Source organism: Litoribacillus peritrichatus (assembly GCF_039537985.1).
GTDB classification, from domain to species: Bacteria; Pseudomonadota; Gammaproteobacteria; order Pseudomonadales; family Litoribrevibacteraceae; genus Litoribacillus; species Litoribacillus peritrichatus.
In genome coordinates this window covers 1-57,671 of sequence record NZ_BAABBN010000007.1, presented here as the reverse complement: position 1 = coordinate 57,671, position 57,671 = coordinate 1, and the positions used below count along the sequence as shown (strand labels likewise).

Sequence of the window (57,671 nt, the reverse complement as noted above, 5' to 3'; positions counted from 1 at the left end):
CGCTGCGCCAACATCACCGAGCCCATGCTGGACTCGACACACAGAATAAATCGGCTGTTGGTGAGCACGGCGACGTCCTGCACGGCCACTCTCAACAGACGTCGCTTCTGGAATAAAGTCGTATCCCACTTAAACTCCATCACACTGTCGTTTTGAGTCAGTGAGAGCTGCTCCCGCAACCGCGAAAAAACCTGGTTAAACGCCGGGTGCATATTCGAAATCTGGAAGGTTTCCATGTCATCTGCCACCGACGGTTGATAACTGCATAACTCAGCCGACAGCGTTGATAACTGTTGATAAACCTCTTCAGTGGCCACTGAGGTGTTTTCCAACGTTAACTTAAACCAGGGGATATAACGGTTTAAGGTTTGCAGCAGCAGGTAATCCCGCAACAGGCTGTGTTCGCTCTGGTGTTTCTGACCGGCCTTGATTCGTTTCACCACCATGTTTGCCCGACTCAACAACAGCACCTGCATTTCTTTAAGGCGTTCCGTAATGAAAATCGAAGCGCCGTAATGGCGACACGCCGGAATGAACCTTTGATCCAGAATGACACTGCCGTCTTCACGGCACTCCAACACACGGGCGATCGGCAGCACCGTCATGCCGGTCATGTCATCGCCTTCGATCAGAAGCTCGATGTTGATTTTAGAAACATTGGCATCAATCGCCCGGCTGGTTGCATCACACGCGTCATACAGACTGACTGAATCCAGGGTATAACGATGGCGCTCCCCTTTATCCCCGTACTCAGGCTCCCCCTGCACAGAAATAGGTAACGCCAGATAAATTCGTTTATCTACCGTAGTTGCAGGGACATCCAGCAACACTTCTCGCGAACACTGAAAATAACCACCGTCGGGAAACAAGCCGCTGCAATTCTTAACCGCGATTTTTCCTATTTTTAACCGTTCCCGGTCGATTTGAAGCTCGGTCAATCCTACGCTTCGGCCCGCGCCGGCGGCAGACGTATACTTACTGATGTAATCGTGAAAATAGCGATCTTGTTGCTGGAAATGTTGAGGGGCGATGAACATCCCCTCACTCCAAACGATTTTATGCTCAAGTTCCAAAGGCTTCCTCTCTTGTCTCTATCGACGTTATCCTGGTCAATCGTCCGTCGCTTCGGTGATCGACACCGATAAGCCACTTACCCGAATAACCAATTGCGCCTCATTGTCTTGAGGTAACTTAATGACATCTTTTGATTTGGCATTGTCGTAATTTGCAAACTCGGCAAACACCGCCAGATATTGCGACTGTCTGTGAATGTCTAACGACAGTTTATGCTGCTCCCCCGGCACCAGCGGCGGCACGTTGTGAACATCCACCAACGAACCACCCAGCACTTCGATGTCGTTACGGTACAAATCTATAAACTCGGACTTCTGAAACGTTCCCGATTCCGACAACTGATACACCCGCAATACCACCGGATGCGATTTATTCCCGCCGTAAGGATTTACTTCGTCCCCCACCGAGATAATCACCTGATGAGCAACAATCAACGGCACCGGTTCATTTGAAGAACAACCCGAGAGCGCCACCCATACAGCAACGGCCGCCAACCGGAATACCCATCGAAGGCCACCTTTTATTGCAAGTAAGTTCACGGAGTTATTCACGGCTGTTGATCCTTTTCTCGTAATTCTTCAACGAACATGGCACTGAATTGTCGGCGAAAATCCCCTTGTTTCAGCTTGCGATTGAATTGTTTACGGTACAGATCCCAGTACTTTTTATCTTTGGAACCCCAGCCGGACAGATAATCGTCAAACTCTTCTTCCAACGTCTGAGGCGCCAGCGTTTCCAGAAAACGGTCCAGTGTGGTTTGCAGGCACGCCATCAGCTTTTCACGCCCAAGGTGCTCTCGTCTGGCAGGTTTTTGTTGCTCCACCAGCTTAGTCAGCAGTTTGAGGTTCTCCTGAAACATTTGATGTTCACTGGCTCGAACGGCCGGAGCGGTTTCACGCGCCAATGACTCCGCTTCCAATACCGGAATATCCAAATGGTCATCCAGAGCCTCAGAAGGAGCAGCAACCGGTTCCTTCAATGTCATTTCATCGTCAGAGAAAGGGTCCGTTCCAAACGGGTCATCAGCCTGAACGTTGTCAACCGAGAACTCGCTGATCGGTTGAGCTTTTGCTGTTTCAGGCTGTCGGGCTATTGATTCTTCCTGGCCGAACGGCGACATAAAATCATCCTGATCTACTAGGTTGTGTTTAAAAGGCGACTCCGATGGTAAGTCACGACTCGGCTCAACCGGCATTTTCGGTGGCACTGGTTTCACTAACGCCGAGTTCAGGTCACTCACCAATAACACATAGCCACCCAGCTTGATCACATCACCATCGAAGAGCGCGACCCGCTTTCCTTTGGTCAATGGCTGGCCATTGATGGTTAAGCCATTGGCACTTCGGTTTACCAGCTCATAACCACCGGAACCATCGACGCACGGTACGATTTCAGCGTGAACCCGTGACAGAAAACGGTTAAAGTCTGGCAATACCAGAGTGCAGTCAAATGCGCGCCCGATGGTCCCGCCCGCACTGGGAAAAGCCACCTGACGCGTATGTACTTGTTCGTTTTCTGGCACTTCAACAAGTTGAATGCTTATTGTCATAATGAACTCTTTTTACAGCGTTCCATTGCACTGTTAAACGTATTAAGAAACGCCGGATTCTGTTTTAAAAACTGTCTCGAAAAATGAACACCCAAGTCTTTTTTACTGCGATGCGCACGTCGAAAATAATCCATTGGAATGCCAAGTTTTTTAATGGAATGTTCAAATACACCACTGTATTCCAGCACCACATCCAACTCGCCTTGCCATAACATCTGCAACAATACATCGGCGTCGCGCGGTTTTTTCACCACGTTATAGCCGTTTTTCTTGAGGTACAGCCATTTACTGCTGTTGAATTTTGCCCCATAGCGCGCCTGATATTTGGCCGACTCGTCTTCCGGATCAATACTCACGTCCGGCGCCATGAACCAGGTTAAATCTTCGTTAATGACCGGCGTCGAAAATACTGCGTACTTGTTACGGGAAGCGTTATTCGATCCGGTAAAAAAGCCGTCCATGCGGTTGCTTTCCACCAGCAGCTGGGCCTTATCCCAGCGAGTCATCGTGAACCGGTAAGGCTGCTGCATCCGTTGCAAAGCACATTGCACTCGCTCCACCGCTATACCGCCCATTTTCCCTTGATCGTAGGTTTGATAAGGGGGCCAAAGTTGTGTCGCCAACAATAAGCGATCGGCACCTAATGCCGTCCCACTGACGACCAGCAGTAAGCCGGTCAGAACGGCAGTCGCCAGGCTCTTTTCACTTTTTCTGGTCATTGATGTGCTGTTCCCGGAATCCAAGATCACTCAATCTCCAATTCACACGCGCCGTTTTTAATGGACACCGTCACCTTGGTGATCGGCAGGCTTTCACTCAATCGCACGATGCACTGTTCGGCCAGCTTCGGCATGAGTGTCCGATTGATGATTTGCTCAATGGCCCGTCCTCCCGTCGTCGGGTCAGTATTGCAAGCCACCACGTAATCGATCAGCGCCTGATCGTAAACAAACTCCGCCTGATACTGCTCTTCCAGTTTTTTGCGAATCCGGTTCAACGATATTTCAGATATTTTCGCCAACTCGTCGTCGTTCAACGGGTAATAAGGCACTATGGTCGCGCGGCCTAAAAAGGCCGGTTTAAAAAACGTCTGAAGATCCGGACGAATGTGTTCCACCAACTCACTGTGCACTGGTCGGCTTTCGTGTTGATCACAGTAATCACAAATCGCCTGATCGGCGGCGTTCGACGTCATGATAATGATGGTGTTTCTGAAGTCGACAGAGCGCCCTTCACTGTCTTTGATGCTGCCCTTATCAAAAATCTGGTAAAAGAGATCGTGCACCCCAGGATGGGCTTTTTCCATTTCATCCAACAACAACACAGAGTACGGATTGCGGCGTATGGCTTCGGTTAAAACACCACCTTCGCCAAACCCAACGTAACCGGCAGGCGAACCGAGCAGCATGGAAATTTTGTGCTCTTCTTTGAATTCGGTCATATTGATCACCGTCAGGTTATCGCCACCGCCATACACCTGATCAGCCAACGCCATCGCCGTTTCAGTTTTACCAACACCACTGGGGCCACACATCAGGAACACCCCCACCGGCTTGCGGTTGTCAGTCAAACCCGCACGGGAAATCCGTATGCTTTTGGCCAGCTCGGAAATCGCCACCTTCTGACCAATGACCCGATCCTGAAGTTTTTCTTCAAGGCTCAACAATTTCGAAACTTCGTCACTGACCATATTGCCAGCCGGAATCCCGGTCCAACTTGCAATGATCGTAGCAATCGCCTGTTTATCCACCATGGCTTGCACCAATGGCGTATCGCCTTGTGTTTCCTCCAGCTGTTTTAGCAGATTCTGAAGGGCTTGCTGATCTTCGGCTTTCACATTGCCCGCCCCGTAATCCGCCGAAATCTTGCTCTGTGTTTCTTTGATTTGATCCACCAGTTTGATTTCTTCTTCCCAACGCTCGTCCAGTGCCGCTTTTCGTTCCGTCTCCTGCTCAAGCAACTCTTTCAACTCAGCAATGTCCGGGTCGGCATGGCTGAACTGGGCATTTTCTTGTTCCAGAGTGGCCAGCTCATTTTCCAGATAGCGAATTTTCTGGCCCAGCGCCTCGATGACTTCCGGTTTGGCCCCCTGAGTCAAAGCGATACGCGCACAGGCGGTGTCCAACAGGCTGATGGCTTTATCCGGTAACTGGCGGCTCGGAAGATAACGAATGGATAACTGAATCGCAGCATCAATGGCATCGTCACGAATGTACACGCCATGATGCTCCCGCAAAGAGGCGGCGATGCCTCGCAACATTTGAGTTGCGTCTTCCGGTGTCGGTTCTTCCACTTTGATGACCTGAAAACGGCGGGTCATGGCCGGATCTTTTTCAAAGTACTTTTTATATTCGGCCCAGGTGGTCGCCGCGATGGAGCGAAATTCACCACGCGCCAATGCCGGCTTAAGTAAGTTGGCCGCATCATTCTGACCGGCGGTGCCACCGGCACCAATTAAGGTATGCGCTTCATCAATGAACACTATGATCGGCGTGGTGGAGTTTTTTACTTCATTAATGACATCTTTTAAGCGATTCTCAAATTCACCTTTAATGCTGGCACCCGCTTGCAGTAAACCTAAATCCAGCGAATGAATTTCAACGCCCTGCAACACAGCTGGCACTTCATTAGCCACAACCCGTAACGCCAACCCCTCAACCACAGCGGTTTTACCGACACCAGGCTCACCCACCAGAATCGGGTTGTTTTGACGCTTACGACAAAGAATATCAATGGCTTTGCGAATTTCACCGTTACGCCCAGATATAGGATCAACCTCCCCATTGCGCGCTTGTTCAGTAAGATTCACCGTAAATTTGGCCAACGCCTGACCGGTCGCAGGGCCACCGGCGCTTGCGGTCATGGCGGGTGAAGAGGCCGACGGGCCGCCTTCCACTGCACCCAACTGTTCGATTTGCGCTTTCAGCGACTCCAATGAGACTTCATTCAACGAAGCCAGGTTCAACCCCCGCACGCCAAAGGCATCCGGCTGTAATAAAGACAACATCAAATGCAAGCTGAACACCTGGCCATGGCCGAAGTCCACCGACGCCAATAACCAGCTGCCTTTCATTGCTTCCGCTAAAGGGCCACTTAGCGTGGGCTGACCACTGGCGCCTTTCGGCAATTTATCCAAAACGGCCGTGAGTTCTGCCAACAGACGTTCTGAGTCAATGTGTTGTTGCTCCATGAACCGACTCAAATGCTTGTCTTGTGAAGCTAATATCTGAACCAACCAATGTTCGACCTCAATGGCAGCCACTTTCTGGTTCATCGCAGCGGCAGCAGCTTGTTCCAAAGCCTCTTTCAAGCCGGTTTCCAACTTACCAACCAAGTTTCCTAACTTCACATTCGACATGACAGCCCTATCCTATTTCAAAAGAATTTTCTGGTACTCTTCCGGCTTTGCCTTGGGGTCCAAGCAATTGCTTTCGCCCAAATGAACCGCTGTCGCGGCGTTGGCAGATAAAACCGGTAACGAAAGAAATGCCCGCTTTACATACAAATAAAACAAAACATCCGCTGACTCGCGTAAATACGCGCGTACCAATGTGTATATTGTCTGAGAGAAATTCTGATCATTTTTCAGTTGAACAAACTCTTGGCGAGAGGCCGGTTCTATCAAAATTTGCAGTTGCTGAAAGTTCAAACTGCAGTGTTTGCCCAACAAAAAGCCCAAACCTAACCGATTATTTTGTGCCTGAGACGCACCTATACGGGTAAACGATGACGCCGTTAGCCGTTGTTTGCGCTCTGGGGTAACTTTGATATGAACTTTGTATGGGAAGTACTCGCTCAACAACTGTCGTAAACTGCTGATGCTCCTAACCTTCAACCCCATCAGAACACTGAAGCGCAGTAAGCCGGAACGATCATCGCCTGCCATTCCCGGCAACGCTGACAATTGCGTTAAGCAGTGGTTCCCGCTGACGCTTTCCTGAGGTCGGCTGGTCTCCCGTGCTTGTTGTTCTTCCCGAATCAACAGGGATTCGTTCACCCGAGAGCGGTGTAAAATCTGGTAATAGCGATGATTAAAAATGTCCAAAAAATCATTCAGGCTTTCTTCTTCATCGTGCAGGCTGACCAATAATTCTTCGTATAAATAATCCGGCAATACGCCTCGGGCGCCAGAAAGCGCTTCCATACAGAGCGTGATCTTATTCACCGAACCCATGGCTTCAAAAGCCATCACCTGGTCATCTCCACCATGAGGCATGGCATCGGCCGCCCATTGAATTTCACCGGTGCGGCCCATCGCTTGCAGCAATCTAACGACCTGCTGAAACTCAAACCGCTCGGGTTGCTGAATCAGTTGCTTGGCAATGGTTGGCTTTCTTTGTGAGAGCTTCTGAGAGTGCTTTTGAGAATGCTCTTGAGAGTTCTGCGCTAAGGACATAATTGACTCCCGTGCACTCTGGGAAACTCAGTTTTTGAATCATCACTGCCAAAACACTGAATATTGACCTGAATAAAACGGTCAAAGCTGCAAAACTGCTGATAAAGCGCATTCAGAACCTGAGCGAATAATGCAATCTGGCCATTCAGTAAATTCGCTTCCAGGGTAATGGTCACTTCGGTGCCGGAGGCAAAAATATTGTGGCCGCAGACTTGCATCGCCGCGACCTGAGGCAGGTAAACCACACTGCGAACGGCGTCAGCTTGTCGGCAGGTTTCAGTCGGGCAACACAAGGTCAACACGTCCTTTAAGGCCTGAGTCGGATTATCTGTGTGCAACAACGAATTGAAATTGGTGTTTAACAATGAAATAAAGCGCCAGCCCAAGGTCTCATCCAACACCGGATACACAGGCGCGGAAGGCGTGGTTAATAACGTGACCGAGCCAGGCAGATCCACCCTCGCCTGACATTCTGCTTCCGTACCTGCCACCAGCAAACAAGGGGCTGTGCCATTGCAGCAAAGCAGGTCCAACGCCAGGACTAACGCTTCTTCGGTTAAATTACTGGCTTGAATACCACCGATGGATAAGTCCATACACAGCTTACCCAGCTCATTCCAGTGCTGACTGGCTTGCCAGTGCAAAGAACCTGAAGATTGTCCGGCCGTTAGGTATCGCTCACCATAAAGCGGTTGGATAAGTCGACTGCCGTCCGAACGAACTTCTTGTACTTTTTTTACCGCCACCACCTCAATGTTATTGCCGTTAAACGAATCCGCCACCACAGGCACCGACAATTTAGTGAAGTCATAGCTCATAGGCTCCCCCACCTGCTCAAACACATTCACTGCGGGGACGGTATACAAACGGAATACCTGAGTATCAAACAACCGCAAAAACTCTATCGGCAGCTGTTTAACAAATAAACTGATGACCACGCTGTTACTGTGATATTCACCAATCTCGCGACCAAGGTCTTTAATTCGGAAATACGCGCCTTTACCGGAGTAAGTGAAATAATCACGGAGCGAATCGAACCCTTCAAACTGGTTGCCGTAACGAGGTAGCCATTGAAACTCCGGATCACTGACCCGCGACTGCAATCGGTCGGTATCAATCACTTTGAAATCGGTAAAATCACTGTTGGAAACCGTAATCGACGCCGTATCCTGCAATAACAGCTCAATGAGCGTTGACGCATTTTGTTCAAAGCCATTCACAAAAAAATCAAAATCGTTAAATTGAAGTTGATCAAACCGGGCATCCGGGTCACAACAACTCAGCGTCAAATGAATCACCGCATCGGTAATTTCAACGCCTTCAGGTAAAATAAAGGTGAACGGTGCTACATCACAGTCAACCTCAGATAACACAAAAGGGTGTATTTCCAAGTCTGCAACGGTCGTAAAAACACATTCGTGTTGATCATCCGAGGCCACCACAAATTGATTGCCCTTCGGCAGGGTTAAGCTCTTTTGCAGCTGCTCCGGGTCGGGGGCTAACGTTAAATTGGTGCAGCTCGGCAGAATCTGTGTGTAACCCGGATACAAAATGGTCAGCAGGCTTTCGACAATTTCAGGAAATTGTTCATCCAACCGAAGCTCGGTTTTGGCCGTGAGTAACGCCATGCCATCAATCAAACGAGTGATGTTCGGATCTTCTGCGTTATTTTGCTTGCCCTGAAGTTTCGCCGCCTGCTCCGGGTGTCGCTGGGAAAACCCGACAAGCGCCTTTCTTATGTACGCCAGTTCACGCTCGTAGTAGCGCATTAATGTTTCAGCCAAAGTCTTGCTCCTCCATACTGATTTGCTGGTGAGCAAGACTCAATCGTGACTCAAAAGACAGCTCCCTTTCTTTCTCGTTTTCTATTCGCTCGTCGTTCAGACGCACCGACAATGAAAAATCGATGGCGTTGGTGTCGTCGTCACGCTCAAACACCTCGGTGATCACTTCCGATAACCGAGGTTCAAACGCCTTAATCCAGTTCTCCACTTGATTGGCAAACTGATCTTTATCCATTTGGCTGCTGATGGTTTGTATGTTTTCAATACCAAACCGAAAACTTGATGTTTCACACTCCACTAATTTTGGTGACAGCGCCACCAACGGCGCTTCGGATTCCAATAAGCGGGTTAAGTGATAACGAACCGACTCGATCAGCTCTTGCCGGGGGTCGTCGTAATTCTTTTTTGCCAGAAAGGCGCGCCAGAAAATCATTTCAACTCGCCTTCCCTAAGTCGGTGCTCAAAACAATTTCTCCCGCAAAGTGATCAAACTGATACTGGGGCTGCAAAACCACTTCACTGGTATAAACACCCAATTCACCCGCCACTTCTTTCACTTCGACGGACGCTTTACGTAATGGAAATTTAGACAAAATCTGATCATCGTCTCCCACCACATTGCCGGCGTAATTATCAAGCCACTGGTTTAAAAACAGTTCACATTCACTGGCCGTACTGAAATTACCGATCATGCTGCGAATTTGTACTTTCAAATAGTGCGCAATACGGCAAGCCAATAAAGTGGTCTGCAATTGGGCGATGACTTTGTCATCGTCACTGTGGCTGGAACGCCATATCGAATTATTATTTGCGAAGTAATATTTGTCCGTCAGCGCACTTTTCGCCAAGGGAATGAACCCCTGCTTTGCATAAAACGTGGATAAATTACCGAATAAGCGAACTTCCGGGTCCGGTGATACTAAGTGAAGATGACCGGACGTGGCGCGCGCCAGGCTACTTGGCGGCAAATTAATCACGGCACCTTGATACAGGTTCTGCCAACGGGATTTTAAAAAGCCGAACCAGCAAAGGCGGTTAAATTCACGGATCACGATGGAAGCAAAAGCAAACGCCGCGCTGCCCCATAAACCTGTTAACGCTTTTGATTTGGCATCCGCCACTTCGTTAAATAAGAAGCCGATTCTGCAATCCTGGTAGCTGTCTCTTAATTTCACTCTTGGCATGGCCAAACCAATGTAACGCGCCTCAGGATGGGCCCTTAAACGTTGCCAGCCTTGATAATCCGGCCCGTCCAAAATCTTTTCCACGCGCTTGATATCCGATAACCAATCGGCACCGGTTTCACCAAAAAACTCGGTGGCCGGTGCCATCACAAACGGACAAAGACACAACTTGCCGAGACTGCCCACCAGTTCCAGAGTAAACAAATCATCGAATTCATCGTCATACCCCATATCCACAGAAACGTAGTGGTCGATCACCATTAACCCAAACGGTAAGCCCCCTTGGGTGTTCAGTTCTTTATTACCAATGAAGTTGTAGAGAGTACTGCGATTGATGGTATTGGCGTTGTTTAAGTCTCTGGAAATTTCAACCCAGGACACATCCAGTAACTTCACCAGAATTCGTCGGTAATTCACCGGTAAACTGACCAACGAATGCAGATTTCGCCAACGGGCTTCAAGGCCACTGAATTCGTCGTTCTGAATAATAACGGACACCTGTTTGGACAACTGTTTGTCCAGCAGAGCGATGCTTCGAATCACGAAACTTCGGAAGGCATCCACACTTTGCAATGCGGTCGGGTCCAACTGACGCAATAATTCAAGCGCTTGCAACAAGGTGGTCTGATCACCTTGTGCCAACGCCAAATCGTTAAATTGTTGCTGCCAGTTTTCACCAAACATACATCACCCAAATGGCTGACCTCGGTCGGTCAGCCTCCTTTCTGACCTGGAATTAACCCGGAATCTTAGCGACCATTCGGACCGAAGTGGTTAACTCTTCCATTTGCAACCAAGGGCGTAAATGAGCCACCGCAGAATAAGCCCCCGGCTTACCTGGTTGCTCCACCACACTGATGACGGATTCCGCCAAGGGTGTTTTAGAGCGCTCTTCATTTCCAATGGCACCTGAATTGGTGTATTGGTCAATCCAGGCTTGCATTTCACGCTGAATGTCCGGCGCTTCCAGGTTGGAACCCAACTTGTCGCGACCCATAACTTTCAGGAAGTGTGCAATCCGGCTGCTCGCCATGATGTACGGTAAACGTGCAGAAATGGCCGCATTGCTGGTTGCATCCGGGTCGGTGAAGGTTTTCGGTTTTTGTGTGGTTTGACTGCCGATGAACACCGCGTAGTTGGTATTTTTGTAATGCACCAAAGGCAAGAACCCAAGATCACTCAGTTCCTTTTCCCGTTCATCCGTCAAGTTCACTTCGGTCGGGCATTGTTGTTGAATGTCACCTGCGTCCGATAAATACGTCAGGTTAGGCAGTGACTCCACCTTACCTCCGTTATCCATCCCCCGAATGGCGGTACACCAACCAAACTGAGTGTAGGCTTGTGTCATCTTCAGACCCAATTCGTAAGCGGCATTGGAGAACACCAGCTCACTGTTGTCTTTCGGCTTCGGGTTGCCCGCGCTGTCCACCGAAAGTTCTTCGTAATCAAACGCATCGGTGCCCAAGCCATTAGCACCGTATGGCAGGCGAGCCAATGTTTTTGGCAAAGTCAGGGTTACGTACCGGGCATCGTCACTTTCACGGAAGGCATTCCAGGCCGCATAACTCGGGGAGTCAAAACCGGCCGCCACAGGCTTGCCTTCATCAAAGGTTTCAAACGAGTCAAATTCAAACATTTCAGGGCCGGCAGCAGCGATAAAAGGCGCATGGCTGGCCGCCGCCGTTTCACCCATGTAACGCAACAGCGCGACATCTTCATCTTTCTGAGTGAAATTGTAATCCCCTAACAATAAACCATAAGGTTCACCACCTGCTGTGCCATATTCTTTTTGGTACAGCGCATCAAACAACGGGCTGCGATCCACTGCGGGTGCGTCTTCAAACTGCTCCAGCAATTCGTCTTTATTGAAATCCACCAGCTTAATTTTCAGGCTGGGACCGATTTCACTCTCTTTCACCAGCTTTTGCAGACCGCGCCAAGAACCTTCCAGCGTTTTAAAATCGTCTTTTTGCATGATGGCCGAGAGTTGCTTCGACATTTGTTTATCAATTTCAGCAATGGCGTTTTCAATGGTTTTGGTCAGATTTTTATCCCATACCACAGTGCCACTCAGCGCCTGTTCTGCCAACACCGAAAACAGCTCCTTGGTGGTGTCCGCCGGAGTTTGAGTAGTCGCTTCAATGGCTCGGTCCAGAAAGCTCAGCGTGCCTTCTTCCGTCGCAACTTGTGCTTCTTGATTCTCTTCAGTGCTCATTACTCACCACCCTCCTTGTTAAGGCCTAACTCACCGGACAATGCATTAATGGTGTCCGCACTTTGCAGCACTTCTTTCAACAGTTTTTCCAGATCTCTGGAACGATCCGCTTTAGACAATAACGTTTTCAACTGAGAGCGGGTGTCCGCCAACTTTTGTAACGCATCCACTTTGCCGACAATGGCATCCGGTTCGAAATCTTTCATGGATTTGAAATCAAGGTTCACTTCGATTTCACTGTCATCATCACTCAAGGTATTTTCAACTTTTAACTTGAGTTCAGGCCCAACGCGTTTCATGACGGTGTCAAAGTTGTCTTTGTCGACCGAGTAAAACTGGCGATCTTCCAGTTCTTCCCGGTCTTCTTTATGAGCCGAATAGTCACCCATAACGCCAACAACAAACGGCAGTTCTTTGGTTTCTACGGCACCATTCGTTTCTACGTCATACGTGATGCTAACTCGGTTTTTACTTACCCTTTTATGCTGTGCATTAAGAGCCATATTCCCTTCTCCTGTTTAACCTTTAGAAACTCACTGAGCCTGATAATTACTTGGCTTTAGATTCCAGTTTTGCAGTGAGCGTGTCGTATTTAATGGTGTCGCCCTTCTCGATCTTGCCGCCATCACTCTCATAGTAGTAAGTGATGCTCAGGTTGGTGTAAGTCAGATCAAAGTCTTCCTGTGGGGTATCACCGCCTGAGCAGCTAACGTCATAAGAAGACATACGCGCTTTCTCAAGCGTTAAGATCATGTAGGGATCAACGCCGTTACCTTCACGGGATGGCTTGGTCAATAACACTTCAATCTTTTGACCTTCAGTACCCGGTGAAAACAAGAACGTCGTCAGGTGCGGACTGGCACCATCCGAAGTCCGGGAGATGCTTACTTCACCCAAAGCAACCATGCCTTTATCAGCATTGTTGGCATTACCTACATCAACACTCACGCCACGGACTGCACCCCAGGAAACAGAATCGATAGCAAAAAAGCCTTTTTTGCCACCAATATCACCGATGGTTGCAGCACCTTTGATAGCGTCCTTTCCGTCAATGCGCATAAAAATAGAAGCCATGTTTTTCTCCAAATATTTATAAGAATTTCTACTGTTGTTTTAAAAGACACTTGCTCACTTACAATCAAAGCCAGGTTGCTCTCATGTAAGAAACTACCACTCGAAATTCGAAATACTGCCTTCGGATTCCGAAGAACTGCTTGAATCATTTGTCGGTGTATCATTTGCTGGTGCGGTGTTTTCTGATTCCGCGCCAGCCGCAGCCGTAGTGCCAGAGGCTGCACGTTCGGCAACTTGCGCACTCACGATCGCTTGAGGTATTTCTGTTTTATCCGTGCTTTCCAGACCGGCTAAATTGGTGATTCGTCCCATGACGGCATCGTTGTCGCCGACCAGTTCTTGCAACAACTCAGGCAATGGCATGTATCCCCAGCGAATAGCACGCTCTATCAACATGTAGACCGGGCTGTGAGGCTCGGTTTTTAAAAAGTAATCCGCCACTTTGCGAAGCTCGTTAAATGCGTGATCTCGACTCACAATTTCGCCGGAGGTGACAACACTGACCGTATTGTTTGAGACTGAAGTGTGATCAGCGGTTAGGTTAACGTCTTCGTTTGGCTGCGCGCCTTCAGCCGGGGTTTCTGACAAGGCAACAGGTTCTGACTTATCCAATGGCCAGGGCGTTAACTGATCCCCCACCAAATATTTAATGGCATTGATAAGGCTTTCGACGTTTTTCTTAATAAAACGGAAACTCTGACCTTGCGCGCCAACCTTCTGGCATTCTTCGGCAATAAAACGCTCGATCACTTCCAAGTGCTGGAGCATTTCGCCCAGCGCAATGACTGTGGCCGTCACCGCCTGACGATCTGAAGCTAGTGCTTTGGCCGCCTCCGACTTTAACTCTGCCAGCTGACCATGCCGTTCGGCCTGGGCGTAACGGGAGAAGTCGATGTCTCCAATCAATGGCTGTAACTGCAATGGCATATACAGCAAACCGCTGTTTTCAGTTTCACCCACCAGTTGAAGCAAAGGTTTAATACGAAATTCCGCAATCTCCTTGAGGCGGCCGGCTTCATCTTCTGCTTTCAGTTTGTTATCCGGCACTTTCGGTTGCAGATCGGCCCAGAAGGTTTGAACAACGTGCGCAAACACGTCCAATGCATTTGCGGTATTCGCCATAGGATCATTGCTGAACATTTGAGCGGTAATGAACCAGCAAAACACCTCAACATCTTTTGATGTGGAGCTGAGTGTTTCATCGCACTGTGCAGCCAGCTCACGCCAGTTATCTGTATTCTGCTTCAACAGATCTTCGTCAGCGGTGGCGTCGGGCGTTTCCAGCAATTGACGAAATGAAGATTGCGCCATATTGAAGTGATTTCTCAGACCCCGATACACCGTTCGGTTGCCTTTAAGATACTCACCACACAAACTCTCTTCCGAAATAGGAGATTTCAAATGTTCCAATTAACTCGTCCCAGTTATTTATTGTTGTTTCCTTTGAGTTAAACCTTGATCCGTCCAACTCATAAATGAATCAATTGAATAATTCAGCTTAGACCAAATCTCAGCATCGGCAACAAAGCAATTTGAGACACTGCTTACAGTTTTTACCTTGTGTTTTTGAGTCTTTGTACTAAACCGATAGAGTCAGATTAGAGTTGAAATGTGCAAGAAATGCGTAAGGAATGTGTCAATATTTGAAAAGCGTGCGACAACGGCAGTTGACCGACAGTAATCAACTTCCCTTACGTAAACGGTTGGTTTTAAAGAGAATAACTGATCATATGGACACAAAAGATCAAGCTGCATAAAGCAGTTCATCCCGAATACCCGACTTTAGGTAAGCCAATTGCTCGGGTTTCAGAATTCTGCGATTGGATAAATATAAAAACTCGTGTTTGCTGGGTACAAAAGGCACTGCCAGCAACTTCATGTTGGCCTCTTCCGGCGTTCTATCCCGTTTAAAGGTGTTACAGCGGCGACACGCAGTCACCAGATTTTGAAACGTGGTCGGCCCTCCGCGTGATACCGGAATAACATGATCCAGGCTTAACAGGGGAACACCTGGCTGTTCTCCACAGTACAGACAACTGTAGTGGTCTCTGGCATAGATCACACTACGACATAACGCTGGCGTATCGTTCGCTTTTTTATTCCGTCCTTTGGTCGCGATAATGGCCGGGATTTCAAGAATCGATCGCTCACCAAGGCAATTAATCCCCCCTCTCAGAACCACAGTCTCTTCTCCGAGGGTCCATAATACACGGGCGTTCATAATAAACGTGGATGCCTCCTGGGGCGAAATCCACGATAACGGAGCGCCTATTTTATCAACTCTTAAGATCTTGGCATTATTCATCCCTAGCACCTGACACATCGGTTAATTTTTATAACCTTATAAGATGACTATAGCTGATTATCGGTAACCAAGATGAGCACGCCCTGTTTCAGGTTACAAAGATTCCATGAATGTCTTGCAGAACGTCACTCATTCAGCCCAATTGGATTGGCCAATTCGGCCAATTCTGTTCTGCTTGATACATTGAGCTTTCGGTAAATTTTGTAGAGATGATTAGACACCGTAGAAGGCGCAACGTTTAATTTCTTAGCCGCTTCTTTGAAGCTGAGACCATGCACAACGGCATTTACCACTTCTTGTTCCCGCTCACTCAACATATCGATAGGGCTTCGTTCCCATAACGAAATACAAAACAAATCGCCCAGTTTTTCATGACGAAAACACAGCTTGCCCTCTGCTACGATGTTAGTTAATCCTTCTGTCGTTTTATCCAAGGAGAAAGGAAGCCGTCTATCGACCGATTCATGCACATAGGTTTTGAGTAAACGAATAAATTCTGGCTGCGCTTCGTAAAACACACCATGCTGATCACAAATAGCGAGCGCATGATTCAAACTTCGTGGTCGGCTCAAGTGAAGAAAATAGGCTTGAGACGCCCCTCTCACCATATGAAAAGCTAATCGCTCAAGTCGATTTCCATCCTCTTCAGAAAATACATGATCCCGCTCAAACCGGTACAGACTGATTAAGGTAAAAATACCGGTCATCTCATCGGACAAAATAACCCCCATCACTCTTTCAACCCCAAAACGAGCGAAAAAATCCAGATAGAGTTTGCTGGAATAAAACGATTCGTCCTCGACCACATGCTGCATGTTAACGGCCTTACCAGGATTGGCCTTAAACACATCGTAGATTGGATTAATATTCCGTGTTTCTGCCAGCGCCAAAGGGTAGCTTTCATCCACGCCCAGCACTTCTACGCTATGAAAGTGGTTCGATTCCAGGTGACCTGTTCCCCATAACGCCCCGTCAAAATCAATTACCCGGGCAATCTCAGTCAGTACATGCCGCCGATAGAAATCCGTCTGCCCGATAGCCCGTCGGTAAATATTGGAAATGGTGTGATCTATTAAATTCTTTTTCGAATCATTCAGTGGCATGGAGAACCCTATCAGGTTGTTGATTTTCTATCTGTGTTGCCCTAACGGCGTTAAAATCAGGCTCAAAATACTCATTTATGATTATAAACTCCGCTTTTTCGTCTGATTTTGCCTTGTTAAGCCTGCCTCGATAACGAACATCAACAGCCTGCTATAGGTCATATTTACTATTTTTTTATTATTCAAGACTGCCAACAATACCAGTGAATGACATATCGCTGGAGAGACCCTATGCAGGCCAACACAAATTTTAGCCCAGAGCTGCTCGACAATGAGTCCCAATTTCAAGACGAGTTCTTTAAACGATTTGAACTACGCCACAGAGACAGCCCTCTCCAGCTCACTGACGATATCAGTAAAAACTATCGCTTTCCGACATTTTACGGCGACTCAAGCTGTGCCATCGCGATTTTTCATTGCGACTATGAAGCCGCTAAAGCCATTATGCCACACCCCAGCATGCAGCCCGTGAAAATGACTCGAGGCCGATCCCTGGTGATTTTTTCATGTTACGAATACCGTAACGTGATGAATGTTGCCCCCTACAACGAGATCGCCATGACCATACCTGTGGTCGTAGATGGCGCCTTGAATATTCCGGTCTTAACCATGTTAGCGGGGGATAAGCTAAAGAACTTCGGCTATCACGTGTTTCATATGCCCGTAACCTCCTTAGAAAACCGTATACGCGGCAGAAAAATTTGGGGTCTGCCCAAAGATTTAGAAACCATCGAAATTTCAAAAGCCAGCAAAAGCACAACAATCAAGGCATCAGTACCTGGCCAAGCGCCTTACCTAGAGCTCAATATTCCAACGTCCGGTACGACTCAGCAATTTGACGTCCATTCCAACCTTTATTCGGTTTTAGAAGGCCGCCGTTTGAAAAGCGAAACCAACTTTAAAAGCTCATTTGTCATTAATAAAAACATGGCAACGCTGTTCAAAAAGAGTCCAACTAATCAACAGAATCAACCTCTTGCAGCACTCAGGTTAGGAGAAGGCCCTGTCGCAGACAAACTCCGCAGCTTAAAAATAGAAAGTGAAGCGTTTCAATACCGCTACACCCCAAGCATGAATGCTTGTTTTGACCTGCCTAAAGGCGAATAACCAGGAGTTTAAAATGAAAAATATAATGATATTCGGTGCAGGTGCAATAGGGGCGACCGTCGCTGCTTGGTTAAAAGAAAGTGCTGACAACAACCATCTTAACTTCTATGTCTTTGATAAACCTGAAGTGGCCGATCATATAAACACTCAGGGTATCGAGACTTACCTTGGTGAAACACCACAACAACGAACACGAACATCAGTGACCGCTTATTCAGAACTGGACAAGATGCCTGTACCGGATCTGATCATTCTGTGTATTAAAAATTACAGCCTGAATGCAGTGAGTCAATTACTTCAAGACAAGTATGGTACAGACGTCATTATCGTCGCACTTCAAAATGGGGTCGAAAACCAAAAGGTACTGCCTAATTACTTCAACAAAGTCATCTATGGTGTGGTTTGCTTTAATGCCTGGGTAGACAACCCTGCCGTTGTGGGATATCAGAAAAAAGGCCCCATCGCCTTAGGCCATAAAGGCGGACTCAGCTCAAGCGAGTTAAAAGAGGTTGCTGAACTCTTTAATAACGGCGTAGAAACCAACACACCAGCCAATTTTGATGATGCCAGCCATGCCAAAATCGTGATTAATCTCACCAACTCCTTAACCACCCTGGTTGCGTTGCATCAAAATGATCAATCCAAGAGCAAAGAATTTCAGAAACTGTTAACCACCATGACCTACGAAGGTGTGAAAGTAATGGAAGCGGCCGGTTTTAAGGAAAGTAAACTGGGCGGCATGCCAAGCTGGACCCTGATAAAAGCGGCCGGCATCTTACCTGGCTTTCTGACCAGAAAACCATACTTGAAAAATCTAAAGAAGATGGTTATCTCAAGTATGGCTCAGGACATCATTGTTCAGGGAGGTCACGCCTCAGAACTTGAAACCATTAACGGGTATGTCTTATCTCTTGCGGATAAATATAAAGTTAATGTTCCTGTGAATCAGGCAATTTATAAGCTATGTAAGTCCGAATTTTCTAAAAGCCCCTTCACACCTTTGTCAGTAGAAAAAATATGGGAGAGCGTCCGATAGGGCCAGTAGAACATGGAAAGCGATCTAATTATAAATATCATACTTCCAGTAAGCCTGGGGATCATCATGTTCGGCATGGGGACATCGCTGGTTTTAGACGATTTCAAACGAATTTTCGTGTATCCAAAGGCTGTTCTTATCGGGGCATTTGGCCAGATTGTTTTGCTGCCCATTCTTGGCTATTTATTTTGTCTGTTCATTGATATGACACCAGAAACGGCGGTAGGCGTTATGATTGTCGTTTCATGCGCTGGCGGAGCTTTATCCAATCTGATTGTGTATTTAGCCCGTGGAGATGTGGCTCTTTCGGTCACATTAACGGCGATCAGCTGTATTGTCACCGCCTTCACTATCCCGTTTATTGTGAATGTCTCCTTAAACCACTTTATGGGTATGACAAACGAAAGCTTGTTACCTGTCGGTGAAACGAACCTCCGTTTATTTGTAATCACGCTGCTGCCGGTCTGGCTGGGCATGGCTTTAAGGCACTTTTACCCTAACGCCGGCGCAAGACTGGAAAAGCCGGTTAATCGCCTGGCAACTATCATGTTCATTGGCATTTTTGTAGGTGTGATTATTCAAGAACGCGAACAACTCACTACCCTGTTTTTGAGCGTTGGATCTGTAGTTCTCGGCCTTAATTTGGTTGCTATGATATTAGGCGTTTTATTGGCCAGAATGGTTAAACTGAATCGAAAACAAAGCATTTCCATTGGCGTCGAAATCGGATTACAAAACAGCGCCTCCGGTATTTTTATCGCAGCAACCCTGCTTGGAAACATGGCTTTTGCAAGTGTCCCTGCCGTTTACTCATTCGTAATGCTTTTTAATGCGGCTTTATTTATCGGTATAGTTCGGAAGCAAAGTTATGTGATGCAAGAGCGATTGGTTAATTCCTAAAAGCTTTTGAATGGCAATCAGGTACTTAAACTTTCGTTTCTGGGTACCTGAAACCTAAAAAACGTTAACGACTCAATGAAGTCGTTAACGGGTTTCTATTGATAAAAGTAATTAGGAGTAGATCCTTTCTTCGATCTATATGTAATGTGGGCGAGTAATAAAGTTTCATACTAATATGCTCTCTAGACCGCATTCTACCGTTGTAAAATCAAGCTTAAAATAAATAAAGTATCATACTGGACGGCCTAACTTGAGAGTACTCAACAAATTTCTGAGTAATAAAGTTTCATACCTGTCAGGTCAATCATACCTTAACCTTTCATAATTTGTGACTTATGCTACTCTATTCTGCTTTTTGAGAATCATCGTTTCCACAAACAGAACAAGAAAAACCAAATGTATCCACTATATCTCTATCCTGCGTAATTACATTTTGTTGATCAACGCTACTTACATTCCAAACAGCCACCTCAGGATTCACTAAAGCGGCAACTAAAGAGCATAAATAAAATAATTTTGGCCCAAACGGCAACAGAACTAGTTTACTCTGAGACTTATAACCAGAAAGTAATGAATCAAGCATATAAATAGTATCAACGGGAGCTTGAACGTCGTACTCTAATCTATTCTCATCATCAATAAATGAGAGAAGTGTCTTATTTTGAGACAGAATGTCATCTCTATAGTTATTTTCAGACGAACTAGGTATTAAAACAAAACTTTCATCACTCTCTAGATATTCAATTGCACCAAGAGCCTTATTCTTTTCGTATCCTAATCCTACTACAGCTTGAACAGGTAAACCTGGAATATTACTCCACCCAGAAAATAACTCATGAACAGGCTCTACTCTTTCATTAGGTTCACTGTCTTCACATGGAGGCGGAGCATATTTAGCTAAAGAATATAGTATATTTAATGTAAACTTTTTACCTTTACTAAGTTTCAATAAGCTTGATAAGAGACAAGCTAATATTCTCCTTGATATCAGTGATATATCAATCGAAACAACTATTTCTTCATTTAAGATAAATTTATTAAAATGAAAACCTAATTGATCAAACAAATCATCTTCACTTATAGATAAAACATCAAATATCTCTGAGTCTTCCTTCCGTATTTCTTCAAACTTTTCAAAAATTTCAACGGTTCTGTATTTCCCTTTTAAAGAAATAAAAATATCAGTTGTTTGTAGCACACTAGACAAGCTTTCTTTATCTAGATTATAAAGGTTACTAATCTGATACTTAGATTTCATTAAACATATCCTCTTGCACAACGATGCTGTTTTTAGAAACAGGGCCACGTAGCAATATACTTGAAAGATTAACCTTTTTTTCCATTCTTAGAGGAAGCTTTAAAGTAGGAGAGAACAAGTACGAAAGTCTAAATCTCATACCAAAGAGAGATTTATAGTTCCAAAAATCTAGGTTTTTCTCTAATGAAACAATAGCACCATGATTTAAAGCTATTCGCATAGCCATTTCTATTTCAGAAGATACTTTTTGATCTATAACAAAGGTACCAGGAGGATCAGCTTTAAAGTCTTCTTTTGTTAGAACTTTATTAAAAAACTTAGCAATGTCTTTAATAATTTCATATGGTGATTCTTTAGTAGTAATTCCCATATTATTAGTAAGAGCAGTCGTAGCAAGCATTGAAGAATATGCCTCACTAGCAGCATAAATTTTATTATATTGCTCCTCTTGACCTACAGAACCATTCTTAGAAATTGTTTCGTACAAAGAGTTTATTGTAGTAATTAACCACCTAGGGTTTCCTTCACTAATTCTTGTAATTGCATCCCATCCAGCGTAAAACTCAAAAGGAACCTTACGCCCTTTGGACGTGTTATCGTCTCGTTTGAAAGCATTCCGGAAAGCAATTCTAGGAGCTATTTTCCTAATTGTATTATATATTGAAGATTTTTCTTTCCCTGAAAGGACACGCTCAAAGTCTATATTCCTAGTTTCAATATATTCTTTAAAGGATACATCCTTTTCCATCAAACTATGAAACTCTTTAGCCCACATTTCAGAGCGATCATCTTTAGAAGTCTGTTTATTATTAATAAACATTGTTTTCCCAAAAACAGCATAGGGGTCTGAAATATTGTATCGTGAACGTAAAATATCATTACAGAAAGTTTGACTTTCACCTTTCTCTCTATACCAAAGTTCTACAACAGAATGGTCATTATTTTTACTAATCTCAGCCTCAGTTTCTTGATGTAACCCACAAGGAACTAATGCAACTTTAAACATAATCTTTTTAGCTGAAGACCTCATACTTTGGATAACCTTATCCAAAAGTATCTTAGGAGCAATTTCAAACTCATCCAAAAGGATAGCCCATCTATGCTCAGGCCTATTCAATGCGTGATCAAATTCACTAAAGATAGCATCCAATGCTGTTTTTAAATCAATTGAAGAATACGGTAGATCATCCCTTAAAACTTTAAGAGTAATAGCTTTATTTTCAATTGCTTGTTGAGAATACTCTCCGAGCCTATTTAACCTAAGGGACAGCTCCGATCTAATTCTAGGTAAAGAAATCTTATCTAAATCTAATTTAAGAGTTCTTGCAATGAACTTAAAAGAATCATGAATTTCATCACTATTACTGTCTAAAATTTCAGTTCCATAAACTTTTACATGATACTTTAGAGAAGCACCTAATGTATCAATTACAGCCAAGAAAACATGAGTGCAAAAAGCAGTATAAGCAAACGCATTGGCGCAATTTTCTTCTATTCCAGCCTTTGAGAGAGAGCGGATCATTTGCCCCCATACTAAATCCCCAGGAACATAAACTCCTTCATAGTGGATATCTTTTCTTATATCGTCAGCATCTTTATGACTCCAATTTGGAAGTATATCTAGGCTCAACATTCTTAATAATGTTGTTTTTCCACTTCCTCTAGGTCCAAACAATAATGTATGCCCATTAACGGCCGTTTCTTTAAATTTATTAGAAGGTACGAAAGAATTAGCTATTTGTTCTGTTTTTAAATGCTTGGCATTATATGCATTTCCAGAATTCATCATGATAGACCTCCAATCCTAGAAAGAGATACCAGCTCGGAATCTGAATTAATATCCATATCTATATTTAACACCTCAAGCTCCTCTTTAAGATGTTCAAAATCCATAGGCATTAAATAACTAAGATCAGGGATCTTACTTACTACTTTGTCCCAGTCAATGGAACCGACAGGTGGTACTATGTTTTGAATATCTTGCGCAATTTTTTCCAGTGTACCAGTAAATCCAAACCCAACACCTGTATATATACCATCCAATTGACTTTTAGAAATGGCCCAGTGATTTCCCTTCCAGCTCCAAGCATTAACCTTTCCTTTTAAAGGACCTCTACATTTTTCAATATTTAATTCGATAATATAAATTTGATTATTGAACTCTTCACCAAGAGAGTCTTTATGAGCTGATAATGTTCCAGCAGCAAAAACGGGAATCCTTTTAGAACCACCATAGGTATATTTTAAAGTAGCATGATGCTTATGACCGTGAATAATAATCCAATTGCCATACTTACTTAGCATATTGATCAGTGATTCACCACCATACATTGTATCGTATTGACTTAGCCCTTTTATACTATGAGGAATCGGATGATGGTGACAGAGGAAAATACTAGGCTTAAGGTTTTTCTTATCATGAATGCTCTTTAAGTGTTCCTCCAACCAATTCAATGTTGAATTAGCTATTCGGCCTCTCTCATACTCTTTTTTCAGTTGATTATGCCTAGCACAACTATTAAAAATAACTAGACGATAATCATCATTCTCATCATAAAGTAAGTAGTCTGAACCAAAATAAAAAACCCTTCTTTCATGGGTAGTTTTTGTACAAGACTCACTATTGATTTTTAAAGGATAAGGAGGACTAAGAATTTTAAGGTTTTCAATTAAATCGGTATACGAATCTAATTCTCTTATTGGATTATCTAATTGGTCTATACCACGACTCTCAACATCATGATTTCCTGTAGCAACAGCCAATAGCTCACATTTAAGGCAATCACTTAACTCTTGAAGCTTTTCCCAAGCAACTTCAAGACCTGATTTATTAGCATGAGTAGTTATATCTCCTGGGCACAACAAGATATCTGCCTCAAGATTATCTGAAGAAATTTTTTTTAATAAAGCAGCCCAAAGTCCAGAGTGAAATTTTTTACTTTCGTTAAACGCCAACCAAGACATATGGCCTGAAGACTTTGATTCCTCAACAAAATGAAGATCACTAACAACTGCAATTCTTAAAACCTTTTCATCCATGACGCTTCTCGAACTTACCACTAATATATGTAATTAGATAAAAATATTTCCCTAGCTTTACTTCGTGCCGTTGTATTACATGAAACATTTCTCTGCACAGAGATCTCTTCAATATACCAATCAGAAAGCATCGACTTCAATGATGGACATTCAAAGTATGAAATTAAAATCTTAACCCCTCTCTCCGTTGCCAATCTAGCTGAACTTACAAGGCGCTCTAAATCTGAAAAACCAAAAGAGTCTAAGCCATATTCCCCTCGATTTCTTTTAGTTAAATCAATGTAAGGGGGGTCTAAATAAACAAAATCACCAGATGAAGCTTCCTCTAAAACCCTCTCAAAGTCCAGGTTATAGATTTCACAAGATTGAAGTCTTTTACTAAATGCATAAAAAACCTCCTGTGTAGGGATACCTAGATTGCCCTTTCCTCTAGAGACATTGAAACCGCCTTTTCTGTTTGTACGGTAGACGCCATTAAAGCAAAAACGGTTCAAATACAGGAACCTAGCAGCACGAGAGAGCTCATCCAAGTCAGTACAATCGAGTCCTCTGAGATGATAATAAAGGTCTTGATCAGCAGGGATACTCTTGAGTAAGCTCCAAAGTTCTACAGGAAAATCTTTAATCATTTGATATGCCTGTATCAAATGAGGGTTTATATCCGAAATGACAGAAATCTTCGGATCCAGATGTAAAAAGAAAACCCCAGAACCAAAAAAAGGCTCATAATATATATTAAATTTCTTTGGTGTAGCTAATTGCAAATTAGGTAATAGCTTTTTCTTGCTTCCAGCCCACCTCAATATAGGTGTTTTTCCTGGAATACCTGATATTTGACTGGTCTCTTCTTGATAGAGTGAATCTGCTACTTCCCAAAATTCAGCCGATTCATTCGAAAGTATGTTAAATACTGACATGTTCATCATCCGTAACTTAAGTTAATTTTTGTCTTTCTGTCAAAGCACACACGTCATCTATTACATTTGCAATAAGCAAAGCATGCTCTTGGGTACCATCCCAATTCCGATTCAAGGCATTAATTAACGTTGTATTAGAAGACGAATCCACTTGGGAGATCAGATTCAAATCAACTCCAAATCTATTACAAAGCCTTTTAATATCCCCCCCCCAACGAGCGAAATTCCCATTTATAAGGCGACTGATACGGCCTTGATCCAGATCTAACTCTTTAGCAATTTCCTTCTGAGTTAACCCCGCCTCTTTAATCTTCTCTTTGAGCTTTCTTAGCAGCCAGTTTTTTTCAGTTTTATTCATAATATTACATATAATAAACATAAATATTACATATAATGTATATTATGATCAAAAAACATGCAACTAATTCCTAAGAATTGAGCTAAAAAAAGTTGCTACAAGAATGGTTAATATTCAGATATCTGTTTAACGGAGTGAAGGATGTAGATATGAACCTACTGACAACAATTAATATTCTTCAATGATCTATCAGACACTAACTCCAGGTACGATACTAATAACGTAGAAAGGTTTTACACTACTATCGTGTGAGACTTCTCGGATATCTAGTTAAGTTCTTATCACCATTGTTTCCCCTTTCACGACAAGAAATATGCAGCAGCGCTCAAATACATATTGTAGGGCCTTAATTAGTTGATAAAATTAAATGCATTTTAAAGAGATGAACTTGCTATGCGCTTTGTTGTCATCAGCGACACACACGGAATGTATCCAAAAGTAAGTGTTCCCGATGGGGATGTATTGATTCATTGTGGTGACATTTTAGCTAGAGGCAGATTATCTGAAATTGATACGCTGAACGGCTGGTTAGAGAGCTTACCCCATGAACATAAAATCATCATCGCAGGTAACCACGATCGCTGTTTTCAAAAGCACCAGCAGGAAACTCTTGAAAAGCTGACTTCAGCTATTTATCTACAAGATAGTAGTGTGGTTATTAATGGCTTGAAGTTCTACGGTTCGCCTTGGACACCTGAATTCTATGATTGGTATTTCATGCTGAATAGAAGGGAGCGAGCTGAAAAATGGAAGCTCATTGAAGAAGATACCGATGTCCTGATTACCCACGGCCCACCCTTCTCAATCCTTGATCAAGTTCTTGAAGGTGAGCATGTTGGGTGTCCTGAGCTTTTAAAACGGGTGAAAGAAGTCAGTCCTAAATACCACCTCTTTGGGCACATTCATGAGGGATACGGAATGGTTGAAGATGGTGATACCACGTATATCAATGCCAGTTTAAATAACGTGAAATATCGGCCGGTCAATATGCCATGGGTTCTTGATATTTCTTAGTCCTACCGGCTTGAGATTTGATTCACTGTCTACATCTAAGATTTAAACACCCCCCTGCAGTATTAACTCTATGAGAGTTCAACTTCTCTGAACTTGAGGCCCTTCAAATTATTCTGTTTAACCAACTCATAAAACCCACCTTCTACATCTGCACAGTATGTTGTTAGACCAACGCCCTTAACACGAAACAACCCTCGGGTGGTAATTGCATCAGAGTTCAACACAAGCTTGTTGAAACGACGGGTTCTGCTTGGCTTTCCATTCCTCATATTCCTGGTGGATCGTTCTTCATCAAGAGCTTCAAGGCACGACAAAATGTGCACAACATGCCATGCCTCACCATCTAACGTAAGAGGTAGCAATTCACAAGAGTCCTTTAAGCTTGGTTCTAATATTCTCGATACCTTTTCAGGAATTGCGAATATTGTAGCTCCCCAAGCAGCTATATCCGGTACTGTTAGTCCCGTTTCCCCAGGTACAATTAACCAATCTACATGCACGGCCTCCCAGTCCTTTATCTTTGGTGTTCCATCCAGTATGTAGAGATCACCCGTTGTTAATTGTACTGACATCTCTAGTTCTGTTTCCTGTAAGATCAGGTAGTTATTTACATCAGCTGTGACAGCAAAAACACGCTTACTCATTTGGCCCTCAAGTTAATATTTTCTTAATTCTGTGTACAGAGGGGAGGTTCCATCCTGTAGGCCTTCAGTGAAGGCAAACTCGAAAAAGAAACACTTGTCGCAAATTTTGCAATAACTCCGCCAGATGGAAAAACATCAATGTTGCGAATCATTAAACGAATACGAAGACTACGCCACCATGTGTAAAAGTAACGTTGTTGATACAGCGAGTCTAGATAAGCCTGTTAACTAATGAATACTTAGTATTTCCAACAGAGCGAGCAATGACACGTCTCGGTTTCATGAGGCTGTTCTCTCTAACTGTGCATCAACTCTCATCTCTGTTTTCATAAAACCCATAGAATGCTCACCTTCTTATGACTCATTGAACATCTAATGCCCGGTAAAGGATTTGCCGGGCGAGTCAGAATCCGACAGAGAATCCCTAAATCAAGCAATAAGGGATTGACCAAGGAAGTATTAAGGCATGGATGCAAGCCAAATGATAAAAATACACGCAGCTAACGGTGAAAATCTTTTCTTTTGTCGTGAGGATAAGCGCAGTGACCTAGGTTCTCAAAGAACATACGCAACGGTCTCTGAGGCTTATTCCCATTTGATTAGTTTTGTGGGATTCTCGCGAAATCTGAATCTGCCGGGCCTGATTGACGTGCTGGAGATGTTCAGCCCCAAGCAGAGTCAGGGGCTGCGTTTTACGGTTGTGACCCGAAACACACAAGTGGCGATTTGCCAGCAATTGGCGACCCTTTTGGTTGAGGGTGAGATCAGCATGTACGTTGAACCTCCGGTTCAACCGAAAATCCAGTATGCCAGCGACTTTCAAAAAGCGCCCGTTCGATCTCAATCTCTGTCTAAAGGCGGCCAAGCCACTTCAACGGAAGACTCCGAAACTCTTGATAGTTCAAACCCCGAAGCTCAGGCGACTGACCAGACAGGTACCAATGCTGCGGGCCAAAATGATCAAGCTAATAAAGACAAAATCTGCCAAAGTGACCCGGTGGCGATGTCCAGTGGTGAAGAGATTTTGGAGCTTTTGGATTTTGAGCTGGATGGCCCCATGCCGATTCGTTGGGTCAGGAGTTATCGTTCCAGCCAATGTCAGGAAAACATCGGCCTTGGCCATGGTTGGCGCAGTAACTTTCATATCCAGCTTGTGGAAGTCTTTGAAGAGCTAACGGATAAAGAAAAGCTCAATCAGAAAACCCCCGAACTGGAAACCCTGCTTCTTATTGACGAGGAAGGCAGAAGGCTGCCTTTCCTGCCTGTGCCGAAAGGCCAAACCAGCTATCAGCTCTCCGAAGGGCTGGCGCTCCACCATGAAGAAGGTGGCCGCTTCAGGTTGGTCAAACCGGACAACACCCATTGGACGTTCGTTCGACTGAATGGTACTTGGGTTTTGGATCGGGTCAGTGATATCCATGGCAATCAACATCGTCTGTTTTACAGCAGTGCCGGTCGCCTTACGCGCATTGACTTAAACCCGGCCTGTGGCATTGAAATCAGTTATGACCACAGTGGTCACCTCACTCAGATTGTGGCTGTTCGGCATACTGAGCAAGGCATACAGCGACATCCGACGCCCTTGGCTCAGTACCAATACGACACCAATAATGATTTGATCGCGGGTACTAACGCGCAACAGCAAACCGAACGTTATCATTATCAAGGGCACTTATTCACCCAACGTGTTCGCGCCAGTGGCTTTAGCCATTATTTTGAATGGGAAGGCGAGGGCCCTTCGGCACGCTGTGTTCATAACTGGGGCGATGACGGCCGATACGATTACCACTTTGAATATGTGGATGATGAACGTTTAGCCATCAGCACGGACGGTCGAGGTCAGGTTTGGAAATTCTGGCACGACGAAGAAGGCAGGCTGATCTCAAAACAATCGCCATCCGGTCATCAATGGCAGTATGAGTTTGACCAACACGGTCAAAAGGTGGCCGAACGATCGCCAAACGGTGGCACCACTCAATTTACCTACAATGAGCGTGGCCAGTTAGTTTCGGTTCAGTCGCCCGATGGCGCGATCACTCAGTATCAATACAATGGCTTGGGGCAACGCATTGTTACTATTGATGCTGAAGGCGGTGTTTGGCAACAAGAATATTCCGTGGTAGGTCATCTGAAAAAGACAACTCTGCCCAATGGAGCCCAAACTCAATTCCGCTATAACGAACAAAGCCAGCTGGTTGAAATAGAAAGGCCGGACGGTGCGTTGGTTAAATACCGATGGAATGAGCAAGGTCAACTGCTTGCCCGAGCAATGGGCGAGCAGCTCTTTCGTTACAGCTACGATGAACTCGGCCGTTTAAATGGCGTGCTCGACGGCAGTGGTGTTGTCACACAATACACTCGAGATAACAAAGGCCAGTTAATCAGTATTAAGGCCTATGAGGAAAGCGACCCTGACAATACTCAAGAACAGCGCTTTCAGTACGACGATTCAGGGCGCTTAATTCAAAATACCGATGCCCAAGGACGAACCCATCAATATCAGTTTGAAGGCCTAAGCCAACCGACTAAGCAAATCCGGCCTGATGGCAGCTGGCTCCATTATCAGTACGATAACGAACGCAACCTCACCGGCATCCAGCGAAGTGATGGCAATGAATACCTCATTGAATACGATGGCGAAGAACTGCCTACCAAACTAACCGGCTTTGATGGTCGACAACAGAGCTTAAAATACGACGGCGAAGGCCGTTTGATTGAATCAGACGATTGCGGTGAAAAAGCGGTTCGTTTGAAGCGTGATTTACAGGGCCGAGTCACAGAACAACTCGGACGCAGCCACAAAACCCAGGAAACGCAAAGCAACTTCTTTCAGTACGATAAACTGGGGCGCGTAACCTTTGCCAACAACGCAGACCGTAAACTGCGTTTTCAATACGACGCGAACGGTCAACTGCTCGAACACTGGCAGGATCAATGGAAAACAGAACACCAATATGATCAATCGGGACGACGTACCCAAACGCTTCTGCCTGACGGTCAAACCGTTCAATTTCGATACGACAAACATGGCCGCTTAAACCAGCTTGGCCTGAACGATCAACCTCTGACCTTAAGAAAGTTCGACCAACAAGATCGAGAAATTGAACGGGAATGCAGCAATGGCGTACTGCTAAAACAATCGTTTGATGCTTTCGGGAAATTAACACAACAAGAATGGCATAATGTTGATCAAGTTGAGCTTGCAGAACAAACACAACATCAAGAACTGAACGAACATTCGGCTATCAATCAACAACGCTCATACGATTATCAAGCAAGTCAGTTAGTTTCTATTGAAGACAGCAGGCTCGGTAATAAACAGTACTCCTACGATGAACTGGACCAGTTGCTTGCCGTTAAATATGATGGGGCAGGCACTCAATCGACGGAATACTTCGAATGGGACAATTTTGGCAATCCTTCAGGTGAGAATGCTGTCATAGAGAATGATCGCCTGATCAAGAAAAACGGTGCAAGTTACCGATATGACCCGTGCGGAAACCAGATTCAAGCAGATTCTGGTAAAGCAGACAATGAAGCCCCGAAACAGCAAACCCGAGAGTTTGATGGTTTTAATCAACTCCGCCGATTAAGAAACAACGGCAAAGTTAACCACTACCAATATGACGCCCTGGGCCGAAGGAGCGCCAAACTCACAGAGCAAGGTAAAACCGATTACCTGTGGGACGGTGATCAACTCATTGGTGAACATCATCAAGGTAAATTCCGTTGGTACATTTACCAGCCAAATACGTTTTTACCCATTGCGCTGGTTGAAGAAGGCCGGGTTTATCACTATCACCTTGATCACCTTGGTACTCCAATCAAGCTGACGGACAACCAAGGTCAAACTGCCTGGCTAGCAGATTACAGTGCGTTCGGTGAAGCACAAGTAACCATAGAACAGGTTAATAACCCGATCCGTTTTCAGGGGCAATACTTCGATCAAGAAAGCGGCCTACACTACAACCGGTTCCGGTATTATGACCCGGAAATAGGGCGGTTTATTCATCAAGACCCGATAGGGTTAGTGGGTGGGGTTAATCATTATCGGTACGTACAAAATCCCATTAATTGGGTTGATCCATTAGGACTACTGTGTAAGGAAGGTAAAGCAACGTTAACTGCTTGGCTCGTTGCGGCTGAAGTTGACCCTCAAAAAATAGTTGGCGCGATTGATGACTCGGAGTTGTCAAAAGTAAGAGTAAATGGTCTGGATTATGAGCTGAAATTAGACCGAGAAAATAATGGCGTTGAGCTGATTAGTCTGGATGATGGTTCTCAAGAAAAGATGAGTGCAAAGGATTTTGCAGCAGGACTGGATTTGGATGGTCCAGAGAATAATGAATTTAAGAAAAGAGCTGAAGCAGATTATAAAGCAGATCCTGAAAATGGCATCTCTCCAGAAAGTAAGGTGATATATGGCGGTCGAGCCACACCTGATGGTGGGCGGGACTCTACTCAATCAAAGGTCTTTAAAGATCCTGAAACGGTACATTTAGATAATGACTCATCGCGTAAACCTGTTTTTGTGGATGGTGTAATGCTTCCGTTAGCAAGTACTTATGGAAAGTCAAAACCAGTACCAAAATTAGAAGAAGCGGCTGGAGTTGCTTCAAGAACTCGAAAAGGACGTACATACAAAATAAATAAAGATAAAAATGGTATGCCTGAGTTTACTGTATTTGAAACTTATCTTGGAGATGAGCATATCAATTCTGGAGATGAAAGTGCTCACTTTAGAGCTTCAAATAAAAGGCTTGGAGAGTTGCTTATAGAAAAGCCAGAACTGAAAGAAGAATTGGGGCTTACAGAGGTCCAATATAAACATTTAACTAAAAATCCTCCATCTGCAGATGGGCCTAAAGGTTTAACATGGCATCATCATCAAGACACAGGCAAAATGCAGCTTGTTGATGAAGAATTACATAGAAGTTTTGGTCATGTTGGCGGTATGGAACGATGGGGAGGGGGAAGAGGATAGATAACTATGAAAACGATACAATGGGAAGAATACCTTGAGAGGAAAGATTTACAAACTTGTACTCGCGAGCAAATAGAGAAAGAGGAGAAAGAGGTTGGGTTTATTTTCCCTGAATTGCTAAAACAAATAATAATGGAGCACGGAGGGCAAAAACCAGTTAATTTAATTCCTAAATATGCAAATGGAACAGATATGTCGATTCCGTGTATTTTCCACGCATATAGTAATGATAAAGAGGATTACGGTTACACTATTTCATCTGCAACTGAGTGTTTGGTAGAGGAGGATTATTTAAACTATGTTGTTTTTTGCAACAAAGGAAATGTATTTGTATCGCTAGATTATAATGTTAGGCCTATTGATCCCCCTGTCGTTATGGTTATAAGGGATTCACTTCCTGATGACCCTGATCATAGGCATTTTCTGGCAGAAAACTTTCATGAGTTTTTAGATAAGTATACTGTTTAATATTGATGGTTTTGTCCCGTCGGCCCAATCGGTTCAGTGATGGGGATGTCAAGATTTCAGAATGTAATTTTGACCCAACGAAGTTAGCAGGTTAACCATGAAAGTAAACAGGAAGCATGATCCGGAATTCTCTAAATTTGTACCGCTGGAAGAGTGGTTGGAATATGGTAAAGAAGACAAAGACCTTTGCCTGATAGATTACATTGATGGCATCGCTTGTGGCCTGAAATCGCTAGCATTTTATGAAGACAACACCAAAGACAAAGTGTTATTTAAATCCAAATTGCAGGGTGGCAATAGATTATTTGGATCAGATAAATTCAAACAATTGTGCGACGATAATGATCTACGTGGTTTGCGTTACGACGAAGACTTAGTCGGCGTATTCTGACTGTCTTTCTTTGCTTTTTATTATAAATCCAAGGCCTTCCGGTTTACCTACAAAAAACAAACGCATACAAAACAAGAGAGCTAAGACTCTCTTTTTTGAGCGAGTAATAAAGTTTCATACGAGACCAGTTAATTAACTGATTGAAGTTATATTATCCATAACAAATTCAATTGTAGTTGAGTGAATCACCTCCGGGAATGTGATCTTTTAGAAGGAAGCTTTCTAGGGTGCATATTCCGGCCCATCATGAACACCCATTCTGGCGCAACGTGAACACCTATTCTGGTTGATCGTGAACACTCAATCCGGTCTCATCGTGAACACTTTTTACTGGTTTCCAGAATAGGTGTTCACGATCCAGAATCCTTTCGCGCATTGATTTTCTATGACTGCTAGCCTCTTCAGTTTTTTGACTGGAGACGGCAATGCCAACCAAGAGAATATCAATGCGAAAATTACGAGAAATATTGCGTCTTCGTTTGCAAAACGAACTCTCCTTACGCCAGATCAATGGCAGCTTGAGACTTAGCCTTGGAGCCGTGCAAAAAGTAGCTCGCCAGGCAGAAGCGTTAAAGCTCGACTGGCCTGCCATCGAGAAGCTTAACGAGCAGGCGCTTGCCAACCTGTTTTATCCCGAATCTGACAATCGTGTGTCTTCAGAACTGGTCATGCCAGACTGGACTGAGGTGCATCAAGAACTCAAGCACAAAGGAATAACCAAACACCTGCTCTGGGAGGAATACACACAGCAATACCCCAACCGGAGTTACAGTTACTCGCAATACTGTCACCACTACCAAGTATGGATAAAGAAGCAGAAGCGTTCTATGCGCCAACTTCATAAGGCCGGTGAAAAGCTGTTTGTTGATTATGCCGGCAAGACGATGCCTGTTGTCTGCCAGAGTACAGGTGAAGTCCGTTTTGCTCAGATCTTTGTGGCCGTGATGGGTGCATCCAATCACACCTTCTGCGAAGCGACCTGGTCGCAGAGTTTGCCTGACTGGTTGAACAGTCATGCACGAGCCTTTGAGTTCTTTGGTGGTGTACCGGAGATGGTGATCCCAGATAATTTGAAGAGTGGTGTCACGAAAGCATGTCGTTACGACCCTGATCTTAACCCGAGCTATCAACAGTTAGCCGCGCATTATGGGACGGCTATCGTGCCTGCCCGGCCGCGAAAACCTCAAGATAAAGCCAAAGCCGAAGTCGGCGTTCAAATCATCGAACGCTGGATACTGGCTCGGCTTCGTCACCATACCTTCTTCTCTCTGGCTGAGCTAAATCACTGCATTAAAGCCTTGCTAGAGGAAGTGAATAACGTTCCCTTCAAGCAACTCCAAGGAACACGTAAGCAATGGTTCGAAAGCATCGATAAACCCGTTCTGAAACGCTTGCCTAAGCATCGTTATGAGTATACGGACATCAAACAGGTCAAAGTAAATATCGACTACCACATCCAGTACGACCAACACCTTTACTCCGTACCGCATCAGCTTGTCGGCGAGCGTTTGGAACTGCACGCCAAAGATAAATTAATAGAAATTCACTTCCAGAATAAGCGCGTCGCGAGCCACCCGAGAAAGCGCAACGCTGGCATGACCACGAACCCAGAGCATATGCCAACTCGACATGAGAAACAGCATAAATGGAACGCGAACAGGCTCATGAACTGGGCTAAGGATCTAGGTGATGATGTTCTGATCTGGGTTCAGGTACTCCTCAAGCAAAAACAGCATGAAGAGCAAGCTTACCGAGTCTGCCTAGGCTTATTGAATCTCTCCAGAAGTTACCCAGCAGAACGTATCAACAATGCCTGTGCCATCGCCAATCAGCATCACCTCTACCGATTGAAGCAGGTCAAAAGCATCTTACAAAGCAACCAGGACAAGTTGCGTACGAGCCACACAGACCAGCTTCCACTACTCCCGCAATCACACGAAAACATCCGTGGTCCGCAAAGCTTCCACTAAAGGACATTCACATGACAGAACAAATAATCCCCCAGCTTAGACAGCTTAAATTGAGCGGTATGGCCAGTGCGCTCGCCAGTCAGCTTGAACATCCTGGTACCTACGAGGGGCTCTCCTTCGAAGAACGTCTGCAACTGCTTGCGGATCATGAAAGTCAGGATCGAGAGCAGCGAAAACAACAACGCTTATTAAACTCTGCCAAACTGAAGATCGCAGCAAATGCACAAGACATCGATTACGAGCACCCGCGAGGCCTGAAACAATCCATGATGGCCTCGTTACTTCAATGCGACTGGATAAAGAAATATCAGAACCTACTCATCACCGGCCCCTGTGGCAGCGGTAAAACGTACATCGCTTGTGCGCTCGGCAATACAGCCTGCTTGAAAGGTTATCGCGTAAAGTACTATCGCATATCCAGACTGTTGCTGGAACTGGCGCAATCAAAAGCCGATGGAACCTACAATAAAGCCCTTCAGGCCTTAGCCAAAATAGACCTGCTCATACTTGATGACTGGGGGCTTGAACCCTTAAAGGCGGCTCAGCGGAACGACTTAATGGAGATTATGGATGATCGACACGGAAGCACGTCCACAGCGCTTATCAGTCAACTTCCAACAGAAGAATGGTATCAATCCATCGGCGATAACACACTGGCTGACGCCATCTTGGATCGTCTGATGCATAACTCTCACCGAATCAAGATGAAGGGAGAATCAATGCGGAAAATCCGTTCAAAGTTGACGGATGGTGAACACTTAGGATAAAAAGACCAAGAACCCAATGCGCGAAAAATCAGGTGTTCACGATCGACCAGAATCCATGTTCACGTTCGGCGGAATATGCATAGGGTTCCACTCAGTGAACTCTTGCTCATGGAAGCGCTTATTCTCCTTCAATGATATGGCTTCATCTGTCCAACCAAAGCGATCACAAATCGGAAGGATATGAGATAGATCTTTATCTGTTGCTTCCTTATATTCACCACTAGTGGAAGTAGTCATCATTTCGAAGAGCTCCAATGGGTAACCCTCTGACTGAGCAAACTGAGCAACCCTGCCAGCTATTCGGAATCCGCCTACATCCGTATCCCCCCAATGCAAAACCCGTTTTGGTTTTGTAGCTTGAAGGAGCGAACAATACGCCTTTATGAGTGACGGTGTTGGATAACCTGCGACATACAAGATCAATAGATCATTTGGATTCGATGGGCACTCGGCAATCTCATTAAAGGTAGCTAGGTTCTCGACTGTCAATATGGTATTGATTTGTGAGCCACTAATTGATATTGATGGATCCGGGCGTATCCCTAGGTAAGGTTTAATCAATTGGGTTGTTTGATTGTTAATCCTTACCTGAGTACCGGCGGGCCCGCTAATCAGCATAGGCTGCGGATGTTTGAGTAAACCCAAATGCTCAAACACATTATCAGGGTCGCTCTCTTCAACCAGATATGCAATTGGCCGCCGTAACGCTTCAATACGCTTGGTATCTTGAAACAATTCATTGCTTAAGCGCCTGAGTAAGATTGTCTGGCCCTGATCCGCGCTTCGAGCATAGTCCACGACTTTAACTGCATCCAAAAGTACAGTCACTTGGTCAGGCTTCATACCATCTGGCTGTTTGCCAGAATTCCAGCCATCAATGACGTTGATAAGGGTTGGAAACCTCTTAGCATCAATCTGTTTGAGTTTTTCAACACCCTGTTTGGCGACAACCCAAGGCAGAGGGTCTCCCAGAAAGTATGAAACCTGTTCAGGGTCGATCATTGTGATGCGTTCAATCTGACCTTGACTGTCAGTAAATCGATCCCATACAACGTCTATTGCTTTACTTCTCTGCAATGGTGCAAGCGTCGCATGATAATCTTCCCGGTCTCGATATGTATCTAGATTGAAATACTCGGGAACAGAAGAGAGCGTAACCGGCAGAGATTGTCCATAAAGCGATGGATCTGGATCCAAAGAGTCGGATTTGAATACTTGATTAGCAACACGCTTAATAAGCCGCCGAAGAGTTGAATGGCAAGCTCTCTGACCATTCGATAATGACTGTTTCATTATTCATCCTCAAATTCTTCTTGCAGTTCTTCCACAGAGACTTGAGGCACCTCAAGGCCCAATTGTTCATAGGCATCTATAACTATCTCAGGATTCTTATCGGGCACATCTGACATCATCAGTGCATTGGCTTTAGGCGTATATTCTGTCAATTCAACTAAGAGATCGACACCCTCACGATCTAAGTCATAAATCATTCTGGAAACAGGTAGAACTTTACTACGATCATCATCTGGCGCAGCCATAACTAGCTGTAAACCTAGGCTTTGCAGAAACTCACCAGTTGCAACACTATTATTGGTATCCATACCATGAAAGGCTTCATCCAGACATATGATGCCACTACCTTGTTTCTGGCCCTTACGATCTTGCAATCTGTAGGCTTTGGCAAGAGCCGAACCAGCCGCCACATACATTGGCGCAATATGTTCACCATTGGAGCCAGCGCCTTGGCGGTTACTCATTTTGTCGACCACTTTACCGTTGACCAAAATATCGAGGTCATACTGATAGAACTGTCTGTAATCAAGAACTGAACGGGCACTACCCACTTCAACCGCTTGATCAATCAAGTCATGAAATAGTCTATCAACATCGTCAGAGTCACTGGAGAATAATGAAAAATTCTGTTCGCTGTTTGCTAGCTCTTTTATATGGCGTACCAACGCTTCGTGTTGCTTCACAACGGTACAGGTGAACCGGTATCTCTCACCCCCGGTAAATGCAGGACAGGCACTGAGGATTTTATTCCTCTCTCGCTGCTCAAGTTCCATTTCCTTAAACCGATCATACAATGACATAGCAATGTCAGTACGTAGCGTTTCTTCAGATGCTAAACGTACTTCTTCAGCTTCTTTCTCATAATTTTGCAACTGAGTATCAAAAAGGCGCGTTTTTTCTTTCCTGGCGAGAGCAAAACGCTCTTCCCAGTTCATGAATTGAAGCTGAAAATCTGGATTAAACTGGTTAAAGGCGAAGGTTGCTTTATTTACAACTCGATCAAATTCTTTATTTTGATATTCACGACGTCGTCGGACTTCTTGCTGGCGAACCTCATAATTTGCAAAACCCTCCTCTATTTCATATTTCGTAGCATCCATTTCTAGTGTATCTAATAACGGGTTTTCAAGAGCAGTTCGTTCCGCTGCCTGCACATTGGGCATTTTAAGCTTTAAAGAATCTAAGCGGATTTTGTTATCTTTTATCTGACGTTCACATGCTGCAGAAGCACGGTTTGCTTGTGTAAAATCTTCATCCGCAGATTTAAAATCCTTCTCGGCTTTTGCAAATTGTTCCCGATAGGTCTCAAGATGGGATACATCGATATCATCGATTTGCTGTTGATTCGTCTCAATCTTGGCACGCTCACGCACTATATTCTGTCTCGACTCATCATCTCCAATGAAAGAGCCCTTGGCCATGGCGTTCACGAAGTCTGTCACGCACTGAAGACGCTTTTCCTCATGATTAATTTCCTCGGCAAGTTGAATCTGGTAAATAGACAGTTCTCGGGTATCCTCATCATTTTTACCCAACCTGAGGTCCTTTATTGAAAGCACGCGAATACTCTTGGTCATCCCTCCCTGAGTTAGGGTGCCATCCACAGTTAGTGCTCTTTTGAATTGTGTCAGCTCGCTTTCGGTAACCGCCTGTCGCATAGAGCCAAACTTGTGCGCAAGAAAGCGATGGACAACGTCATTATCTGTCTCAAATAATCCAAGGATGTGATCATCAGATAAATAGTCTGGATTAACATCATTCAAATGCCTAGGCTGAATAATCCCGGCACCAACTAGCTGATAACCGTTTTGCCGCGCAACACGCATCAACTTAATCGCAGACTCTATCTGATGCTCTGGAACAACTAAGGCTTCTCTATCACTTCCCAAATAGGACTCAATAACAGGAGCCCACTGAGGATTCTGAACTTTAACTAAGGCACTCATTGGGGTTGAATCAATACCATTTTCAGAGAGAAGATTGTTTAATGCAGCTGCAGGCCCATCCAGAAGCCTACCTGTTCTTTTGGCTGCCTGTATTCTCCCTTTAGTACTCTCAAATTCTACCTTCTTACTTTCTAACTGCACAGTGAGAAACCTTTGTCTTGGAGCAGCTACATCTAAGAGCTTCTTGAGATGCGACTCCATTTCATTCATAACTTTGTGCATCGCTTCCATAGACTCGGAGCCAGCTTGCTCAAAGCGTTCCTGAACACGTTTAAGCTGACTTTTGTTCTGGCTCAGCTCTCCCTTTTCAAGTAATGCTCGTGTAGCTATCAGAATATTATTGAAACGATGGCGTAAAGGGTTTTCGTAGGCTTTAATCAATTTCTCTGCAGATTCGATTTCATTTTGAAGACGCAAACGAACTTGCTCAGTTTCATCTGCTTCCAACAACCCCTTGTAGGTGGTCATACGTTCCTGGGCAACGTCGCGTTCGTGACGACTAGATTCAGATTTTTGATCTGCAATGTCTTTTGTCTCAGCCAGCTGCTCAATGCTTTCCTCTATCCTATCCAGCATCTCACTTATCTGTTCAACTTCAAAGATCGCTTTAATTGCTTCGAGGTTCGCAATTTTAACCTGATGTCGTCGTGCCGCCTCATAATCCTTAACGATCACCATCAGCTGCCCAATTTTCTCCTTAGTTTCTGTGACCAAATCTCGAAGCTTAATAAATTGATCAACCTGCTTCTGGAAGGTCTCGATGTCTACAGGGTTGGGTTCTACAACGTAATCGCGAATAAATTGATCGACTGAATCTACATTTTTAAGCGTCATAGACTTCACAAAAGAAGACATAAAGCGCGTTGGGTCAGGCATGCGTTGGCCATTCAATGCATAGAGTAACTCCGATACGTATTCACCTGATTTATCCGTAAAGGTAGGAGTACGACCAAGTTTATCGCTACGTTGGCGCGCGTTATGACGAAACTCGGCAAATTCGATGGGCCGCTCATCCTCACCTTCAATCACAACACAGTCGTTTGCGGTGATATGTTGTCCCGGCAGTACAAACAACCCTTTCACATCGTGATCATCACGACCTAGCTCAGCCTCAATGCACAATCCCGCCGAGAGGACTCCGCCAGGTTTTCCATCGTCAAATACCAACACGATATATGTTCGGGCAGCATCTCGAGCCCGGCCTATCACTTCGCTGTCATCCTCTGGGTTTCTTAATAGACCAAGACAATAACCAGATATTTTTCGAGCCTTTTTTGAAGAAACTGACTGTGCATTATAGTGCGCATAACGCTGATTCCCACCGAGCATCGCGATCTGAATAGCATCTAAGGTACTGGATTTACCACATCCGTTAGGACCCAGGAAAGCAACAGAACCATCCACAGGAAGGTCGGCCTTTTCATGGAGATAAAACTGAACTAGCGTGATCTGTTTGAGTTCTTTCATGATTCAACCTCCGGTCTATTCTTAGCACCTTCAGGTTCAAATTGCTGAGCCGCATGCGCTTTTAAAATTGCCAAGGATTGCTCATTCACCAAACTCTGTATCGCTGGCAGGACCTGAATAATCCACGGGTTCTCTACAGAGTCTTCATTTCGAACCATGCGCGCCAATCCCCAACGACGCATCGTTTGAAACAAATTATCCAATCTTGTGATCGGCTTAATTTGAAGCTCTCTTTGGGTCGACTCACTATAAGCCATCTCTAATTCATGAATAGTTACCGATGCTATTCCTTTATCCAAAGTGCCCGTTTGCATATGATGGTCGTAGATTTTACGAAGGACTAAAACCAATAGCGTTTGATCAAGTGTCATCTTGGTCATCTCTGGATACCTCGGAACACACGCCACGTATTGAAAGGAAGTATTGTGATCAAGCCGACAACCGAACAAGTCTAGCGCCTTGGAGTACTCGTTCTCATAGCGGGAAACTAAATCATATGCTGAACGTTGTTTAGGGTTTGATTGATACAAAACTTGCTCATTCATCAATCGCAACGCAGCTCGCTGAAAATCAGACTCATCACAATACTTATCAAGCTCCGCTAAGCGTTTCCAACTTACATTCATTGTCTAGCACCTTTTTTGATTCTCTTCACCTTTACGACCGGGCCAGACATATACTCGTTTTCAAAGCGATCCTCGGTCAGCTCAAATTCAAATTCTCGAAATACCTTGTTCAAACCAGCACTCACTGCTCTTGGGTTATTTGCTTTTCGCTTTGCAATCACTCCGAGACGAGTAAACATCGCAGCCATACACAAATCGTTGATCTGAGTAATTGGAATGGAGTTATTCGATATCTCTTGTCGTTCTCTTATATGTTCACTTACGTAATCAAGGATCTTTTTCTCACTGACTAATCGATTTCCTTTCATTATTTGACGCAATAGCCTTCGGACTTGTTGCTCAGGCGACAGGATATGCTTCTGTATCTTGGCACCTCGATTGATCCTCGGTGGTGGTGCGGGTAACTTCAACATCGCTTCATGAAATAGATTTCCCGAACTAAATCCCAGAGAAAGCTCAGGTTCCTGATCTACAAGTGACTCTGCAGTATTATTGATGACCATTAATACATCATCGATCTTTTGACTGAAATCACCTTGAGATCGCACCTGATATTCCAAATATCCCAATGCCTGATCATTCGCTTTACTGACAGAATCCTTCAAGCGCGTCAGCATGCGATCCACTTGCGACAACCCCATCACCTTGCGAATATCCGCTTCAAGTATCTGATCAGCTTCGTCATCATTGGCAAGCCGCAGATTTTTTCGATACCAGTTACGTAGTTCTTTTCGCTTTTCATCTTCATCTGCAATTTGACAGACCATATCAATAATGTCCCAGCGAGCCGTCAACGGGTGATTCTTTGAAAAAAGCTCTGCGTAATCTCCGATATATAGAGACGAGATATAATCACCGAAAAACTTTTCCAGAAATGTGCCCGCACTTTTCTGCTTTCGAAACTCCTCGCTCGCTTCCTCAACTCGCATACGCGTTGTATTCAACATTCTGAGAAGAGCGGAACACTCGCGCGCTGCAACTTGAAAAACACCTGCGTTATTTTTTGGATCACCATGGACCTGCGCAAGATTGTTACGTATAGATTGAACACGGCCACCAATGAATTCGGGGCCTTGTTCTGCGAAGTTTTTTAGCAACTCAAATAAACTCTGTACTGTTGGTCTCATAACTACGTAATGGACAAAACCAACCCGGTCCAGCGATAGCCAACGGTTTTCTAATAGCTGATTCAATGCAGAATGGGCTCTAGCATTCAGAGGTGTTTCGATTTCTTCAGGTGACGTTTCATATTGTTCATCCCAGCGAAAGAGAAATGCTTCAACCGAAACTATGACACGTTTTTGCGTCCAGCCGTCACCCTCAGGCTGCTCAGACTCTGGAGAAAAGAAATCTAAGTACAGGTGATCGAGCAAAGCCCAATTTCGTCTGGAATGTTCATTTGCACCCAGCGTACGAAATATTTTTTCAGGGACTCGATCAAACAAAGAAACCGATTTGTTTCTATCCATAAACATTTCTCAAACTATTTAAAAATCAACCTTCAGCGAGACATAGAACTTTTATTTCACACCACTACTACCATATATCATCAATTCGATATATTATCCAAAAAGATAACTTATATATTTATATAACTTATCATAAAAGATAACAAGTAGCGAAGAAACACGAAATGCCAGCATCGAAACAAAACAAGCGTGATACTCAATTTCAATTTATCGACCTAGTGCTTGCATACGAAGGTGAAATCTCGAATGCTCGAATTCGTGAACGCTTTGACCTTGCAAATGTGCAAGCTTCACGAATTATTTCATCATACAAAGAGGCTTATCCAAACAACATTGAACTGAAATCTGGAAAGGGGCGTGGCAATTACTCTATAGGTAAAGACTTCATTCCTATGCATTCCAAACTAACTATTGGAAATTATTTCAACACCCTGTCTTCAGAGAAAGTTCATTGTCCTTTTGAAAAAGTTGAGTTTGATTTTACAAATATTAAGCCCAGTACTTTTCGCTTATTACATCAATCCATTTCTAGCAAACAAACACTCAACGTATTTTATCGTTCAATGCGCCAGCCTGAAGGAAGCTGGCGAATGATCTACCCAACCGCCTATGTTTTTGCTGGTAAACGATGGCACATCCGAGCCTACGATGATGATTCACAGGAGTATCGTGATTTCAATATTGCACGTATAGAGAAAATTGAGCCCGGAATTGTTGTATCAGAATTGCCACCAGACGAATACTGGAAAAGCTATGTCGAGCTCACAATTCTCCCTCATCCTGAGCTCAGCGAATCTCAAGCACTATTGATTCGTGACGAATTATTCTCAGGTGCGGCTAGTCGCAAAGTAACAACTCGCAAAGCACTGGTGCAATATGTGATTCGTGAATTAGAACTGGCCACAGACCTTGAAAGTGATAAGCCACCGCATTTCCAAATCTACTTACACTCAGAAAAATTAGTCGAACGTTCATAGATTAACGACACTAAATGTGGGCGAGTAAGAAAAAAGTGCATAGTTGAATCATACTAAATTGATTTGTGATTTATTACGCGACTAAATCAGTCATCAGAGCCGTACACATAACCATTTCTTTTTAAAGGAAAAGTATCAGATCAAGTCTAAACTAATTTATTATAATTCATGCATTAAGCTCCTATCTTGCTATAAAGATTTTAGTGAGTTTATTGCTTCTAGTTAATCTGTTGAGAATACTTAATTAAAATAGACTTTAACCGGGAAACTAATTTGGAGATTTCGCTTGTAATTTTTGGATTGCTCACCTTACTATCGCTTTCAAATTCACCGCCTGTAGACAAGTCATATAGCTCATCAATAAGTGCTAGAATTTGTTTTGAGTCACTTGAATTTTTGATTGATATTAAATTGCAAAATTTTTCTAAACTTGTTCTTAATACTAAGAAATCAGATTTTATTTTTATCTCCAAGAGCTTCATTTCTTTATTGTTTGTATCTTTTTTTCTCTTATCTTTTATCCTTTCTGAAATCCAGTAGCTAGTAGCAGACGACTCAAAAAATTCTAAAAGCTTTAATGCAATATTGGAATAGTGAGCTTCCTTATTTACTTTATTTACATTTTTGAAATAGATTAAGTTAAAGATAAATACGGCTAAAGCTGCAACTAAAGCCCCAGAAATTCCTGAGGTGATTTCTAAACCATATGAGCCATCAGGTATTGTAGTAGCAACGTTGATCAAACTATTACTTTGATTCTCGAAAGTTGTTTTTAGTAAATTTACTGCGTTGCTCAAAGCATCAATATTATCGGAAATATTTTCTAAATTAGAGAGTTGAGATGTGTGCTCTGGTAGATCTTCATTTAACTTGGATATTGTTTCTATTTCTTCAAATGTTTCTCTATTTTGTATGATACTTTCAGATAAAATTTGTTTAATACTTGAAAGTTCAGCTTTAACATCAGTAGCTATCTCTTGGTTTTCTTTCAAATATTCTAGTGTTGAGTGTTCAAAGCTTTTATCTAACGTAGGAATTGAACTTGAGTTTATTTCATTATTTACATCCATGTGTAGATTCTCACTTGAAATCTTCTAAGAATGATTTATCGATTGAACCTTTGAACTTTCCTTCGTTTATTGCAGTCTCTTTAGTAGACTCATATTGCTCTGAATTATAAATGGCTTCTTTTATATATTGCTTTATCTTTCTTGCATAAAATTCAAAATCAGAATCATTAAAGTCTAGATTTAAAACTCGATTGATGTAGTCAGATTCAAAGTAGCCGTGTTTTATTAATCCGCCGAATGCTTCAACTAGAAATGAAGAGCCATACCCTTCTACATTTTCATCAATATTAATGGTTAAAGGTTTGTTTAGTTTAAGCAGAGGGCGTAAAACTTCTTCTCGAAATTCTTCTCCGCTACCGTCACCATCAGTGTAATATCGACCAGCAGGATCATCCGAAAATTGTTTTCCGATGTATAAAATCTTCATATATTTATACCGTTAGTTAAGCTTGACATTCCAAATTATTAACGTTCCATTGAGAGGCCTTTTCATACCCTCCGCCTTAGAGTATTCCTTTCCATTTTCAATCCAGCATTTATATAGGCCGTGGTAACTGAAAATTGATAAGTAGCCTTCCCCTCGCTCTCTTATGAACTCTAACAAATCTTGTAGGCCTTTGCCTCGGTCATTTTTGTCAGTACTTGTCCTATCAATTGACACTGCAGCTTCCAAAAGCTTTGCATGTTTTGCCTGCTCGGCTATTGGAAGCTGTAATTTTGAAAAGTAAGATAGGACTTTTTCCCATATTTGTGATGCCGGTAATGAGTTTGGGATGCCTATACCTTGATCAAAGAATGCAACTTTCATCTCTTTGGATTGTTTATTATACGATCCTGTTAAATACCATGACTTTTCTTCGCATAGCTCTTCGTCTGGGTAAGCATGGTGGGTAACATTGGTTACTGCTTCAGTTAAGCCGCTATGTAAAATGGTCCACTTTGCAACATTGTCTCCGACAAGCTTGATGATTTCTGCTTTTAATTCTTTCTTTTTTGCCTTAGCTTCATCAGAGTTTCCACATTGCCCTTTGACATATCTTACAAAATCTACATCAGGTGAAGCACTTGTTTCGGTATTTTTTCTACTTGGCTTATTTTCAAAGAGGTCAAAGAATCCTAGTTGTTCAAACTGGATAAAAATATCTTTATTCCAATTTTCAACTTGAGGCTTAAGCTTTTTTCTGATGGAAATATTCCATTTAGACACTTCTGCAGTTAGAACCAATGCGGCTGATGTCGATATACTTGCTAACTTATCAAAGTTTACACTTGCTAATTTAAGAGCTTTTTTAGGTAAATCAGTTTTAACATTTTCATATAGCGATGTGAGCTTTCTAATTGCAGTTAAGCACTGCACGGTAGAGTCGTACTCATTTGAGAAGTTCATCCTTTCTGGCAAATGAACAACAATACGATTACGTTTCAGTTTTTTACCATTGAATACATCAGAAATAACTAAACCATGAGTTCGTTCGTTTTTTATCCAGTCATTTATTTTTAACCAGTTAAATCCTAACTCTCCGTTTAAGTTGTTGTCTGTATGTCTTTTTCTCTTAGTGGTGGACCCTAATATTCTCTGTTTAAGAACCCTTTTTACGTCTCGTATTCTTTGATCTCTGGTGATCTTTTTCATTTTCCTTAATTTCCTATGAGTAGGGTTTATAGAAATGAAAACCCATGAGTAATTTCGCAAATTCTTAGCTATTGTGGTTGGGCGCCAAAATAAGCTAGCCCCAACAATGTCCTTTATCCAATCGACTAATTGCCTGATTGTCCAACCCATATTTAAAACAGTTTTTCAAAAATCCTATCAGCCCACTTCTTAATATCATCACTACTCAGGGCACCACCTTCATTTTTAGTTTGTTGATGCGACAACCCAAGATAATTTCCGACACCTATGGCAGAGTCCAAATATTTTGTGGGCCAACTCAAAGAAGCTCTAAGTAATTTCTTTTCTAATTTCTTTATGAAGTCTTCCAGATTTTTCAGCTCAGATAAAAGTATGACCATTGTGGATAAGGGTGTCATATCCGAAGTATCAACTTCCAAGAAAAGATACGACTTCCCATTTTTGGCGACTTTAGCCACACTTAGGCACCTTGGATTACCTTCAATTCTATGTTTTTGGCACTTTCCAATAGCAGGAAGCTTTCTCAATGGATAAGTGATTACGGAACATTTATGTGTGTTTTTTAACCTATCCAACATCTTAAAATAGCTTTTGAATTTGCCCATATAAAGATCAGTGTCATCGGTCTGGTCATCAGCGTTTTTCCACTCTGCACTTGGTTTATTCCCACCTGGTCCCTGTTCACCAGGATTAACTTCAGAAGAACCATCGGAGCCTTCATCCCCCTTCTTATTAGTTCCTCCTGTAGGTTTAGTTCTTGTGCTAACTATTCGTGTCTCTATAGCTTTTTGATACTCAAAAACAAAAGTATCATCAATCAAGATGATAGGCGCTGACTCATTACTTTCTTCATCGTCATCATCAACGTCAGGCTTCTCTGGCACGCCGCCACCAGATCCTCCCCCCGTACCATCGCCTTTACCACCAGAAGATGTTTTAAACTTAGGGCTTTGGTACTCTATATCGTCTGGCACTGATATGGGTAAATTCATAATATGAGTGATTTCATAAGCTATAAAGTGGCTACTATCAGAATCAAAATTTCCTTTTAACGTTAATTGAACGTCAGGAAGCGCTGGCGGCTGAAACTGGAACGTCCAAAGTCGATATTGGCCAAAAGACCGCCCGTACTCTAATTGATATTGAGCAATGCTGTCATAAGATCGGCGTATATTGTGATCGGTCAGAATCCAAGTGAGATGGCGTCGGAATACTTCATTCTTGAACAAGTCAATTGGGCAAGTACATGATTCAAGTACATGTATGATGACTGAGTTTTCGTCAACCTCTTGAATCGCATATTCATTGTTTAACACGTCATGCACTAATGAAGACCTGGATAAATACGCATTATGGAAGAATAACACTCGTGCAAGCTCAAACTGTGGTAAGAAAATCTTAGTTCCATCTTCTGTATGAAACGTAAAACAAAATTGATCGCTCTCTTGAAATATTTTTCTCTCTAGAGCCTTACAATCTTTAAAATACCCTACCGACCAGTTCGCCGTGGAATCAATTTTAATATCAAGTGATTGCCGCTGAATAAAGTTTTCTTTAGTCGGGTTAAGTATCTTTTTCCTAGCCAGAATGGGGGCAAACGAAAGGGAAGTGGCTGATTTTCCCTGCGCTTTAGGAGGGTAGGTGCTCAAGTTTATCCCCCAAGAAGAGCCTCCTTGCTTAATAAAGAGGTCACCAATGCCATTTAACCATGTATCTCGTTGAAAACCTTTGAGCGTATAGTCCTTCAAAGTCGTATTACTTCCTTTAGAAATTGACGAGCAAGATCTGTGAGCCGAGCTTCACTTAATCCTGAATTCCGAAGAACTCTCCATCGCCTTAAAGCTCTGTTATTTTTACCTAACTCAATGATCGTACAGGTTATTCTTCGGATTTGATACTCAGAAACACTCTCAGTGTACAGATCAAAAAACAAACGACACAGCGGCAATAAAGATAAGTGCTTTTCCAATGTTGCTCGTTTTCTTGACTGGCTCATAAACCGGGCTTTTGACCATCGAGGGGACTGTAGTTCTAACTCACTTTGATTTCTTATACCTATTAGCTGTTTGACTAAACACCTATCTCTATTTTGCCAGCGAACTCTGAACTTTTTAGCACTCCGAGACTGTTTATGCGATTTATTAAACGCCATCAACCAGCTTCGATCATTCCGGTAAAGCCACGCATAAACACCACCAAAACCAGACCGTCTTGAAACATTGACTCCTTTCAACTCGACATGCAACGACCAGGTTAGACGTTTCTGTTTAATCTCGTCTTTAGAAACGGTCATAGAGGAAGGGGGTTTAGAAACGACAAAGGTCTTGTAATGTATTGCCTCTAATAAAACGCCTTTTAAGTCCCTCTTTGAACGGATTAGTGCTTTGAGAACAACCAAATGTTCTAAATAGCTGAATGCTTTCCTGTGTTTTCTAAAAAGATTTTTTAACCAACAACTTTCATCATGTGTCAAGCCCAGCTCCTGGCTTTCCAACCAATATTTTCCCCAATACGCCTGTATTTTATTAGCAATGAGCTCATGTAAAACCTGATGACCACGGTTAAGTCCTAACTCATAAGCTAACGCCTTATAGTACTGCCCCCACTGTTCAATAGCTGGAACTTCACTCGCTTTTAATGCCAAAAGCTCTCTAACGCCTTCAGCTAGCATTCCGCTTTGCCAGGTATCTTTTACGGGAGGGTCATCCTCTGTTTCATATAACGCTGCGGCCTGAAATAAGTTTCTATGATCTGAATAAAATCCGATGCTTGTTTCGTGAAGCGCTGTTTTATGAATAGTACACGAATCAACTCCAGTGACTTGCCATTCTCTTTTCCAGTACCGCTCGCCATAAAATTTTTCTTGCTCTTCAAAACATTTAGGACAATATCGAAGATGTTGTGGCCTGCTCACTCTGGAGGCAGCAATACCAGTTATTACATGTGCAGAATTTTTGGGAGCATTGACCAGTTGATCGACTAACCGTTTTCTCCTCTGTTCTCCAACGAAAGGAGCATATAAAGGAAACAGAGTATGATTATATAAAAGATCTAATGGTCGAATCTGGAGTTCAGACGGATAGAGCTTCGACACAAGCAAAATATGGCCAGGAAGGTCAACCGTTGCGATGATTTTGGTATCCTCAAAGACCTCTCTTAAAAGTTCTTTCGGGGACGTAATACCGGCATGAATTCCATACCTTGCAATGGTGCTGTAAAGCAGCTCATCAGGATAAGGTAATGGAAAACCTAACATAACTAGCCTACACGTTTTAACCACTCTACCATATCAAATAAATCTTCCCCTTTATTCAATGATTCATAGAACTGACCTGGTTCTGCCTGAGAAAATTTAAATCTAAGGTCCTCTGAAGGTAAAGTATGCCAGTCTGATGCTCTAACCTTTTCTGCTTTCGGTGTGTTTAATTCTTCTTTGGATGGATTCTTATACCAGTCCAACACGATTGGTATCATATCTCTAACAGATAAATCCGGATGTGCTTTAAAAACATTTTCGACTAATGGCTGAAGTAATTTTGAATCACATTCCAAAGCGATCAATAAATTGTATAGACGCAGCGCGTTCTCATTTCCTTCAAAAAGAGGCTTGGCTTTCTTCCGATCTTGCTGAGTAATAATGTCTTGCCTGAGTTCTAATAAACGCTTATCAATCGATGTTAATTGCAGGTCAGAATACTTTACGATTAAGTCGGGATCACCTTTACGTAATGCATCTAACATTGGGTGTACAGGCTTCAACTCTTGCTCATACACCTTTTTCAATAACTGAACAGTAACACGCTCAATCTTGGTTGAAATGGCCCTCAGTTGAGCAAGTACAAACAGCTTAACAACGATGTCGAGCACGCCTTGTGACAAATCAAACCAGCAATCCCTGATTTCTTCGCTCAATACCTCTTCGCGCTTGAGTAGCCACTGGTATTGCCAAAGTTTATCAGTAAAAGCTCTCCATTCAGTCCTCTTTATTCTTCCTGTTTTAGGATCTTGCTTTGAGAGCCCTTTATTCATCGGTTCCCAAAATAAAGACCCAAACCCAGCGCTACGTCTACCAGCTTGCAATTCCATTTCAAAGATTGGACGAGCTTTTGGAGTACCTACCATAACAACAGGAACACCAACCACATTTACCAACGCAACGAAAAACTCGAGCATTCTCTCATCACTTACTGTACGACGAATGTTTAATCTCTGAATTTCATCAATAACGATGACACCGATAGCACGCTGCGTTGCAACTTGCCCCATTAATGCCAAAAGCACTTCAGGACTGTGGCGTTTCCTTCCATATTTCTGCTCGTAGTTAGTGTGCAGTGTTCGATCAACTTCGCGGAAGAAATTGAGACATAAGCTCTTTAAAGAACCATCTGATGGGCATTCAATTCTCAGGTAAGTGAGCTGTATAAAATTATACTCTTGGTGATAAATCACCTGTGGGTAAGTGGCTAGAATTCGATTTATCGTGATACTTTTCCCACTACCAGAGCATCCAATTAAAGACAGGCTTCTTGCTGTTGACTTCGCTTGGGTAAAACGAAAATTATCCATTTCACCCGACATAATTCGTTCATAACCAGCCTGCATGTGCTGGTTTAAATTACCGTCAGCGAGATTACGTCCCACATAGCCGGCTCGAATCATAATGGATAACTTTTCTTCTAGCTGGATGTGGCCAGATAAAGGCTGAAAGAATTCATCCAAAAGCGAACAAATTTGATGTGCTCTTAACCTCCCATTGATAAAACATTCCGAAGGGTTAAAATCAATTTGTCCACTGAGTTTTGCCTTCAAATCAGGCACGTTCATAATCGGAGGCAAAGCTTCAATTAATGGATTACCACGATAACGCTCAATTTGAGGATCTGAGTACATTGCACGCACAAAATTTTCAGGTAAGGGCATATTAGTCATCCTCCCCAAAAAGCTCATCAATGTAATCAGGGAAGTCTAAATCATCATCCTTCGCTGTTATGTACACAACTTCTGCTTCGGACTCCTTCTTTGTCGAATTTGGGCGATAAGCGTTTTCGGATCGCTCTTTTATCTTTTCTTTCGCTTTATTGCCATTAATCGCAGCAATACGTTCAGACTTAGGAATTTCAGAGGTATCAGGGGATGTCTGTGCCGCTTTTTTGATTTGCTCTAATACAAATTCTTCATGCTCTCGTTTTTTAGAAGTCGCAACAATTCCCGCTTTACCATGAGTTTTCTTTTGAGCGTCTTCCACCTGCCATACATCCCAGAAAGACGCACCTTTATATTGCCTAGAACGCTCAGCCAGATTACAAATCCAATAATGTTGTGTATTTTTTTCTGGCAATAAGTAGATGTGGTCTGCGCATGCCGGATCATAAGCAGCTTCAATAGAAGCAGGTCGTTTTACATTTTTTCCGCGATGCATCCAACCACTTTGGATAACTTCTTGGGATGTAAAATAAATCCCAAATACTCTTACCCCTAATTCTGAAATAGTTGCTTTTACCCTTGGTAAAAGAGCAATTCTTAATCCATCTTCTGAAGCAGCTCTCAAGCGACCTGTTCGATGCTGCAACCCCCAATTCCATAGATGGATAGGAGTACTGGGTAAATCCGTTGGCATGTCTGCATCACGGTCATACTTCTTTAGAACTGCATATTTATTATGATAAATCACTGATGAAAGTAAGATCTTCGTAAAATCTAAAATTGAAATTTTTGAGTCCAGCCGATAATCCTTTCCACCTCGTTTTTTAATCTTATTACCAGTTACATAACCTGGTGCAAATGGAGAAAAGTCAGCCTGAATTGTTTTAAAATTTCGTTCAACAATCCCTTTGGCATCGCCACGATAAGAAGGGGTATTTTCAATCCTAACTGCAAAAATGTTTTCCAGGTTCTCAATCTGATGGCCAAGCAATTCTCCTCGATCAGCTAGAATTGCATCTGGCAAACCTATGGAAGGCCAATCATCACTACTAATATCAAATCCTAAGTTCTGGCAATAACTCGTTTTGTCTACCATAGACATATAGAGGGCCTGCATCGCTGCAGCATAGGAAGCATTTTCAAAACCAATGTAGAACCCTGCTACCATTCTGCTAAAAACATCGATCACCATATAAATCACTGGTCTACCGACAATATTGCCACGTTCACTGTCTGATACGAGATAAATATCCGCAATAGTCGCATCTATTTCGTACCGCGAGCCAGGCCCTAATACATTAGAATTTGCAGTACTATGTAATGGACGAATGTCCTTGTTATATACAATTTTAGAAACTTTCTTTTTAAGTATCTCTGACTGAGAATATTCTCTCTTGTAGAAATGCATCATCTGCCAATTAGTAGGCAGTTCATCTTCAGGCGTGTCTGGAAAATACGTTAAATACATGGTCTGGAAACGCCTATACGCATAAGAAATGGGGTGCTTATTTTCCTCACCTTTATCATTCAATACGTATTTATCGATGACAATTCTAAATAGACGTTCTATCTCTTCATCAATTTGAGCTCCTGTACCAGAAGTATCCTTGCGCGGCCGTCCCAACTTTTTACCAGACGCAAATCGGCGTTTACCTTTACCACCTGAATTCTTATAGTCTGGCAACAACGTATTTGGGGTTTGACCTCTCTGCCAAAAACGTCGTGCCAATCGATAAAGCGTTTGTTTGGTGGAGCCTTGTTCTTCCAAAATTTCATTAATAATTCGGTTACGGTGCTTCGGCAAGTAAAAATCAGGGGAGTCAATCAGAGGCTTAATTAACTGATAATTCTTATCTCTCTTTACTCTGGCTGTTGTTCCTTCTTCAGGCACTTCAAAGATTAACTTTTGAAAAGGATCATCCACCCGTTCTAACAGCTCACTCTCAATAGAATCAAGCAACAGTTGTTCAGTTATAAGCTCCGGAAGTGCTGAGTCATCATCAATATCAATCCAGACAATATGGTCTTCAACGAACTCCAAAACACGAAACCGCTGTTCATTGACTTTCAACACTTCATTAAGCCGAAACATCATAAGCCTCCTTAATAAATAAGAAGTCGCCTATTCCGATATCCGACAATTTGAGTTTCCTTGCAGGCTTAAAAATATCAAACGTAAGATAACGCTTCGCCAATAAGAACCTCATTTCATAAAGAGATTCACCGAGTGGCAAGTCATATGCCATGTCGAGCTCTTTACAAAGAGCTATTAGTGATTTGTTTGGATTTTTATTCAGGTGATATGCAAAATACTCAATTTGCTGGCGAGCATGCTCTTCAGGTATTTCTTCTTTTTGAGAGGGGTAAAGCCACTGAATGTTTTTTAATATAACTTCAGGTATTTCCCGCTCTGTAATCAAATACCAAGGAATGGATTTGGTTTTCCAGTATTGTTTTTCTATCTCTAACTTTTCAACTGTTCGAGCGTCGTTGATGGCATCAGAGTACTTAGCTTGCAGTGCAAACTTAGGTTCAGGTTTAGAAGAAGAATCCACTAAAAAATCTGTGGACATATATTCATCGTATCCTCCGATACCTGGATGATCAATGCCAGAATCAAAAGATAGCTGCCGGGTCACGTCTATTTGTAAGGGAAATTGCTCACGAATTTGTGTGACTTCGCTGTGCCACTCAAGCAATAAGAAAACAGCAAGTTCAAGGTCAGAAAATAGATGATGAGTCCGCTGTGATTTATGGCCAAATACACGATGTACTCGACCAGCTGAAGGAAAATCTCTAACCGTCAACCAAGGCTTATAGTCTGCATGCTGACCCGCACCTCGGCCTTCCTTTATCCACCTGGCAGTTTTGACTTTCGAAACAGCTGACTTTTTGGAGACCATAAAAAAACCGCTCTATCTGATTACATTTTAAGCATAGATAGTGCGGTTTCAGTATGCAACTTTATTACTTGGTATGATACTTTATTACTTAGTATGAAACTTTATTACTCTCCCACATGTAACTTTATTACTTAGCAGGTCTTATTCGACCGTTACACTTTTGGCTAAATTTCTCGGCTGATCCACATCCGTGCCTTTCAATACAGCTACATGATAGGACAGCAGCTGCAATGGAACAGTAAACACAATTGGCTCAAGAATCGAGTGCATCTCATTCAGCGTGATCGTATGGTCGTCTGAGTAATGACCTACAGTTTTGTCATCTGCCACAACAAACAACTGACCACCACGGGCACGTACTTCTTCCAGGTTAGAACGAAGTTTGTCCAGTAATTCATTATTCGGTGCTACTGTGACTACAGGCATATCCGCATCAACCAAGGCCAACGGCCCATGTTTCAGCTCGCCAGCGGGATAGGCTTCTGCATGAATATAAGAAATTTCTTTGAGCTTCAAAGCCCCTTCCAAAGCCACCGGATACATAATACCTCGGCCTAAGAATAGGGCATTTTGCTTATCTGCGAACTGTTCAGACACAGTTTGTATGGCTGAGTCCAAAGTCAGAGCATCAGACAACAGCTCAGGCAATTTGTGCATTTGACGAATCAATTCGGCTTCGGCGGTTTCTGCCAGGCCGTTACGACGCGCCAGCGCGATCGAAATCATCAGCAAAGACACAAGCTGTGTGGTAAAAGCTTTAGTAGAAGCAACCCCGATCTCAGGGCCGGCATGCGTCAATATGCACAAGTCCGACTCTCGCACCAAAGAACTGCCTGGAACATTACAAACGACTAAACTGCCCATAAGGTTTCGTTTTTTAGCTTCTTTTAAAGCAGCAAGCGTATCTGCAGTTTCACCTGACTGGGAAATGGTAATGAATAAAGTACCGTCGACCAATACCGTCTTACGGTAACGATATTCACTGGCCACTTCGATATTGCATGGAATGCCAGCCAGATCTTCTATCCAATATTTAGCCACTAAGCCAGAATGGTAGCTGGTGCCACAAGCAACAATCTGCACAGCCTTTGTCTGATCAAACAATTCAGCCGCTTTAGGGCCAAAAGCCTGTTCTAACAATTTGTCTTGGCTGATTCGGCCTTCCAGTGTGTTTTTAACCACTTCCGGTTGCTCATAAATTTCTTTGAGCATGTAATGGCGATATTCACCTTTGCTGGCCGAGTCAATTCCATGTTCGAATTGAGTAATGGGATATTCCACTGTCTCGCCACTGGCGTCATATATTGAAATGCCGTCAATGGTTAGCTCAGCCACGTCACCATCTTCTAAATAAATAAAACGATCCGTCACTTGCAACAATGCCAAAGCATCCGAAGCAATGAAGTTTTCGCCCGAACCTACGCCAATAACCAACGGGCTTCCCAAGCGCGCACAAATCAGGCGGTCAGGATTGGACAGTTCAATAACGCCTAATGCATAAGCCCCTTCAAACCGTTTAACCGCAAGTTGAACAACGTCCAATAAGTCTTGTCCCGATTTCAATAAACTGTGCAGCAAGTGTGCAACAACTTCGGTATCTGTGTCCGAAGTAAATTCATAACCTTCAGATTGAAGCTCTGCCCGGATTGTTTCGTAATTTTCTATGATTCCGTTATGAACAATCGCAAGGTTAGGGCCACCATCCTCGAATGAAATATGAGGATGGGCATTACGCTCTGTGGGCTTACCGTGAGTTGCCCAACGGGTGTGAGCAATACCAAGGCGACCATCTAAATTTATACCTTCAGCTGCCGACTCAAGATCAACCACTTTGCCTGCCGCTCGGACACGTGTAATTTTGTCACTTTGATGAAGAGCAACTCCAGCACTGTCGTAACCACGGTATTCAAGACGCTTCAGCCCTTCAATTAAGATGTCCTTCACCGGACGTTGAGCTATTGCTCCTACAATTCCACACATATTAATTCCTACCTAAATCCTTTTATTTATTTTTAACAGGACGATTCCATGTTGAAATATTCTTTTGACGACTCCGAGCTACCGCTAATTCACCTTCATTAACTTCTTTGGTGATGATAGACCCAGCACCAGTGGTACTGCCTTTCCCAACTTTTACTGGTGCAACCAAACAGGTATTCGAGCCAATAAATACATCGTCTTCGATTTCAGTTTTAAATTTATTCACTCCGTCGTAATTACAGGTAATAGTGCCCGCACCTATATTTACACCTGAGCCAACATTTGCATCGCCCACGTAAGAAAGGTGATTAACTTTACTTCCTTCCCCAATCGAGGTTTTTTTAGTTTCAACAAAGTTTCCGATTTTTGCTTTTGACGCTAATACAGTTCCGGGACGCAAACGGGCAAACGGTCCTATATCACAGTTTTCACCCACTACGGACTCTTCAATCATTGAGTTCGCTTTAATGTGCGTTCCTTTACGAATCACCGAGTTCTTAATAATACAATTTGAATCAATCACAACTTCATCTTCGATGGTCACTGAACCTTCCAGCACCACATTAACGTCAATTGTAACGTCTTTACCACAGGAAATATCGCCACGCAGATCGATACGAGAAGGGTCCCTTAACGTCACACCATTAATTAAAAGTGACTCGGCCTGAACCTGCTGATAGATTCGTTCAAGAGCTGCTAACTGAACCCGACTGTTTACCCCTTCCACTTCCCAAGCAAAGTCAGGCTGCGTTGCAGATACCACTTTACCTTCCGCGACGGCCATCGCAACTAGATCGGTCAAATAGTATTCTTTCTGAACATTATCATTAGAAAGATTTGGTAACCATTGCGCTAACAGCTCAGTTTTAACCGCCATGATGCCTGTGTTTATTTCTTTTATTTGGTGCTGTTCAGACGTTGCGTCTTTGTGCTCTACAATAGCTTGTACTGAATTATCTGAAGCTCGTACGATACGTCCATAACCGGTAGGATCTTCCATCTCAAGCGTAAGAAGAACTAAATCCTTATCCTGAACTTCTGACATCAATTTCGCTAATGTCTCTTTCTTTGTCAGTGGTACATCGCCGTATAAAATTAAGGTAATACCAGTTTGATCTTTCAAACCAGGCAAGGCCTGCATCACCGCATGCCCTGTACCTAACTGTTCTGCTTGCAAATACCAACGAAGATCCTCACCGACTAAAGTATTTTTAACAGTATCTGCGCCATGACCAACCACAATGTGCATAGTCGCTTGATCAAGTGATTGCGCTGTATTAATGACACGCTGCGCCATAGGTAAACCGGCGATTGAATGTACTACTTTTGGTAAGGAAGATTTCATCCGGCTTCCCTGGCCGGCAGCCAACACAACGACATTAAGCGTCATAGAATTTTCCAAATATGAGTTTTGCAATAATAAATGCAAACATTATACATGGGTTGAAAAGGCAGGATAGTTTTAGAGTATAAAATCAGTAATTGAAACAAAAACTAGACGACAATCATTGATCACAAAACAACCAGGCAAAAAAAACCCCGATGCGTAGGCATCGGGGTTTTTGTTTGCTCTTACGAGCGAATAAGGCGCTTGACGATGACCTACTCTCACATGGGGAGACCCCACACTACCATCGGCGCGGACCGGTTTCACTTCTGAGTTCGGAATGGGATCAGGTGGTTCACAGTCGCTATGGTCGTCAAGCAAAACAGGGACAGAGGAGATGAAGTTGAGTATGTCGTTTGACTCACTTATCATCACATTTTGAATACGGTATCTAAATCAACTTGGATTTATATCTGGATCTATTAATCAATGATCAAACTACTTTGGTGTTATATAGCCA

General features: G+C 43.4%; 45 protein-coding genes and 1 rRNA gene (1 of these 46 running past the window's edge). 10 read left to right on the top strand and 36 right to left on the bottom strand.

Translation table 11 applies throughout. The features are described 5' to 3' along the window. The 15 genes from tssK to ABD744_RS10015 all read right to left on the bottom strand — a co-directional run. A protein-coding gene (tssK, locus tag ABD744_RS10085) for a type VI secretion system baseplate subunit TssK (RefSeq protein WP_344798097.1) crosses the window boundary here: on the bottom strand, positions 1-1,073 show its 5' portion. It extends 253 nt beyond the left edge of the window; only the first 1,073 of its 1,326 coding nucleotides appear in the window; the start codon lies at positions 1,071-1,073; its stop codon lies beyond the left edge, outside the window. A gap of 36 nt (positions 1,074-1,109) precedes the next feature. Further along, positions 1,110-1,625 (bottom strand): type VI secretion system lipoprotein TssJ, encoded by a 516-nt coding sequence (gene tssJ, locus ABD744_RS10080; RefSeq protein WP_344798095.1) that lies wholly within the window; start codon positions 1,623-1,625, stop codon positions 1,110-1,112. Beyond that, a complete protein-coding gene (locus ABD744_RS10075; RefSeq protein WP_344798093.1) occupies positions 1,622-2,623 on the bottom strand; it encodes a type VI secretion system-associated FHA domain protein in 1,002 nt (333 codons plus the stop codon). The genes tssJ and ABD744_RS10075 overlap by 4 nt, the downstream gene beginning before the upstream one ends. Beyond that, positions 2,620-3,342, bottom strand: coding sequence for a substrate-binding periplasmic protein (locus ABD744_RS10070; RefSeq protein ID WP_344798091.1), 723 nt, complete (start codon positions 3,340-3,342; stop codon positions 2,620-2,622). Before ABD744_RS10070 ends, ABD744_RS10075 begins: the two co-directional genes overlap by 4 nt. Before the next feature lie 26 nt (positions 3,343-3,368). After that, positions 3,369-5,981, bottom strand: coding sequence for a type VI secretion system ATPase TssH (gene tssH, locus ABD744_RS10065; RefSeq protein WP_344798089.1), 2,613 nt, complete (start codon positions 5,979-5,981; stop codon positions 3,369-3,371). Positions 5,982-5,993: 12 nt separating this feature from the next. Beyond that, the gene (locus ABD744_RS10060; protein ID WP_344798087.1) at positions 5,994-7,019 is read right to left on the bottom strand and encodes a type VI secretion system baseplate subunit TssG; all 1,026 of its coding nucleotides are present in this window, start codon (positions 7,017-7,019) and stop codon (positions 5,994-5,996) included. Further along, positions 7,010-8,803 (bottom strand): type VI secretion system baseplate subunit TssF, encoded by a 1,794-nt coding sequence (tssF, locus tag ABD744_RS10055; RefSeq protein ID WP_344798085.1) that lies wholly within the window; start codon positions 8,801-8,803, stop codon positions 7,010-7,012. Before tssF ends, ABD744_RS10060 begins: the two co-directional genes overlap by 10 nt. Then, positions 8,796-9,236 (bottom strand): type VI secretion system baseplate subunit TssE, encoded by a 441-nt coding sequence (gene tssE, locus ABD744_RS10050; RefSeq protein WP_344798083.1) that lies wholly within the window; start codon positions 9,234-9,236, stop codon positions 8,796-8,798. The genes tssF and tssE overlap by 8 nt, the downstream gene beginning before the upstream one ends. A 1-nt stretch (position 9,237) precedes the next feature. After that, positions 9,238-10,671 carry a type VI secretion system contractile sheath domain-containing protein gene (locus tag ABD744_RS10045; protein ID WP_344798081.1) on the bottom strand — a complete coding sequence of 478 codons (1,434 nt, stop codon included), beginning with the start codon at positions 10,669-10,671 and terminating at the stop codon, positions 9,238-9,240. A 52-nt stretch (positions 10,672-10,723) separates the two neighbouring features. Continuing rightward, positions 10,724-12,202 carry a type VI secretion system contractile sheath large subunit gene (gene tssC, locus ABD744_RS10040; protein ID WP_344798079.1) on the bottom strand — a complete coding sequence of 493 codons (1,479 nt, stop codon included), beginning with the start codon at positions 12,200-12,202 and terminating at the stop codon, positions 10,724-10,726. Further along, on the bottom strand, positions 12,202-12,705 hold the full coding sequence (tssB, locus tag ABD744_RS10035) for a type VI secretion system contractile sheath small subunit (protein WP_344798077.1): 504 nt from the start codon (positions 12,703-12,705) through the stop codon (positions 12,202-12,204). Before tssB ends, tssC begins: the two co-directional genes overlap by 1 nt. Before the next feature lie 46 nt (positions 12,706-12,751). Then, entirely contained in the window at positions 12,752-13,276 is a 525-nt protein-coding gene (locus ABD744_RS10030) for an Hcp family type VI secretion system effector (RefSeq protein WP_344798075.1), read from the bottom strand. A 93-nt stretch (positions 13,277-13,369) separates the two neighbouring features. Further along, complete coding sequence (locus tag ABD744_RS10025; protein ID WP_344798073.1) at positions 13,370-14,686, bottom strand: type VI secretion system protein TssA; 1,317 nt, start codon at positions 14,684-14,686, stop codon at positions 13,370-13,372. Positions 14,687-15,020: 334 nt separating this feature from the next. Next, positions 15,021-15,581: an HNH endonuclease gene (locus ABD744_RS10020; protein ID WP_344798071.1), complete on the bottom strand. Its 561-nt coding sequence runs from the start codon at positions 15,579-15,581 to the stop codon at positions 15,021-15,023. Positions 15,582-15,706: 125 nt separating this feature from the next. Beyond that, positions 15,707-16,684 carry a helix-turn-helix transcriptional regulator gene (locus ABD744_RS10015; RefSeq protein ID WP_344798069.1) on the bottom strand — a complete coding sequence of 326 codons (978 nt, stop codon included), beginning with the start codon at positions 16,682-16,684 and terminating at the stop codon, positions 15,707-15,709. 231 nt (positions 16,685-16,915) lie between these two features. On the opposite strand from ABD744_RS10015, the gene ABD744_RS10010 reads away from it, so the two are divergent. From ABD744_RS10010 to ABD744_RS10000, 3 genes are read left to right on the top strand one after another with little or no spacing between them, the layout of a single operon-like run. After that, positions 16,916-17,791 carry an acetoacetate decarboxylase family protein gene (locus tag ABD744_RS10010; protein WP_344798067.1) on the top strand — a complete coding sequence of 292 codons (876 nt, stop codon included), beginning with the start codon at positions 16,916-16,918 and terminating at the stop codon, positions 17,789-17,791. Positions 17,792-17,804: 13 nt separating this feature from the next. Continuing rightward, positions 17,805-18,827 carry a ketopantoate reductase family protein gene (locus ABD744_RS10005; RefSeq protein ID WP_344798065.1) on the top strand — a complete coding sequence of 341 codons (1,023 nt, stop codon included), beginning with the start codon at positions 17,805-17,807 and terminating at the stop codon, positions 18,825-18,827. Positions 18,828-18,839: 12 nt separating this feature from the next. Further along, complete coding sequence (locus ABD744_RS10000) at positions 18,840-19,727, top strand: bile acid:sodium symporter family protein (protein WP_344798063.1); 888 nt, start codon at positions 18,840-18,842, stop codon at positions 19,725-19,727. A 343-nt stretch (positions 19,728-20,070) separates the two neighbouring features. Here the strand turns inward: ABD744_RS10000 and ABD744_RS09995 are convergent, their stop codons facing one another. From ABD744_RS09995 to ABD744_RS09975, 5 genes are read right to left on the bottom strand one after another with little or no spacing between them, the layout of a single operon-like run. Beyond that, entirely contained in the window at positions 20,071-20,985 is a 915-nt protein-coding gene (locus ABD744_RS09995; RefSeq protein ID WP_344798061.1) for a hypothetical protein, read from the bottom strand. Then, a complete protein-coding gene (locus tag ABD744_RS09990; protein WP_344798059.1) occupies positions 20,975-22,774 on the bottom strand; it encodes an ORC-CDC6 family AAA ATPase in 1,800 nt (599 codons plus the stop codon). Before ABD744_RS09990 ends, ABD744_RS09995 begins: the two co-directional genes overlap by 11 nt. Continuing rightward, entirely contained in the window at positions 22,771-24,024 is a 1,254-nt protein-coding gene (locus tag ABD744_RS09985) for a metallophosphoesterase family protein (RefSeq protein WP_344798057.1), read from the bottom strand. Before ABD744_RS09985 ends, ABD744_RS09990 begins: the two co-directional genes overlap by 4 nt. A gap of 20 nt (positions 24,025-24,044) precedes the next feature. Beyond that, positions 24,045-24,941 (bottom strand): DNA adenine methylase, encoded by an 897-nt coding sequence (locus ABD744_RS09980; RefSeq protein WP_344798055.1) that lies wholly within the window; start codon positions 24,939-24,941, stop codon positions 24,045-24,047. A gap of 16 nt (positions 24,942-24,957) precedes the next feature. After that, on the bottom strand, positions 24,958-25,299 hold the full coding sequence (locus tag ABD744_RS09975) for a helix-turn-helix domain-containing protein (protein WP_344798053.1): 342 nt from the start codon (positions 25,297-25,299) through the stop codon (positions 24,958-24,960). A gap of 393 nt (positions 25,300-25,692) precedes the next feature. On the opposite strand from ABD744_RS09975, the gene ABD744_RS09970 reads away from it, so the two are divergent. Then, positions 25,693-26,313 (top strand): metallophosphatase domain-containing protein, encoded by a 621-nt coding sequence (locus tag ABD744_RS09970; protein WP_344798051.1) that lies wholly within the window; start codon positions 25,693-25,695, stop codon positions 26,311-26,313. Between the two features lie 68 nt (positions 26,314-26,381). Here ABD744_RS09970 and ABD744_RS09965 read toward each other — a convergent pair whose 3' ends face one another. Further along, entirely contained in the window at positions 26,382-26,957 is a 576-nt protein-coding gene (locus ABD744_RS09965) for an imm11 family protein (RefSeq protein ID WP_344798049.1), read from the bottom strand. Positions 26,958-27,423: 466 nt separating this feature from the next. Here ABD744_RS09965 and ABD744_RS09960 point away from each other — a divergent pair, with 466 nt between their 5' ends. The 5 genes from ABD744_RS09960 to istB all read left to right on the top strand — a co-directional run bounded on the left by ABD744_RS09960 (position 27,424) and on the right by istB (position 35,537). Then, positions 27,424-31,941 (top strand): RHS repeat-associated core domain-containing protein, encoded by a 4,518-nt coding sequence (locus ABD744_RS09960; protein WP_344798047.1) that lies wholly within the window; start codon positions 27,424-27,426, stop codon positions 31,939-31,941. Between the two features lie 6 nt (positions 31,942-31,947). Beyond that, positions 31,948-32,409, top strand: a complete 462-nt coding sequence (locus ABD744_RS09955) for an SMI1/KNR4 family protein (RefSeq protein WP_344798045.1) — start codon at positions 31,948-31,950, stop codon at positions 32,407-32,409. A 97-nt stretch (positions 32,410-32,506) separates the two neighbouring features. Then, positions 32,507-32,800 (top strand): hypothetical protein, encoded by a 294-nt coding sequence (locus ABD744_RS09950; protein WP_344798043.1) that lies wholly within the window; start codon positions 32,507-32,509, stop codon positions 32,798-32,800. A 425-nt stretch (positions 32,801-33,225) separates the two neighbouring features. Continuing rightward, positions 33,226-34,770 carry an IS21 family transposase gene (gene istA / locus ABD744_RS09945; protein ID WP_344798041.1) on the top strand — a complete coding sequence of 515 codons (1,545 nt, stop codon included), beginning with the start codon at positions 33,226-33,228 and terminating at the stop codon, positions 34,768-34,770. An 11-nt stretch (positions 34,771-34,781) separates the two neighbouring features. Further along, the gene (istB, locus tag ABD744_RS09940) at positions 34,782-35,537 is read left to right on the top strand and encodes an IS21-like element helper ATPase IstB (RefSeq protein ID WP_344798040.1); all 756 of its coding nucleotides are present in this window, start codon (positions 34,782-34,784) and stop codon (positions 35,535-35,537) included. A gap of 36 nt (positions 35,538-35,573) precedes the next feature. Here istB and ABD744_RS09935 read toward each other — a convergent pair whose 3' ends face one another. The 4 genes from ABD744_RS09935 to ABD744_RS09920 are packed head-to-tail and all read right to left on the bottom strand — an operon-like array spanning position 35,574 to position 42,338. After that, complete coding sequence (locus ABD744_RS09935) at positions 35,574-36,830, bottom strand: Wadjet anti-phage system protein JetD domain-containing protein (RefSeq protein WP_344798039.1); 1,257 nt, start codon at positions 36,828-36,830, stop codon at positions 35,574-35,576. Then, positions 36,830-40,243, bottom strand: a complete 3,414-nt coding sequence (locus ABD744_RS09930) for an SbcC/MukB-like Walker B domain-containing protein (protein WP_344798038.1) — start codon at positions 40,241-40,243, stop codon at positions 36,830-36,832. Before ABD744_RS09930 ends, ABD744_RS09935 begins: the two co-directional genes overlap by 1 nt. Further along, a complete protein-coding gene (locus ABD744_RS09925; protein WP_344798037.1) occupies positions 40,240-40,869 on the bottom strand; it encodes a DUF4194 domain-containing protein in 630 nt (209 codons plus the stop codon). The genes ABD744_RS09930 and ABD744_RS09925 overlap by 4 nt, the downstream gene beginning before the upstream one ends. After that, positions 40,866-42,338 carry a Wadjet anti-phage system protein JetA family protein gene (locus ABD744_RS09920; RefSeq protein ID WP_344798036.1) on the bottom strand — a complete coding sequence of 491 codons (1,473 nt, stop codon included), beginning with the start codon at positions 42,336-42,338 and terminating at the stop codon, positions 40,866-40,868. Before ABD744_RS09920 ends, ABD744_RS09925 begins: the two co-directional genes overlap by 4 nt. A 164-nt stretch (positions 42,339-42,502) precedes the next feature. Between ABD744_RS09920 and ABD744_RS09915 the strand changes: the two genes are divergently transcribed. Continuing rightward, positions 42,503-43,315: a WYL domain-containing protein gene (locus ABD744_RS09915; protein ID WP_344798035.1), complete on the top strand. Its 813-nt coding sequence runs from the start codon at positions 42,503-42,505 to the stop codon at positions 43,313-43,315. 218 nt (positions 43,316-43,533) lie between these two features. On the opposite strand, the gene ABD744_RS09910 is transcribed toward ABD744_RS09915, so the two are convergent. The 11 genes from ABD744_RS09910 to rrf all read right to left on the bottom strand — a co-directional run bounded on the left by ABD744_RS09910 (position 43,534) and on the right by rrf (position 57,529). Then, the gene (locus ABD744_RS09910; protein WP_344798034.1) at positions 43,534-44,385 is read right to left on the bottom strand and encodes a hypothetical protein; all 852 of its coding nucleotides are present in this window, start codon (positions 44,383-44,385) and stop codon (positions 43,534-43,536) included. Between the two features lie 10 nt (positions 44,386-44,395). Beyond that, positions 44,396-44,812, bottom strand: coding sequence for an STAS-like domain-containing protein (locus tag ABD744_RS09905; RefSeq protein ID WP_344798032.1), 417 nt, complete (start codon positions 44,810-44,812; stop codon positions 44,396-44,398). A 12-nt stretch (positions 44,813-44,824) separates the two neighbouring features. Beyond that, positions 44,825-46,018, bottom strand: a complete 1,194-nt coding sequence (locus ABD744_RS09900) for a hypothetical protein (protein WP_344798031.1) — start codon at positions 46,016-46,018, stop codon at positions 44,825-44,827. Between the two features lie 152 nt (positions 46,019-46,170). Further along, positions 46,171-47,766: a Tn7-like element transposition protein TnsE gene (locus tag ABD744_RS09895; RefSeq protein ID WP_344798029.1), complete on the bottom strand. Its 1,596-nt coding sequence runs from the start codon at positions 47,764-47,766 to the stop codon at positions 46,171-46,173. Beyond that, entirely contained in the window at positions 47,763-49,274 is a 1,512-nt protein-coding gene (locus ABD744_RS09890) for a TnsD family Tn7-like transposition protein (RefSeq protein ID WP_344798027.1), read from the bottom strand. The genes ABD744_RS09895 and ABD744_RS09890 overlap by 4 nt, the downstream gene beginning before the upstream one ends. Before the next feature lie 2 nt (positions 49,275-49,276). Then, positions 49,277-50,938 carry an AAA family ATPase gene (locus tag ABD744_RS09885; RefSeq protein ID WP_344798025.1) on the bottom strand — a complete coding sequence of 554 codons (1,662 nt, stop codon included), beginning with the start codon at positions 50,936-50,938 and terminating at the stop codon, positions 49,277-49,279. A 1-nt stretch (position 50,939) separates the two neighbouring features. After that, positions 50,940-53,036: a transposase gene (locus tag ABD744_RS09880; RefSeq protein WP_344798023.1), complete on the bottom strand. Its 2,097-nt coding sequence runs from the start codon at positions 53,034-53,036 to the stop codon at positions 50,940-50,942. Beyond that, positions 53,020-53,844 carry a TnsA endonuclease C-terminal domain-containing protein gene (locus tag ABD744_RS09875; protein WP_344798021.1) on the bottom strand — a complete coding sequence of 275 codons (825 nt, stop codon included), beginning with the start codon at positions 53,842-53,844 and terminating at the stop codon, positions 53,020-53,022. The genes ABD744_RS09880 and ABD744_RS09875 overlap by 17 nt, the downstream gene beginning before the upstream one ends. A gap of 141 nt (positions 53,845-53,985) precedes the next feature. Continuing rightward, positions 53,986-55,824, bottom strand: a complete 1,839-nt coding sequence (glmS, locus tag ABD744_RS09870) for a glutamine--fructose-6-phosphate transaminase (isomerizing) (protein WP_344798019.1) — start codon at positions 55,822-55,824, stop codon at positions 53,986-53,988. Between the two features lie 22 nt (positions 55,825-55,846). Further along, on the bottom strand, positions 55,847-57,214 hold the full coding sequence (glmU, locus tag ABD744_RS09865; RefSeq protein WP_344798015.1) for a bifunctional UDP-N-acetylglucosamine diphosphorylase/glucosamine-1-phosphate N-acetyltransferase GlmU: 1,368 nt from the start codon (positions 57,212-57,214) through the stop codon (positions 55,847-55,849). Positions 57,215-57,413: 199 nt separating this feature from the next. Then, positions 57,414-57,529, bottom strand: a 5S ribosomal RNA gene (rrf, locus tag ABD744_RS09860). Between the last annotated feature and the right edge of the window lie 142 nt (positions 57,530-57,671).

Coding starts and splice junctions, on each gene's coding strand:
- tssB (WP_344798077.1), bottom strand. CDS start 12,705: ATGGCTCTTAATGCACAGCATAAAAGGGTAAGTAAAAACCGAGTTAGC.
- glmS (WP_344798019.1), bottom strand. CDS start 55,824: ATGTGTGGAATTGTAGGAGCAATAGCTCAACGTCCGGTGAAGGACATC.
- ABD744_RS10070 (WP_344798091.1), bottom strand. CDS start 3,342: ATGACCAGAAAAAGTGAAAAGAGCCTGGCGACTGCCGTTCTGACCGGC.
- ABD744_RS09905 (WP_344798032.1), bottom strand. CDS start 44,812: ATGAAGATTTTATACATCGGAAAACAATTTTCGGATGATCCTGCTGGT.
- ABD744_RS10000 (WP_344798063.1), top strand. CDS start 18,840: ATGGAAAGCGATCTAATTATAAATATCATACTTCCAGTAAGCCTGGGG.
- ABD744_RS09960 (WP_344798047.1), top strand. CDS start 27,424: ATGGATGCAAGCCAAATGATAAAAATACACGCAGCTAACGGTGAAAAT.
- ABD744_RS09900 (WP_344798031.1), bottom strand. CDS start 46,018: ATGAAAAAGATCACCAGAGATCAAAGAATACGAGACGTAAAAAGGGTT.
- ABD744_RS09875 (WP_344798021.1), bottom strand. CDS start 53,844: ATGGTCTCCAAAAAGTCAGCTGTTTCGAAAGTCAAAACTGCCAGGTGG.
- ABD744_RS09920 (WP_344798036.1), bottom strand. CDS start 42,338: ATGGATAGAAACAAATCGGTTTCTTTGTTTGATCGAGTCCCTGAAAAA.
- ABD744_RS09965 (WP_344798049.1), bottom strand. CDS start 26,957: ATGAGTAAGCGTGTTTTTGCTGTCACAGCTGATGTAAATAACTACCTG.
- ABD744_RS10020 (WP_344798071.1), bottom strand. CDS start 15,581: ATGAATAATGCCAAGATCTTAAGAGTTGATAAAATAGGCGCTCCGTTA.
- ABD744_RS09910 (WP_344798034.1), bottom strand. CDS start 44,385: ATGGATGTAAATAATGAAATAAACTCAAGTTCAATTCCTACGTTAGAT.
- ABD744_RS09935 (WP_344798039.1), bottom strand. CDS start 36,830: ATGAAACAGTCATTATCGAATGGTCAGAGAGCTTGCCATTCAACTCTT.
- ABD744_RS09985 (WP_344798057.1), bottom strand. CDS start 24,024: ATGGATGAAAAGGTTTTAAGAATTGCAGTTGTTAGTGATCTTCATTTT.
- ABD744_RS10060 (WP_344798087.1), bottom strand. CDS start 7,019: ATGTCCTTAGCGCAGAACTCTCAAGAGCATTCTCAAAAGCACTCTCAG.
- ABD744_RS10030 (WP_344798075.1), bottom strand. CDS start 13,276: ATGGCTTCTATTTTTATGCGCATTGACGGAAAGGACGCTATCAAAGGT.
- istB (WP_344798040.1), top strand. CDS start 34,782: ATGACAGAACAAATAATCCCCCAGCTTAGACAGCTTAAATTGAGCGGT.
- ABD744_RS09995 (WP_344798061.1), bottom strand. CDS start 20,985: ATGAAATCTAAGTATCAGATTAGTAACCTTTATAATCTAGATAAAGAA.
- tssH (WP_344798089.1), bottom strand. CDS start 5,981: ATGTCGAATGTGAAGTTAGGAAACTTGGTTGGTAAGTTGGAAACCGGC.
- ABD744_RS10005 (WP_344798065.1), top strand. CDS start 17,805: ATGAAAAATATAATGATATTCGGTGCAGGTGCAATAGGGGCGACCGTC.
- ABD744_RS09885 (WP_344798025.1), bottom strand. CDS start 50,938: ATGCCCTTACCTGAAAATTTTGTGCGTGCAATGTACTCAGATCCTCAA.
- ABD744_RS10075 (WP_344798093.1), bottom strand. CDS start 2,623: ATGACAATAAGCATTCAACTTGTTGAAGTGCCAGAAAACGAACAAGTA.
- ABD744_RS09980 (WP_344798055.1), bottom strand. CDS start 24,941: ATGTCAGTATTTAACATACTTTCGAATGAATCGGCTGAATTTTGGGAA.
- ABD744_RS10045 (WP_344798081.1), bottom strand. CDS start 10,671: ATGTTTGGTGAAAACTGGCAGCAACAATTTAACGATTTGGCGTTGGCA.
- ABD744_RS09950 (WP_344798043.1), top strand. CDS start 32,507: ATGAAAGTAAACAGGAAGCATGATCCGGAATTCTCTAAATTTGTACCG.
- ABD744_RS09925 (WP_344798037.1), bottom strand. CDS start 40,869: ATGAATGTAAGTTGGAAACGCTTAGCGGAGCTTGATAAGTATTGTGAT.
- ABD744_RS09970 (WP_344798051.1), top strand. CDS start 25,693: ATGCGCTTTGTTGTCATCAGCGACACACACGGAATGTATCCAAAAGTA.
- ABD744_RS09975 (WP_344798053.1), bottom strand. CDS start 25,299: ATGAATAAAACTGAAAAAAACTGGCTGCTAAGAAAGCTCAAAGAGAAG.
- ABD744_RS09930 (WP_344798038.1), bottom strand. CDS start 40,243: ATGAAAGAACTCAAACAGATCACGCTAGTTCAGTTTTATCTCCATGAA.
- ABD744_RS10015 (WP_344798069.1), bottom strand. CDS start 16,684: ATGCCACTGAATGATTCGAAAAAGAATTTAATAGATCACACCATTTCC.
- istA (WP_344798041.1), top strand. CDS start 33,226: ATGCCAACCAAGAGAATATCAATGCGAAAATTACGAGAAATATTGCGT.
- tssE (WP_344798083.1), bottom strand. CDS start 9,236: ATGATTTTCTGGCGCGCCTTTCTGGCAAAAAAGAATTACGACGACCCC.
- ABD744_RS09890 (WP_344798027.1), bottom strand. CDS start 49,274: ATGTTAGGTTTTCCATTACCTTATCCTGATGAGCTGCTTTACAGCACC.
- ABD744_RS09990 (WP_344798059.1), bottom strand. CDS start 22,774: ATGATGAATTCTGGAAATGCATATAATGCCAAGCATTTAAAAACAGAA.
- tssC (WP_344798079.1), bottom strand. CDS start 12,202: ATGAGCACTGAAGAGAATCAAGAAGCACAAGTTGCGACGGAAGAAGGC.
- ABD744_RS10010 (WP_344798067.1), top strand. CDS start 16,916: ATGCAGGCCAACACAAATTTTAGCCCAGAGCTGCTCGACAATGAGTCC.
- ABD744_RS09880 (WP_344798023.1), bottom strand. CDS start 53,036: ATGATGTTTCGGCTTAATGAAGTGTTGAAAGTCAATGAACAGCGGTTT.
- glmU (WP_344798015.1), bottom strand. CDS start 57,214: ATGACGCTTAATGTCGTTGTGTTGGCTGCCGGCCAGGGAAGCCGGATG.
- ABD744_RS09955 (WP_344798045.1), top strand. CDS start 31,948: ATGAAAACGATACAATGGGAAGAATACCTTGAGAGGAAAGATTTACAA.
- ABD744_RS09915 (WP_344798035.1), top strand. CDS start 42,503: ATGCCAGCATCGAAACAAAACAAGCGTGATACTCAATTTCAATTTATC.